The sequence below is a fragment of the Alkanindiges illinoisensis genome (assembly GCF_004377485.1).
Lineage (GTDB): Bacteria > Pseudomonadota > Gammaproteobacteria > Pseudomonadales > Moraxellaceae > Alkanindiges > Alkanindiges illinoisensis_A.
This window is the reverse complement of record NZ_SNTY01000012.1, coordinates 1-56,371: the sequence shown is the minus strand read 5'-3', so window position 1 is coordinate 56,371 and position 56,371 is coordinate 1. Positions and strand designations below refer to the sequence as shown.

At 44.8% G+C, this 56,371-nt stretch carries 67 protein-coding genes and 1 pseudogene (1 of these 68 cut by a window edge); 51 read left to right on the top strand and 17 right to left on the bottom strand.

The window, feature by feature from the left end; translation table 11 throughout:
- Positions 1-722 carry the 3' portion of an endolytic transglycosylase MltG gene (gene mltG / locus E2B99_RS03560; RefSeq protein ID WP_134243610.1) on the top strand. 409 nt of this gene lie to the left of the window's left edge, so 722 of the gene's 1,131 nt are visible here — the last part of the coding sequence; the start codon falls outside the window, past its left edge; its stop codon occupies positions 720-722.
- Positions 722-1,342: a dTMP kinase gene (tmk, locus tag E2B99_RS03555; protein WP_134243609.1), complete on the top strand. Its 621-nt coding sequence runs from the start codon at positions 722-724 to the stop codon at positions 1,340-1,342. Before mltG ends, tmk begins: the two co-directional genes overlap by 1 nt.
- Before the next feature lie 88 nt (positions 1,343-1,430).
- Here tmk and nadB read toward each other — a convergent pair whose 3' ends face one another.
- Positions 1,431-3,056, bottom strand: a complete 1,626-nt coding sequence (gene nadB, locus E2B99_RS03550) for an L-aspartate oxidase (protein ID WP_134243608.1) — start codon at positions 3,054-3,056, stop codon at positions 1,431-1,433.
- Positions 3,057-3,312: 256 nt separating this feature from the next.
- On the opposite strand from nadB, the gene E2B99_RS03545 reads away from it, so the two are divergent.
- On the top strand, positions 3,313-4,698 hold the full coding sequence (locus E2B99_RS03545; RefSeq protein ID WP_134243607.1) for a Do family serine endopeptidase: 1,386 nt from the start codon (positions 3,313-3,315) through the stop codon (positions 4,696-4,698).
- Positions 4,699-4,805: 107 nt separating this feature from the next.
- On the opposite strand, the gene E2B99_RS03540 is transcribed toward E2B99_RS03545, so the two are convergent.
- Genes E2B99_RS03540 through E2B99_RS03530 form a run of 3 tightly spaced genes read right to left on the bottom strand, consistent with a single transcriptional unit; the run spans position 4,806 to position 8,393 of the window.
- Positions 4,806-6,029: a capsule biosynthesis protein gene (locus tag E2B99_RS03540; protein WP_134243606.1), complete on the bottom strand. Its 1,224-nt coding sequence runs from the start codon at positions 6,027-6,029 to the stop codon at positions 4,806-4,808.
- A gap of 3 nt (positions 6,030-6,032) precedes the next feature.
- Positions 6,033-7,226, bottom strand: a complete 1,194-nt coding sequence (locus tag E2B99_RS03535) for a glycosyltransferase family 4 protein (protein WP_134243605.1) — start codon at positions 7,224-7,226, stop codon at positions 6,033-6,035.
- Complete coding sequence (locus tag E2B99_RS03530; protein WP_166738980.1) at positions 7,227-8,393, bottom strand: polysaccharide biosynthesis/export family protein; 1,167 nt, start codon at positions 8,391-8,393, stop codon at positions 7,227-7,229.
- 437 nt (positions 8,394-8,830) lie between these two features.
- On the opposite strand from E2B99_RS03530, the gene E2B99_RS03525 reads away from it, so the two are divergent.
- The 3 genes from E2B99_RS03525 to E2B99_RS03515 all read left to right on the top strand — a co-directional run bounded on the left by E2B99_RS03525 (position 8,831) and on the right by E2B99_RS03515 (position 12,387).
- Positions 8,831-10,237: a mannose-1-phosphate guanylyltransferase/mannose-6-phosphate isomerase gene (locus tag E2B99_RS03525; protein ID WP_134243603.1), complete on the top strand. Its 1,407-nt coding sequence runs from the start codon at positions 8,831-8,833 to the stop codon at positions 10,235-10,237.
- A gap of 206 nt (positions 10,238-10,443) precedes the next feature.
- Positions 10,444-11,478: a GDP-mannose 4,6-dehydratase gene (gene gmd, locus E2B99_RS03520; RefSeq protein ID WP_134243602.1), complete on the top strand. Its 1,035-nt coding sequence runs from the start codon at positions 10,444-10,446 to the stop codon at positions 11,476-11,478.
- Positions 11,479-12,387, top strand: coding sequence for a GDP-mannose 4,6-dehydratase (locus E2B99_RS03515; RefSeq protein WP_134243601.1), 909 nt, complete (start codon positions 11,479-11,481; stop codon positions 12,385-12,387).
- Between the two features lie 211 nt (positions 12,388-12,598).
- Here the strand turns inward: E2B99_RS03515 and E2B99_RS03510 are convergent, their stop codons facing one another.
- Entirely contained in the window at positions 12,599-13,924 is a 1,326-nt protein-coding gene (locus E2B99_RS03510) for a hypothetical protein (RefSeq protein ID WP_134243600.1), read from the bottom strand.
- Positions 13,925-14,105: 181 nt separating this feature from the next.
- Here E2B99_RS03510 and E2B99_RS03505 point away from each other — a divergent pair, with 181 nt between their 5' ends.
- Complete coding sequence (locus E2B99_RS03505; RefSeq protein WP_134243599.1) at positions 14,106-15,488, top strand: hypothetical protein; 1,383 nt, start codon at positions 14,106-14,108, stop codon at positions 15,486-15,488.
- Between the two features lies 1 nt (position 15,489).
- Here E2B99_RS03505 and E2B99_RS03500 read toward each other — a convergent pair whose 3' ends face one another.
- The 4 genes from E2B99_RS03500 to E2B99_RS03485 all read right to left on the bottom strand — a co-directional run bounded on the left by E2B99_RS03500 (position 15,490) and on the right by E2B99_RS03485 (position 20,226).
- Positions 15,490-16,143: an ABC transporter ATP-binding protein gene (locus E2B99_RS03500; protein WP_134243598.1), complete on the bottom strand. Its 654-nt coding sequence runs from the start codon at positions 16,141-16,143 to the stop codon at positions 15,490-15,492.
- Positions 16,140-16,946, bottom strand: a complete 807-nt coding sequence (locus E2B99_RS03495; protein WP_276320929.1) for an ABC transporter permease — start codon at positions 16,944-16,946, stop codon at positions 16,140-16,142. Before E2B99_RS03495 ends, E2B99_RS03500 begins: the two co-directional genes overlap by 4 nt.
- Positions 16,930-18,024: a hypothetical protein gene (locus E2B99_RS03490; RefSeq protein ID WP_134243596.1), complete on the bottom strand. Its 1,095-nt coding sequence runs from the start codon at positions 18,022-18,024 to the stop codon at positions 16,930-16,932. Before E2B99_RS03490 ends, E2B99_RS03495 begins: the two co-directional genes overlap by 17 nt.
- Before the next feature lie 141 nt (positions 18,025-18,165).
- A complete protein-coding gene (locus E2B99_RS03485; protein WP_134243595.1) occupies positions 18,166-20,226 on the bottom strand; it encodes a capsular polysaccharide biosynthesis protein in 2,061 nt (686 codons plus the stop codon).
- 132 nt (positions 20,227-20,358) lie between these two features.
- On the opposite strand from E2B99_RS03485, the gene E2B99_RS03480 reads away from it, so the two are divergent.
- Positions 20,359-20,763 carry an acyl-CoA thioesterase gene (locus E2B99_RS03480; RefSeq protein ID WP_134243594.1) on the top strand — a complete coding sequence of 135 codons (405 nt, stop codon included), beginning with the start codon at positions 20,359-20,361 and terminating at the stop codon, positions 20,761-20,763.
- A 356-nt stretch (positions 20,764-21,119) separates the two neighbouring features.
- The gene (locus E2B99_RS03475) at positions 21,120-22,349 is read left to right on the top strand and encodes a tyrosine-type recombinase/integrase (RefSeq protein WP_134243593.1); all 1,230 of its coding nucleotides are present in this window, start codon (positions 21,120-21,122) and stop codon (positions 22,347-22,349) included.
- Here the strand turns inward: E2B99_RS03475 and E2B99_RS03470 are convergent.
- The 7 genes from E2B99_RS03470 to E2B99_RS03440 form a co-directional block, all read right to left on the bottom strand.
- Entirely contained in the window at positions 22,325-22,582 is a 258-nt protein-coding gene (locus tag E2B99_RS03470; protein ID WP_134243592.1) for a hypothetical protein, read from the bottom strand. The genes E2B99_RS03475 and E2B99_RS03470 overlap by 25 nt on opposite strands.
- Before the next feature lie 488 nt (positions 22,583-23,070).
- Positions 23,071-24,033 carry an ERF family protein gene (locus E2B99_RS03465; RefSeq protein ID WP_134243591.1) on the bottom strand — a complete coding sequence of 321 codons (963 nt, stop codon included), beginning with the start codon at positions 24,031-24,033 and terminating at the stop codon, positions 23,071-23,073.
- A gap of 1 nt (position 24,034) precedes the next feature.
- Positions 24,035-24,247 carry a hypothetical protein gene (locus tag E2B99_RS03460; RefSeq protein WP_134243590.1) on the bottom strand — a complete coding sequence of 71 codons (213 nt, stop codon included), beginning with the start codon at positions 24,245-24,247 and terminating at the stop codon, positions 24,035-24,037.
- A 353-nt stretch (positions 24,248-24,600) separates the two neighbouring features.
- On the bottom strand, positions 24,601-25,113 hold the full coding sequence (locus E2B99_RS03455) for a hypothetical protein (RefSeq protein WP_134243589.1): 513 nt from the start codon (positions 25,111-25,113) through the stop codon (positions 24,601-24,603).
- A 13-nt stretch (positions 25,114-25,126) separates the two neighbouring features.
- Entirely contained in the window at positions 25,127-25,741 is a 615-nt protein-coding gene (locus E2B99_RS03450; protein WP_134243588.1) for a type II toxin-antitoxin system MqsA family antitoxin, read from the bottom strand.
- 10 nt (positions 25,742-25,751) lie between these two features.
- Complete coding sequence (locus E2B99_RS14705; protein ID WP_205669628.1) at positions 25,752-26,168, bottom strand: hypothetical protein; 417 nt, start codon at positions 26,166-26,168, stop codon at positions 25,752-25,754.
- 155 nt (positions 26,169-26,323) lie between these two features.
- Positions 26,324-27,049: a LexA family protein gene (locus E2B99_RS03440; RefSeq protein ID WP_134243587.1), complete on the bottom strand. Its 726-nt coding sequence runs from the start codon at positions 27,047-27,049 to the stop codon at positions 26,324-26,326.
- 99 nt (positions 27,050-27,148) lie between these two features.
- On the opposite strand from E2B99_RS03440, the gene E2B99_RS03435 reads away from it, so the two are divergent.
- The 12 genes from E2B99_RS03435 to E2B99_RS03380 all read left to right on the top strand — a co-directional run bounded on the left by E2B99_RS03435 (position 27,149) and on the right by E2B99_RS03380 (position 32,650).
- Entirely contained in the window at positions 27,149-27,394 is a 246-nt protein-coding gene (locus tag E2B99_RS03435) for a hypothetical protein (RefSeq protein ID WP_134243586.1), read from the top strand.
- A 22-nt stretch (positions 27,395-27,416) separates the two neighbouring features.
- Positions 27,417-27,668, top strand: a complete 252-nt coding sequence (locus E2B99_RS03430; protein WP_134243585.1) for a hypothetical protein — start codon at positions 27,417-27,419, stop codon at positions 27,666-27,668.
- A gap of 130 nt (positions 27,669-27,798) precedes the next feature.
- A complete protein-coding gene (locus tag E2B99_RS03425) occupies positions 27,799-28,278 on the top strand; it encodes a hypothetical protein (RefSeq protein ID WP_134243584.1) in 480 nt (159 codons plus the stop codon).
- Entirely contained in the window at positions 28,275-28,910 is a 636-nt protein-coding gene (locus E2B99_RS03420) for a hypothetical protein (protein WP_134243583.1), read from the top strand. The genes E2B99_RS03425 and E2B99_RS03420 overlap by 4 nt, the downstream gene beginning before the upstream one ends.
- Positions 28,911-29,002: 92 nt before the next feature.
- Positions 29,003-29,392 (top strand): hypothetical protein, encoded by a 390-nt coding sequence (locus E2B99_RS03415; protein WP_240687714.1) that lies wholly within the window; start codon positions 29,003-29,005, stop codon positions 29,390-29,392.
- Positions 29,392-29,604: a hypothetical protein gene (locus E2B99_RS03410; RefSeq protein ID WP_134243582.1), complete on the top strand. Its 213-nt coding sequence runs from the start codon at positions 29,392-29,394 to the stop codon at positions 29,602-29,604. Before E2B99_RS03415 ends, E2B99_RS03410 begins: the two co-directional genes overlap by 1 nt.
- Positions 29,605-29,614: 10 nt before the next feature.
- A complete protein-coding gene (locus tag E2B99_RS03405; protein ID WP_134243581.1) occupies positions 29,615-30,838 on the top strand; it encodes a DUF1376 domain-containing protein in 1,224 nt (407 codons plus the stop codon).
- Positions 30,835-31,014: a hypothetical protein gene (locus E2B99_RS03400; RefSeq protein ID WP_026470020.1), complete on the top strand. Its 180-nt coding sequence runs from the start codon at positions 30,835-30,837 to the stop codon at positions 31,012-31,014. Before E2B99_RS03405 ends, E2B99_RS03400 begins: the two co-directional genes overlap by 4 nt.
- Positions 31,011-31,208 (top strand): hypothetical protein, encoded by a 198-nt coding sequence (locus tag E2B99_RS03395; RefSeq protein ID WP_134243580.1) that lies wholly within the window; start codon positions 31,011-31,013, stop codon positions 31,206-31,208. Before E2B99_RS03400 ends, E2B99_RS03395 begins: the two co-directional genes overlap by 4 nt.
- On the top strand, positions 31,205-31,627 hold the full coding sequence (locus E2B99_RS03390) for a DUF1064 domain-containing protein (protein WP_134243579.1): 423 nt from the start codon (positions 31,205-31,207) through the stop codon (positions 31,625-31,627). The genes E2B99_RS03395 and E2B99_RS03390 overlap by 4 nt, the downstream gene beginning before the upstream one ends.
- Before the next feature lie 18 nt (positions 31,628-31,645).
- On the top strand, positions 31,646-32,083 hold the full coding sequence (locus tag E2B99_RS03385) for a hypothetical protein (protein WP_134243578.1): 438 nt from the start codon (positions 31,646-31,648) through the stop codon (positions 32,081-32,083).
- Positions 32,084-32,476: 393 nt separating this feature from the next.
- A complete protein-coding gene (locus E2B99_RS03380) occupies positions 32,477-32,650 on the top strand; it encodes an ABC transporter ATP-binding protein (protein ID WP_134243577.1) in 174 nt (57 codons plus the stop codon).
- 69 nt (positions 32,651-32,719) lie between these two features.
- On the opposite strand, the gene E2B99_RS03375 is transcribed toward E2B99_RS03380, so the two are convergent.
- Complete coding sequence (locus E2B99_RS03375; protein ID WP_134243576.1) at positions 32,720-32,968, bottom strand: hypothetical protein; 249 nt, start codon at positions 32,966-32,968, stop codon at positions 32,720-32,722.
- Between the two features lie 194 nt (positions 32,969-33,162).
- Between E2B99_RS03375 and E2B99_RS03370 the strand changes: the two genes are divergently transcribed.
- From E2B99_RS03370 to E2B99_RS14820, 30 genes and pseudogenes are all read left to right on the top strand, one after another.
- Positions 33,163-33,834 carry a putative metallopeptidase gene (locus tag E2B99_RS03370; protein ID WP_134243575.1) on the top strand — a complete coding sequence of 224 codons (672 nt, stop codon included), beginning with the start codon at positions 33,163-33,165 and terminating at the stop codon, positions 33,832-33,834.
- A gap of 56 nt (positions 33,835-33,890) precedes the next feature.
- Positions 33,891-34,376, top strand: coding sequence for a DUF2280 domain-containing protein (locus tag E2B99_RS03365; RefSeq protein ID WP_134243574.1), 486 nt, complete (start codon positions 33,891-33,893; stop codon positions 34,374-34,376).
- Positions 34,373-36,037, top strand: a complete 1,665-nt coding sequence (locus tag E2B99_RS03360; RefSeq protein ID WP_134243573.1) for a terminase — start codon at positions 34,373-34,375, stop codon at positions 36,035-36,037. Before E2B99_RS03365 ends, E2B99_RS03360 begins: the two co-directional genes overlap by 4 nt.
- 8 nt (positions 36,038-36,045) lie before the next feature.
- Positions 36,046-37,428 (top strand): DUF1073 domain-containing protein, encoded by a 1,383-nt coding sequence (locus E2B99_RS03355; RefSeq protein WP_134243572.1) that lies wholly within the window; start codon positions 36,046-36,048, stop codon positions 37,426-37,428.
- Positions 37,382-38,122, top strand: coding sequence for a phage minor head protein (locus E2B99_RS03350; RefSeq protein WP_134243571.1), 741 nt, complete (start codon positions 37,382-37,384; stop codon positions 38,120-38,122). The genes E2B99_RS03355 and E2B99_RS03350 overlap by 47 nt, the downstream gene beginning before the upstream one ends.
- A gap of 2 nt (positions 38,123-38,124) precedes the next feature.
- Positions 38,125-39,489: a DUF2213 domain-containing protein gene (locus E2B99_RS03345; protein WP_134243570.1), complete on the top strand. Its 1,365-nt coding sequence runs from the start codon at positions 38,125-38,127 to the stop codon at positions 39,487-39,489.
- Positions 39,490-39,549: 60 nt separating this feature from the next.
- A complete protein-coding gene (locus tag E2B99_RS03340) occupies positions 39,550-40,035 on the top strand; it encodes a structural cement protein Gp24 (protein ID WP_134243569.1) in 486 nt (161 codons plus the stop codon).
- Between the two features lie 68 nt (positions 40,036-40,103).
- Positions 40,104-41,144, top strand: coding sequence for a DUF2184 domain-containing protein (locus tag E2B99_RS03335; RefSeq protein WP_240687713.1), 1,041 nt, complete (start codon positions 40,104-40,106; stop codon positions 41,142-41,144).
- A 9-nt stretch (positions 41,145-41,153) separates the two neighbouring features.
- Positions 41,154-41,615 carry an STY1053 family phage-associated protein gene (locus tag E2B99_RS03330; protein ID WP_134243568.1) on the top strand — a complete coding sequence of 154 codons (462 nt, stop codon included), beginning with the start codon at positions 41,154-41,156 and terminating at the stop codon, positions 41,613-41,615.
- A 9-nt stretch (positions 41,616-41,624) separates the two neighbouring features.
- A complete protein-coding gene (locus tag E2B99_RS03325) occupies positions 41,625-42,017 on the top strand; it encodes a DUF4054 domain-containing protein (RefSeq protein WP_134243567.1) in 393 nt (130 codons plus the stop codon).
- On the top strand, positions 42,014-42,541 hold the full coding sequence (locus E2B99_RS03320) for a hypothetical protein (RefSeq protein ID WP_134243566.1): 528 nt from the start codon (positions 42,014-42,016) through the stop codon (positions 42,539-42,541). Before E2B99_RS03325 ends, E2B99_RS03320 begins: the two co-directional genes overlap by 4 nt.
- Before the next feature lie 2 nt (positions 42,542-42,543).
- Positions 42,544-42,921: a hypothetical protein gene (locus E2B99_RS03315; protein ID WP_134243565.1), complete on the top strand. Its 378-nt coding sequence runs from the start codon at positions 42,544-42,546 to the stop codon at positions 42,919-42,921.
- Positions 42,922-42,925: 4 nt separating this feature from the next.
- Entirely contained in the window at positions 42,926-43,471 is a 546-nt protein-coding gene (locus E2B99_RS03310; RefSeq protein WP_134243564.1) for a phage neck terminator protein, read from the top strand.
- Positions 43,472-43,480: 9 nt separating this feature from the next.
- Positions 43,481-44,950, top strand: coding sequence for a DUF3383 domain-containing protein (locus E2B99_RS03305; protein WP_134243563.1), 1,470 nt, complete (start codon positions 43,481-43,483; stop codon positions 44,948-44,950).
- 65 nt (positions 44,951-45,015) lie between these two features.
- Positions 45,016-45,654, top strand: a complete 639-nt coding sequence (locus tag E2B99_RS03300) for a hypothetical protein (RefSeq protein ID WP_134243562.1) — start codon at positions 45,016-45,018, stop codon at positions 45,652-45,654.
- A gap of 3 nt (positions 45,655-45,657) precedes the next feature.
- Positions 45,658-46,101: a phage structural protein gene (locus E2B99_RS03295; protein WP_134243561.1), complete on the top strand. Its 444-nt coding sequence runs from the start codon at positions 45,658-45,660 to the stop codon at positions 46,099-46,101.
- Positions 46,101-46,589: a phage tail assembly chaperone gene (locus E2B99_RS03290; RefSeq protein ID WP_240687712.1), complete on the top strand. Its 489-nt coding sequence runs from the start codon at positions 46,101-46,103 to the stop codon at positions 46,587-46,589. The genes E2B99_RS03295 and E2B99_RS03290 overlap by 1 nt, the downstream gene beginning before the upstream one ends.
- A gap of 35 nt (positions 46,590-46,624) precedes the next feature.
- Positions 46,625-46,774, top strand: a complete 150-nt coding sequence (locus E2B99_RS14565) for a DUF6889 family protein (RefSeq protein ID WP_166738979.1) — start codon at positions 46,625-46,627, stop codon at positions 46,772-46,774.
- Positions 46,764-48,743 carry a hypothetical protein gene (locus E2B99_RS03285; protein WP_134243560.1) on the top strand — a complete coding sequence of 660 codons (1,980 nt, stop codon included), beginning with the start codon at positions 46,764-46,766 and terminating at the stop codon, positions 48,741-48,743. Before E2B99_RS14565 ends, E2B99_RS03285 begins: the two co-directional genes overlap by 11 nt.
- Before the next feature lie 21 nt (positions 48,744-48,764).
- Positions 48,765-49,157 carry a hypothetical protein gene (locus E2B99_RS03280; protein ID WP_134243559.1) on the top strand — a complete coding sequence of 131 codons (393 nt, stop codon included), beginning with the start codon at positions 48,765-48,767 and terminating at the stop codon, positions 49,155-49,157.
- A 19-nt stretch (positions 49,158-49,176) separates the two neighbouring features.
- On the top strand, positions 49,177-49,845 hold the full coding sequence (locus tag E2B99_RS03275; protein WP_134243558.1) for a hypothetical protein: 669 nt from the start codon (positions 49,177-49,179) through the stop codon (positions 49,843-49,845).
- Between the two features lie 87 nt (positions 49,846-49,932).
- Complete coding sequence (locus E2B99_RS03270; RefSeq protein WP_134243557.1) at positions 49,933-50,529, top strand: phage baseplate protein; 597 nt, start codon at positions 49,933-49,935, stop codon at positions 50,527-50,529.
- On the top strand, positions 50,530-50,832 hold the full coding sequence (locus E2B99_RS03265) for a phage baseplate plug family protein (protein WP_134243556.1): 303 nt from the start codon (positions 50,530-50,532) through the stop codon (positions 50,830-50,832).
- Positions 50,829-51,791: a phage protein gene (locus tag E2B99_RS03260; protein WP_134243555.1), complete on the top strand. Its 963-nt coding sequence runs from the start codon at positions 50,829-50,831 to the stop codon at positions 51,789-51,791. The genes E2B99_RS03265 and E2B99_RS03260 overlap by 4 nt, the downstream gene beginning before the upstream one ends.
- Positions 51,791-52,495 (top strand): Gp138 family membrane-puncturing spike protein, encoded by a 705-nt coding sequence (locus E2B99_RS03255; RefSeq protein WP_134243554.1) that lies wholly within the window; start codon positions 51,791-51,793, stop codon positions 52,493-52,495. The genes E2B99_RS03260 and E2B99_RS03255 overlap by 1 nt, the downstream gene beginning before the upstream one ends.
- 36 nt (positions 52,496-52,531) lie before the next feature.
- A complete protein-coding gene (locus E2B99_RS03250; protein ID WP_134243553.1) occupies positions 52,532-52,888 on the top strand; it encodes a hypothetical protein in 357 nt (118 codons plus the stop codon).
- Positions 52,889-54,064: a baseplate J/gp47 family protein gene (locus E2B99_RS03245; RefSeq protein WP_134243552.1), complete on the top strand. Its 1,176-nt coding sequence runs from the start codon at positions 52,889-52,891 to the stop codon at positions 54,062-54,064. It begins immediately after the preceding gene.
- A 4-nt stretch (positions 54,065-54,068) separates the two neighbouring features.
- The gene (locus tag E2B99_RS03240) at positions 54,069-54,653 is read left to right on the top strand and encodes a DUF2612 domain-containing protein (protein WP_166738978.1); all 585 of its coding nucleotides are present in this window, start codon (positions 54,069-54,071) and stop codon (positions 54,651-54,653) included.
- 1 nt (position 54,654) lies between these two features.
- Positions 54,655-55,353: a phage tail protein gene (locus E2B99_RS03235; RefSeq protein WP_134243550.1), complete on the top strand. Its 699-nt coding sequence runs from the start codon at positions 54,655-54,657 to the stop codon at positions 55,351-55,353.
- Positions 55,354-55,428: 75 nt separating this feature from the next.
- Positions 55,429-56,371, top strand: a pseudogene (locus tag E2B99_RS14820) (pyocin knob domain-containing protein); the annotation flags it as partial.

Sequence of the window (56,371 nt, the reverse complement as noted above, 5' to 3'; positions counted from 1 at the left end):
TGAACCGGGTCCTGGTAATTGAAGGTACGACGTTTGGTCAACTGCGCAAGCGTCTGGACAGTGATCCGAATGTCACCCATACCTTAAAGGGACTAGATAACCAGCAACTGTTGAAAAAGCTGGAGATTAACCAGCCGCATCCTGAAGGCTGGTTTGCCCCGGATACCTATTATTTTGCCAAGGGCGAAACCGATGCCGCGATTTTAAAGCATTTATATCGCACGCAAAAAAAGGTTCTGGATGAAGCCTGGCAAAAACGGGCACCCAATTTACCCTATAAAAATGCCTATGAAGCCCTGATTATGGCTTCAATTGTGGAAAAAGAAACTGGTATTCCGCGTGAGCGACAGGACGTCGCTGGCGTGTTTGTGCGCCGTCTGAAAGTGGGTATGCGCCTGCAAACCGATCCTACCGTTATTTATGGCATGGGCGATAATTATAAGGGCAATATCCGTCGTCAGGATTTGCTCACACCCACACCATATAACACTTATACCATTGATGGCTTGCCGCCAACACCGATTGCATTACCCAGCAAGGCTTCTATCGAAGCAGCCCTACATCCGGCAGCAGGGGACAGCCTGTACTTTGTAGCCACTGGCACAGGTGGGCATGTATTTAGCAGCTCACTGGAGCAGCATAATCAGGCCGTGGCCAATTACCTGAAAGTCTTGCGCCAGAAGCGTGCGGCTAATGCTAATCCAGCAGGAGTCAGCCCCTGATGTTTATTAGTTTTGAAGGTACAGAAGGGGTAGGCAAAACCACGCTGATTAAAAGTCTGGTAGATTATTTGCAGCAACAGGGCAAGCAAGTGGTTTTGACACGCGAACCCGGAGGTACGCCACTGGCTGAACAAATTCGTCAGTTATTGCTCAGCCCGCAGGACGAAGCCATGAGCGAAAATTGCGAATTGTTGCTGATCTTTGCCGCGCGTGCCCAGCATATTGCACAGGTGATTCAACCGGCACTTAATGCAGGCCAATGGGTACTGAGTGATCGTTTTATTGATGCCAGTTTTGCCTATCAGGGCGGTGGTCGTGGCTTAAATGTAGACACGATTGAGTTACTGCGCCAGCAATTTGTACCTGTAATGCCACATCTGACTTTCTGGCTGGATGCACCAGTAGAGCTTGGGATGCAACGCGCGCAAAAGCGCGGAGCACTGGATCGTTTTGAACAGGAAAAACTGGAATTTTTTCAGAAGGTGCGTACAGTTTACCAAAGCCGGGCCTTTGCAGAACCCGAGCGTTTTATACGGCTAGATGCCAGCCAGACGCCAGCACAAATACTGGAGCAGGCCATTGCAGTCCTCAAGCAAAATCAACTGCTGACATCAAATTAAAATATAAAGACCGAAAAATAAAGGCAAACCTGAGTTTGCCTTTAGATCTATCAATAAATTTTTACTGCATGTCTTGTTTAGGGTTGCCTTAAACCACAATGGGTGATTGTGCAACAAAGTCCGGTGGCAGCAAAACAGTATCGCGGATTTCAGTAGAGATTTCCGGATAGTCCAGCGTATAGTGCAAGCCCCGGGACTCATGTCGTTGCAAGGCGCAGCGCACAATCATTTCTGAAACCAGTACCAGATTGCGGAGTTCAATCAGGTTTTTGGTGATGACATAACCCTGATAGTAATCTTCAATTTCCCGCTTGAGTAACTCAATCCGGTTTAGCGCCCGTTGCAGGCGTTTTGTGGTACGGACAATCCCGACATAGTTCCACATAAAGCTGCGCAGTTCATCCCAGTTTTGCAAAATCACCACGTCCTCATCGGGATGTTGCACCTTGGATGCATCCCACTTTGGCACGCTGGTAACAGCCTGCGTATTCGGGTGTAACTGGGCAATATGGCGTGCCGCACTCATCCCATAAACAAAACATTCCAGCAGGGAATTGCTAGCCATACGGTTAGCGCCATGCAAACCGGTAAAGGATGTTTCACCAATCGCATATAATCCTGCAATGTCAGTCTGGCTATGATGATTCACCATAACGCCACCACAGGTGTAATGTGCAGCAGGTACGACTGGAATCATATCCTTGGTAATATCAATGCCCAGTTCCAGCAGGCGTTCATACAACGTAGGGAAATGGGATTTGACAAAATCTTCCGGCTGATGAGTGATATCAAGCCAGACATGACGAATACCTAACCGCTTCATTTCATAGTCAATGGCACGGGCCACAATATCACGTGGAGCCAGTTCAGCGCTTTCATGGAAACGCTGCATAAAGCGTTCCCCATCAGGCAAGCGTAAATACGCGCCTTCACCACGCATTGCTTCCGTAATCAGGAAGGAACGGGCCTGTGGATGATACAGGCAAGTTGGGTGAAACTGGTTAAACTCCAGATTTGCTACCCGGCAGCCTGCTCGCCATGCCATGGCAATACCGTCTCCGGTCGCAATATCCGGGTTAGAGGTATATAAATAAGCTTTACTGGCGCCACCACAAGCCAGTGCTACAAATGGAGCCAGCAGGGTTTCAACCTGCTCAGTGTGAATATTCAGCACATATAAACCAGCAACCCGGTTATTGCCTGCAAGCCCCAGACGCTGGCTAGTAATTACATCAATAGCCGCATAGTTTTCCAGCAGGGTTACATGCTGGCATTCACGAACGCGCTTGACCAGCGTAGTTGAAATGGCCATGCCAGTTGCATCGGCCGCATGGATAATCCGGCGCTGCGAGTGACCCCCTTCACGGGTTAAATGTAGTTGTTCGGCTTCATCCAGCGTAAAGCGTACGCCTTGTTCCAGTAGGAAATTAACAGCATCACGGCCATGTTCTACGGTAAATGCCACTGCATCGGGGTGACACAAATGTGCGCCTGCAATCAGGGTATCTTCAACATGCTGTTCTACAGAATCAGTTTCATCCAGCACAGCAGCAACACCACCCTGCGCATAATAGGTGCTTGCTTCCGTTAATACCGATTTTGCCAGTACGGCAACCTTAAGATGAGTAGGAAGCGACAAGGCTAGAGTTAACCCGGCAGCCCCGCTTCCAACAATAATCACATCGTAAATAGATGCCTGGCTCTGGTCGCGCATTGTAAAAAGCCTGAAATTGAATAAAAAACAGAGGCGAATAACACGCCAAAATGATAAAAAACGCAAGCTTTTTACCAAAAAAATTATGAATGGAAATATAGATTTAACAGCATGAAATTTCACATTTTCTACATAATCTCAATTAAAGCGGGGATTTAGGTTAAATAGAAACGATTGCTAACAGAAAATCCTTAAAAACTCTGTTAAAACAGTTAACTAAATTTCTGATTACATAGACTCTCTAGGAAGGCAGTCAATGAGTATCAATTATATTCAACGGGGTGTTGTTGCAGCAGTATGTTCTATTGTCATTAGTCAGCCCAGCATTGCAGCTGCGCCTGTTGATTTTTCGTCATTAGTTCAGACAGTAAGTCCTGCCGTGGTACGTGTTAATGTGTCCAAAAAAATGAGTCAGGAAGAGTTATTACAACAACAAATGCCTGAATTATTACGCCGTTTTTTCGGTAATAATGTGCAAATTCCAAATCAGCGTTTGCCACAGGAACAAAATGCCTATGGCAGTGCATTTTTTATCACTAAAGATGGTTATTTGCTCACTAACCACCATGTGATTGCAGATGCCAGTAAGGTGACCATTACCCTGAATGACCGCCGTGAAATCGATGCCGAGCTGGTGGGTAGTGATGCACGTACCGATGTTGCTGTGCTTAAAGTAAAAGGCAGTGATTTTCCAGCCTTGCGTATCGGGGATGCCAACAGTCTGAAAGTAGGTGAACCTGTACTGGCGATTGGCTCACCATTTGGTTTTGACTATTCTGCTTCCGCCGGTATTGTGAGCGCAAAGTCACGTACCATGTCGCGTGAAAACGCAGTGCCATTTATTCAAACTGATGTTGCACTAAATCCTGGTAACTCTGGAGGTCCCTTATTCAACCGGCAAGGGGAAGTAATCGGGATCAACTCTCGCATCTTTAGTGGAACCGGCGGCTACATGGGTCTATCGTTTTCTATTCCAATTGATGTGGCGATGGATGTTGCCAATCAGATTATAAAAACTGGCAAGGTATCCCGTGCATATCTGGGAGTAATGTTGCAGGATATCGACCGAAACCTTGCCGAAGCTTATGAGTTGTCACGTCCAGAGGGGGCCTTGGTAACACAGGTTTCTGATGATACACCAGCCAGCAAGGCAGGGCTAAAGGCAGGGGATATTATCCTGTCCTATAATGGCACTCCAATTAATCGCACGACAGATCTGATTAACCTGATTAATCGCACCCGGCCAAACCAGACAGCAAGCATGGTGGTACAACGTAATAGCAAACAGCTATCCTTAAGTGCCACATTGACCAGTGCGCCAGTCGATACCCCACCTGCTGAAAGCATGAAAACCGATCAGGGCAAAGGCCCTTCACTGGGCATGCAATTGCGCGACTTAACACCAGCAGAAAGCCAGAGTTTAAAAATAAAAGGCGTCATTATTACTGATGTATTGCCAGGTGGTTTGGCTGCTCATGCGGGTTTACTGCCAGGAGATGTAATCACTAGCCTGAACAATACACAGACGCCAACAGCCGCAGCATTGCTGACAGCTATTCGCAGTCTTCCTTCAAACCGTGTCGTTCGGATTGCAATTCAGCGCGATGGTGTACCAGCAATTGTTGGGTTAAGGGTTGAATAATCAGAAAGTTAAAAAACAGGAGATAGTCATTTGATCTCCGGTTTTAATGTCTAACTTGTCTTTGCACTGGCTGGGTTTTAGCTTAATCGTGTTAATACTCAGCCATTTTAGTAATTTGCCATCCAAGGCATGTCACCATAAAAAGACCCGTTTAACTGGGTAAAATAAATAAGATTGTTTTTAAATAAATCATATTTACTCATGTCTACTGAACCATAGTCTCGCCAGAAATCATCTAATGAAATCTGAGCTGTTATTCCAGGATGATTATAAATTGCTCGGCCCATTACTTTCACTGGTTTATTACGAAATAGCGATTGTATGCCGGTAGTACTATTAATAGTCACCATTCCTAGTGAGTGTTCAATTAAGGTAGGCAAGTGCACATCACAGACATAATAAATTCGTTCACTTACCTTAAGTTGGCTAGCTAGGGTGTAAATAAACTTCTTATAGTTTCTATAACCGCGATCCATGGGGTGATGCTTAAATACCAAGATATCCTCATGATGACTGTGCTGTGCAAAGGAGTGAATCACTTCCTCAATAAACTCTGTCACGTCATGGTAATCACTATGTGCTCTAATCTGGAAATCGTTAAATACTTGAAGCGCACAGACAAAATAGCGGTCAGCAAAGTTCTGCTGAATCAGCGCCATGGTGGCTTGGTCATGAGATTTATAAGTAATTTTGCGAATGCCTGATTTTAACCAGCTCAGCATTTCAATTGAAATTGGCAAGTTGCGATGATGGCAATAACTCGGAAACCAGAATCGGCCAGCTGCCATGGCAAGATAATAATTGATGGCATAACCAACCATTCTAATGAATTTCTGATTGGCATCATGAGGCGGATTAATTCTTATAGGCAGCATAGGAGTGTCTGGTAAGGCCCAGACAGAGTGTGCATTGACCCCCTCGTACTCAAAAGTAATGTAGTCAGGGCGAATGTAACCTTCTTCAAAAACAAAAAAGTCCAAGCCTAATAAGCGACATACTTTTTTAGCAATCTGGTGTTGCGGACGGCAATCACCAAAGCACACAATAGCGTCAATGTTTCGGGAAATAATAAGATCACATAGCCAAGTATGAAACAATGGAAAGGGAAGCGCAAAATTATGGCAACTGTTGATATAGCGGCTATACCACCAGTCACCACCATTAAAATTAACCTTGTTCACGTTAATCTCATGTCGATTCAACCAGTCTGCAAAATTTTGAAAAAAAGGGCCAATAGGGCCTTGCAGCAACAACACATTCTTAGCTTGAAGTAACCTTTTAATTGGCACATCCTGTGTGTTACTTAAAGATAAGGAAATCTGCGAATTCATAAGCTAGCTAACAAAAAGATGATTAAGTTGGGGAGTCACAATGTTAAAGTGCTCTTTCCAGGAAAAAGCCTGAAAATTTGCTAGACGTTCAAGTTGAGCTGTCCGCAATGTACTGTTATCACTACTGTAGTTAATAATAAGATGCATCCATTGCATCACATCAATAGGGTCAGCATAATCTGGAATAGTGTTGGCTAACTCCTTAAAAACAGGTAAATCAGAAGCAATGACAGGGGTGGAAAGCTGTAAAGCCTGTACCAGTGGTAACCCAAAACCTTCTGCAAACGAGGGGAAAAGTAGAGCACGTGCATCCTGTAAAAGCAGGTTTACTTGCATATCGCATGCATTAGAAATTTCTAAGATATGCTGCTTGGCATAAGGTGCACGCTCCAGAATATCAATAACTTGTTCAATATCCCAGCCGCGTTTACCGATAATATAAAGCTTGGGACAATTTTCCTTAAGTTGCTCAGCCAGCCTACGCCAAACCTGAAGTAACAATAAATGGTTTTTTCGTGGTTCAATTGTACCCAGAATGACGAAGTAAGGAAAATTACCCGGCACTATAAGTATCTCTGACTTATTCCTTTGAGGTACAGGTAAATGCAATTCTGTACCCAGTAAAGCAACTGTCCCTGTAGGCAGGGAAGCAGCTTTAAATTGTTGCTGACTAAAATATTTAAATTTATCCAGCGTATCTTGTGAATTGGTAATAACCAGATGCCCTGACTGTACAATGGTTTTAACTCGAGCCTCATGCTTTAATGTTTCACCTGCCTTACAGTATTCTGGATACTCTAAAGGAATAATATCATGCAAAAAATAAGCAACCCGTTTGAACAGGCGTTTGGCCTGAATACTGTAATCTGCCTGTTCCAGCCCGCTATGACTGGTATTAATTAATACAGTTGGATAGCGACGCTTAGAGCTAAGGCATGTATTCGCACAAAAGCGAAGTAACTCAATCCGTGATAATGATCGATTTTGCAGAATCTTTCCAAAAAGAATAGCCGAGTCATTGGCATTGAGAACAAACCAGCGTTTTTTTAAACGTAATACAGCATTAGCACTCGTTTGATATTGTCTAATATAGGCCAAATCTACTTTATCAATACCCGTGGCCATCTTTTGGTTAAACACACGTCGGTATTGGCGTGTCGCATCAATTGCAACACGCCCCTGTATTACATCGGACATTTACAAGCCTTTAGCAGCATTTACCGAGAAGATACTTGAGGTGACAATGCCAATAAACTTGTTAAGCTCAGCCGAAGATGCATTTGAAATATAAACCATGTCATTATTCTGGATCATAAACTTTTGTGCCCAAAAAAAAGTTTGTGGGTCTTTTAAATCTATCTGATAAATAACCGGAAACTTTCCATCGATCAAATGTTGAGGATTTGAAGCAAGCGGCGTAAGTTCTGTTAAACGGTTTGGATCTTCAAACCTGAAGATGAATACCCCTCTGGCATCAGCTCGGAAATCCTGCACACCACCTGCACGACCCAACGCTTGTGCCAGACTAATACCCTTGGACTCAAAGCCTATTTCTTCATTTTTACCTGAAGCGCCCAATACGGTGAAATTCAAGGGCTGGTTTAAAATGGTAATCACGTCACCTGAATTCAGGTAAATATTCTGCCGGGGATCTTTAACAATCGCTTCTAAAGGCATTGAAACCACCTGATCCTGACGGGTAAGCTGAATGCTAATGCGATTCAATGAATCACTAACGCCGCCAGCCAGTGCAACTGCTTCAAGCAGCCGCTCATTTTTGGAGGACAGAGGCACCAGTTTATTGTTGCCAGAACTACCCACTACGGTCACTGTGGCGTTGTTATTTTTAACCAGGCGAACAAAAGCCTGAGGTTTATGGGCTCGTCCTCTTAAACGGGCTACAATTTCCCGTTCGACCTGTGCAGGAATTTTGCCTTGAACTGAAACACTGCCTATAAAAGGTATAGAGATATTGCCCTTCACATCAACCATTTGTTCAGGTAATGACAACTCTTTACCACTGCTAAAAGATTGTACACCTGAGGTTGAAAATAGCACTGCAGGCGGCGTTTCCCATAAAGAAACTTCCACCAAATCACCAATACCAATCCTTCCAGTTGTACTTTTATTGGTAGGAAATACGTCAGAAAACCTAACCACTGAAGCATAAGCACCTACCTGGTTCACCACTTCACTGGTTAAAGGTAAAACCGGGATCGCAGACTCAACAGGCTGTGTGCCCATATTTTCAATAGCAGCACGGCTAGGACCTGAAGTTGCTAAAAAGCTGTTGGAAGAGGTACAGGCACTGATTGCAATCAATAAGGGTAAAACCATAAAGTGTTTAGCTAGGCCCATTGCCATTGATTTATTCTCCACCAAAAAACATTGCATTTAATTTTAAACGCGATAATAGCATGTGCTGTAATCAACAGTCATTAACAGGTCATTTTATATAAATGCCTAAATAGTAAAGAATGAGAAAAATACAACTTCTTAATTAAAACGCTTATTTTAAAGGAATTTTTTTTTAGAATTATAGAAATTATGATTTTCTATGCTGATCTACTGATCAATAAACGAACATTTTAGTTTCAGGTTGGCAAATTTTTACCAAGCTACCCTGTATATACTATGTAAATAAAGCGATTGATTGGTTAAATTAACATATTGAAACGTGAAGTATTCAACCTGCACCTTGTTTTTTTCTGCTTGGTCTTTAAAATCACGATGGTTAGGCTTTCGTGTCCTTGTCTAATTATTTAACTAATTAACACAATATATTTTTTAATGAGGCTACAATGCTCGTTCCTGTGATTATTTCTGGTGGGGCCGGCTCCCGACTATGGCCTGTTTCGCGTGAGCTTCATCCAAAACCATTTATGCTGGTTGATGAGCATTCATTAATACAAAAGACCTTTTTAAGGGCGGCAAATTTAGCTGGTGTGACAGATATTATTACAGTCACCAGTAAAGACACCTTGTTTCTAACCCGAGATGCTTATTTAGATATTACCCATAATAAAAAGCCGCATTTTATATTGGAACCAGTGGGCCGAAATACCGCACCTGCGATTGCAGCCAGTGCTTTACTGGCCGCAGAGTTGTTTGGCGAAGATACAATACTGCTGGCTTTGGCTGCTGATCACCTGATTCAAAAATGTGAAAGTTTCCAAAATGCGGTAGAGAAGGCCGCTATTCTCGCTAAAACAGGTCGTATTGTTACCTTTGGTATTCAGCCTTCTAATCCTGAAACGGGCTATGGCTACATTGAAGCCAACGGTAGCGATGTAGTGCGCTTTATTGAAAAACCAGACTATGAAAAGGCAGTAGAATACGTTTCAGCCGGTTTTCTGTGGAATTCTGGCATGTTTTGCTTTACAGCGGGCACCATGCTTAAGGAATTAGCCCAGCATGCCCCTGAAGTGCTTAAGGCTGTGAAGCAAGCAATTCAACACCAGCAGGGTGATTCTCAGGAAGAATGCCTGTTGGGTGAAAAAGAATTCTCTCAGGCTCCTGATATTTCAATTGACTATGCGATTTTAGAGAAATCGGACAAGATATCTGTCGTATCCTGTGACATTGGGTGGAGTGATATTGGCTCATGGGACAGTATTAGTGATTTAGCGCCTGCTGATGAAAATGGTAACCAGCTAGATGGTGCAACTGACTCTATTTTGATTAATTCAAAAAACAATTATATAAAAAGTAATGCCAACCGTATTGTTGCAACAGTTGGTGTCGAAGATCTTATTATTGTGGATACACCAGACGCGCTGTTAATTGCGAACCGTGCTAATGCGCAAGATGTCAAAAAAGTCGTTAATCGTTTAAAAGAAGTTAAACATGAGTCATGCCAGTTACACCGTACAGTGAACCGGCCATGGGGTACCTATACCACACTGGAAGAGGGTAACGGTTTTAAAATGAAACGCATTGCCGTTAAGCCTGGTGGCAGTCTGTCACTGCAAATGCATCATCATCGGAGTGAGCACTGGATTGTAGTATCAGGTACTGCCAAAGTGGTTAATGGTGAAGAAGAAAAATTATTGCATCCTAATGAATCTACTTATATTCCTGCTGGCCAGACTCACCGTTTGACCAATCCTGGTGTTATCGAGTGCGTTCTTATTGAAGTGCAGGTGGGGATTTATCTGGGAGAAGATGATATTGTCCGCTTTAGTGATATTTATGGCCGGGTTAGTTAAAAATAATTTTATTTCTCTAATCAATTAGAGTGGATCTGATATTCTGTCAAGCTTTTACAAAGCATGTGATAAAAATTTCATTTAGTTATCATGATATTATATCTTAGATCCATAGTAATAAATTGTTAAGCAAGTAGATAATATTTAAAACTACTTTTTAACAATCTTTATAAATATTTGTAGTTCAGATTTATTAAAGGTGTTTTATGAAAATTGCAGTTATTACAGGTATTACAGGACAGGATGGCGCTTATTTAGCCGAATTACTGCTGGAAAAAGGCTATACAGTTTATGGTACTTATCGCCGTACCAGCTCAGTGAATTTTTGGCGTATTGAGGAGTTAGGCATTCAAGATCATCCTGATCTTCATCTGGTTGAATATGATCTTACAGATCTTAGCGCAAGTATTCGTTTATTACAGCAGACTAAAGCCACCGAGGTTTATAACCTGGCTGCACAAAGCTTTGTAGGCGTATCGTTTGATCAACCATTGACTACTGCTGAAATTACCGGAATTGGTCCAGTTAATCTGCTAGAAGCAATTCGCATTGTAGATCCAGAGATTCGTTTTTATCAGGCTTCAACCTCTGAGATGTTCGGAAAAGTACAGGCTATTCCTCAGAAGGAAGATACACCATTTTATCCGCGTAGTCCTTATGGCGTCGCCAAACTGTATGCGCACTGGATGGTCGTGAATTACCGTGAATCATACAATATCTTTGCAACCAGTGGCATTTTGTTTAATCATGAATCCCCATTGCGTGGCCGTGAGTTTGTAACCCGTAAGATCACTGACAGTGTAGCCAAAATCAAGCTGGGCAAGCTGGATTATCTGGAACTGGGTAATCTGGATGCCAAACGTGACTGGGGTTTTGCCAAAGAGTATGTAGAGGGGATGTGGCGCATGCTGCAGGCTGATGAACCAGGTACTTTCGTGCTTGCAACCAATCGTACTGAGACTGTTCGTGACTTCGTGACCATGGCATTTAAAGCGGCAGGCATTGAAGTTGAATATTCCGGTCAGGATCTGGATGAAGTCGGTATTGATAGAGCGACTGGCAAGGTGGTCTTAAAAATTAATCCCAAGTTCCATCGCCCTGCTGAAGTCGATTTACTGATTGGTGATCCAGCCAGTGCTACCGAAAAGCTGGGTTGGAAGCCCCAAACCACTCTTGAAGAATTATGCCAGATGATGGTGGAAGCAGATATTCGCCGCAATGAAATAGGATTTTCTTTCTAAGTGACTAAACGTATATTAATTACGGGTATAACTGGATTTACGGGCAGATATGTTGCCCGTAGATTTGTTGATCTGGGATATGAGGTCTATGGGTTTTCGCATGCGCAAAACCGTGATATGGATGGCGTTAAACAGATTTTTGCTATTTCACTTAATAGCTATACAAGGCTTAAGCAGATTATCGACCAGATAAAGCCACATTATGTTATTCATCTGGCCGCTATCTCTTTTGTTGCTCATGCTGATATGAGTGAATTGTATGAAACCAATGTGATTGGTACACGCAATTTAATGGAAGCTTTAAAGAATGCGGACACATTGCCTGAACATGTTATGGTAGCCAGCAGTGCCAATGTCTATGGTAATAATGATTCTGGCCAGCCATTAACTGAAGCAACCCCTTTTGCACCTGTAAATGATTATGCAGTGACAAAAGTAACAGGTGAATATATCAGTGGTTTATATAGCCAATATTTCCCCATCACTATTGTAAGACCTTTTAATTACACGGGCCTACATCAAAGCAGCAATTTTTTAGTGCCAAAGATTATACAAGCGGCTAAAGCTAAACAACCCGTCATTGAATTAGGTAACCTTGATATTGCACGAGATTTTTCAGATGTTCGTGATGTCGCGAGATTCTATATGGAGTTAATTCAGAGAAAAAATTCAGCAAATTTTAGAACAATAAATATCTGTTCAGGTCAAGCCTATACGCTCCACCAAATACTAAACTATGCCCAAGATGCTACTAATCATCAATTTAATGAAATCAGGATTAATCCAGCATTTGTACGTACTAATGAAATAAAATTACTATTAGGCGATCCAGCCATATTAAATAAAGCAGTAAGTGATATTAAGCGTTATCCACTTGAGGCAACTATTGAATGGATGGCTCTAAATTAAAATTGAGACACATAATACGCAAATAGGATTATTATACAAAAATTAAACCACTATTAACCTAAGTAAAGCTATTAATTCCAAAGAAATGAATATCAGTTCTTATAAAATATTCGTATAACTCTGATGGGTAATTAATTTAATTCAATATTTAATTAGTAGGCTCAAAAGAGTGAATGAGCCTACTAATCCAATTGCAAATAGTTAACGCAACTTAAATATCTTTACTAAATAAAGCAGAGCGATATAAATTCACATTGCTTTCAGTATTATAACTATAATCTTTTTTAGCACGAGGGTTTTTAACATCAATACCTTCTAACACTTGAGCAAGCTGAAGTGAATTGCCAATATCGAAAAAGTCCATCGCCTCAGGATAATAACGACTAAGTTGTAAAAAAGTTTTTGTGCGAGACGCAACAATATGCTTGCCCATATCAATAGCCATAGAGCCTGGACCTGAAGCAGATTGACCTACTTCATTGTAGGGTAATAAAACAATATCACAGATAGCCATAGCTTTTGGAAAATCTTCATCTGTAGGAGCGCCAGCAAAGTGAACTCTGGAGGATAAATCATCTTTATGCGGTTTATTAACAGCCTCATTCATCCATTTGCTGTCTAATTCAAAAGTCACATTTTGAGCTTTATCAGAGATACTAGTTGCTACATCTAATTCAGTTTTACCTACTGCAATAGTTTCGAGAATTCTTTTGACATCATTGTTTATTATCTCATTCTTATTAATATTATTTGGGTGAACTCCTCCAAAAATGGCTAGATGATAATTACTAGGTAATAGTTTTAAGGCATTAATTGCTGTTTCAGTACCCTTGTATACACCGTAAAAGCCAAAGCAACCTAACAGAATAGTATCTTCAGATAAATTAGCTAGAGCAGGAAAATTTTTCTTACTTGCCTCATTTTTAACTTTTTCGCTAGTTTGCTTACTTAAGTACACTAATGGATGATGATAGACATTTTTGAGTTTTTGGATAACACTCATATATCGTGCATCACGTTTAGTGTGGACAATAATACTAATATCTTTACCTAATTTTTGTTGTTGTCTAATTAAGTTATAAATCTGATCAGTTAAATAAGTTGAATTTCTAATGTGATTTAGATGTGAGCGCACTTTATTTAGTTCAAGCTTCTTTGCATGTAATCTAATGGAGCGCCAGTCAATCCCACCTTCACTGTGCAGAACAGTATGAAAGGTAATGCACAATTTCGGTGATGCCAAGATAATTTTCTTTAAACGCTTAAATATAATGTTGGGTTTTTTCCCTAGTGTACCGTGTTCGAGCTGAATATTTACAACATCAAAATCTCTAGCAATCTCTTTACAAATATTATCAATATCCTGATTAGCTAATTTGACAATATCACTTTTAACATTAGACAGTAAAAATTGATCAAGATCAAAAACTTTAATATCATAATAGGGGCTAAGTTGCTCTACTATGGCTTTAGTATAGCTCGCAATACCGCATAAATCATCAAATGTACTAACTATGGCAAGTTTTTGTTTGGACATGGAATTACCTAATTTGAAGAACTGAATAACTGTTAATATATATCATATTAAAACGGAGCTCTATACAAATATATTAAAATTCTAAAAATTTCATCTAAGGCTTTGATCTTATATTATTGAAGTAACTAGCAGAATCTGCTAAATTTATTACAGATAAAGTATTTCACTAGTGAATTAAAAATTGAATATCAGTAATGGACATAAGAGAGAGATGGTTTTTCAAGGTAATGAAGTTATAGGTGAGTTGATTAAAAATAATAGTGATACTATTGTCATAACTTTTAATCCTCATGGAGATCTTGGATTTGATAGGCCAGGCTTTGCAGAACATTTTTTATTAAAAGAAAATTTTGATGTATTAGTATTTAAAACTTTAGAGAATAACTGGTATCAAGAATTAACATTTTCTCAATTGGACTGGATTCAAAAAAATATTTTACAAAAATATAAAAAGCGAATAGGTTATGGATGCAGCATGGGGGCTTATGCAGCATTATATTTTTCTGAATGGTTAAAATTAACACAAGTCATTGCTTTTTGTCCTCAATACTCAATTGATGGTGATGTTTGTCCTTATGAAAAGCGGTGGCGTTATGAGGCAAAAAGATTGCCTAATTTTTATCGCTGGCCTAACAATTTATATAATACCCATGCGGTTATTATATATGATCCATTTGCATATACTGACAAGAAACATGTATTACAATTAATTAATCATTTCAAAAGCTATGATGTAATAAGCTTGCCTTTTTCAGGCCACCCTTCTGTTTCGGCATTAGCAGAAGTAGGATACTTAAAAATGGTGATCGGTTCATTGATAAATGATGAGCAGATTAATTGGAAAGATGTAAGAGTAAAATTACGTAATTCTAGTTATGATTACTATGCAGTCAATATAATTTTTCGGAGTATTGAAACTTGTAAACTCAGAACAAAAAAGATATTGCAGTTATTTAGATCTAGATATGATGACTATAATTTTAATAATCTTATTGATAGGGTTTTACACCGTTTAATAGAAGAGCGTAAGTTTACATCTGCCTATAAACTTTTTATTATTTGTTATGATGAAGAAAGTGACTATGGTGATGTGATAAGTTTCGAAAAGCATTTATTTTTATTGTCTAGAGTCCCCAATACCGTAAAACAATTAATGGGCTATATTTTTAAAGGATATAGAGATTATTATCCAGGCGATAATTTTCTTAAAGCTGAACAATCCAGTTTAGTATTGGATCAGTTTATAGGGAATAAAAAAGGCGGTACATTATGTTTTGGACCTTATGTTACTTTACCAGCCAGCAATTTTAAAGTTATTGTAATAGGAGCGGTTAAAGAAGCGCAACCAAACAAAGAGATAGTTATAAGAATAACGGCCGAGTGCGGCAAAATTATATTAAAGCAGATCACTTTCAATGCCATCGAAAGAGATTTCTTTAAGGAAATAGATATAACATTAGCATCACAATACCAGGATATAGAGGTGGTGGTGCTATCTCCGGATGAGGTGTTAACTTCAATTTCTAAGGTAGAGTTAAAGCTAGTAAGTACTTTAATTAAGTAAACTAGCTCATGGTAGATTGATAAAAACCTAATGCAGACTCTAATTCTTCAAAGTTAAATAGTTTTCCTTCATGTAATACAGAGGCTCGGGAACAATAAGTTCTAATAAAGTTTATATCATGTGAAACAAGTATTTTGGCACGATCAGCGCGTTTTACAAATAATTCATGATGGCATTTCTCATGGAATCGTTGATCCCCAACCGCAACTACTTCATCAATTAAAAAACAATCAAACTCAACAGCCATTGAAATGGCAAATGCAAGACGGGCACGCATCCCTGAAGAATATGTTTTTATTGGTTCACGAATGTATTTCCCTAATTCTGCAAACTCTTCAATAAAAGGCAAAGTCTTTTTGGGATTTAAACCATATATTCTGGAAATAAAATATACATTGTCTACGCCAGTTAAGGTTCCTTGAAAGCCACCACCAAAAGCAATTGGCCAAGAAATACTCATATCACGAGTGATAAAGCCACTAGTTGGATATTCAGCCTCACTAATTAAACGGATGAGTGTGGATTTACCAGCACCATTTCTGCCAAGAATCCCAACTTTTTCGCCTTTATCGATATTAAAATTTATATGGTCTAGTACTACTTTATGACCCCCATTAATCGGATATTTTTTAACAACATCTTCAAGCTTTATCATTCTGGCGTTACCGTTTTACTTAATCTCTTTATAGCCAATAGGCCAAAAAATGTAAAAGAAATATTAATAAGAATTAAAAACACAGGGTCTTCATAAGTAACAATACTATCTCCAAAATATCCATGTCTAAGCATTTCGGTACCATGTACCATAGGTATGTAGAGAACTACTTTTTGCATTCCTGTAGGAAGCCAGTCAACCAGAAACCCGACTCCTGACAGCCCGAACAGAATATAGGTAAAAGCATGCCAAAGCCTATCGAATAACTCGGAAACTTCACTGATTACTCCTACTATGAAGCCTAGGCCTGTAGCAAACCATGCAGTTAATAACCATGCCATTAACATAAGAAATATATTATCAGGAAGTTCCATTAAGCCTAGAGCGATAAAAGCAACGCTAATTACCACAAAGGAAATTGTTGCACCGCCTATTTCCAGAATTATCCTGGAAAGCATAAGATCAATAATTTTCACATTACGGTGAAAAAGTAGAGCGCCATTGGCTTCAACCGCTTTACCACAGCGGTTGGCCACATTACGCCACAATAGTACGGTTGAATAACCTGTTACGGCAAAGGGGATGATTGGAAGCTCACTACCATGCACACCTTTTGTAGCTGTCCAGGCCGCAGTAATAGCAAGTGTAAAAATCATTGGTTCTGCGAAAAGCCATAAAAAACCAATATTATGTCTTCCAAAGCGTGTGATAATTTCACGCATGAGCAGTGCAAAAACTACTCTCTTCTGAATTCCTAGAGACTGCCTTAAACTGGTGTTGTGACTATTAGTTTTTGTGTTCACGTGCACCTGCCAATAGCATACCTAAAATTCCCCACATGATTAATCCCAGAATAATAGTAGCCACGATACTTTTAAGTCTTTTAGGGCCTAATGCTTCATCTGGTATATTAGGCTGTGCCACACGTTCAAGATAAAGCTGCTTGCGTACGGCATCGTTACGGGCTTGCTCAAGACTGGTCATGGCTGCAGCGAGCTGTTTATCAGCAAGCTCTTTTTCCAGAGTTAAACGCTGGAAGTTTCCAGATTGTGAGGTAAAGGACTGTCTTTCACCTACTACATTAGATTTTTGATTTTGAATCTCTTGCTCTAATACGCGAATCTGTACTTTTAATGAATCAATTTGAGGGTTATCTGGCGCTACATTCTGTACCTGCGCCAGTTGCATTTTTGTCTGAACTAACTGATCTTGTAGCTTGGTAATTTGCGTTAATACCTGCGCAGACTGACCCTCTGGGTTAAAGACACGATTTCGGTTCCGATATTGACTAAGTGCCTGAGAAGCCTGGTTAGCTTGTTGCTCAGCTTTAAGTACTTCATTTTCGGCAAATCTGATCAAGTCTTTGCGGGCGTTATCATTGATATTATTGATGAGTTTTTCACTCAACTTTAAGATTTTATCATTGATATCGTAGGCAGCTTTAGGTGAAAAAGCATGAACAGTTAGAGAGGAGATAGCCGTATTTCGATCAGTTTCAACTTCTACTTTATTGCCATAGTATTTATAAAATGATTCAAAAGACCGGCCATTTAGAGCATTACCAAATCTATTGATAAAATCAATGTTTTCAGAGGAGTAATGAGCACGAACTGGGTATGAGTTTTCTAATTGCTTAAGAGCATCTCGTGACCCAATAAATGTATCTACAGCATAAGAATCATCCTGGGCACGACTAAAACCTGCACTTCTTAATATCAGATTCAGCCCGGTAGTACTGGATTGTCTATCAGGGCTTCGAATAATAAAACTTGATTCTGAGGTATAGACATCAGAAGCAATAAAGCCGTAGTAAATAATTGCCAGTATAGAAGGAATTACTACACACAAGATAAATAAAAAATTAATTTTTAGCTTTTTCAAAGCCTAATTCCCCAGAATAAATAAACGCAGCTAGCTTAAAATCATTACAACTGCTATTTGATAGATGGTAGCATTTAAACCTTCTCACTGTTACATCATTTAAACAGCATTTTACTGAGCGTGCGCTCTTCAAAATTTGCGCTATCTTAATGAAAAGCGATGATGAATTCTTTTAACGATTGGTAACAAACCACTAAAAAGACGGTTTGATTTTACAGGTACAGCAATTTCTCGCCCAAGTTGCTCAATGACGTGTTCAATTTGTGCTCCCATAGTTTTTTGGTTAATTGAGTAAAGCGGATAACTAATCAATGTGGCATAAGCCAGTGTCTCAATATCAAGCTTTTGGGTACGGCGCGGAGGCGGTTGCAGATCGGTGGTTAAGCCCCAGCCACTATAAAAAGGCTGCCCATAACAAACCACTGTTTTACCGCGAAGCAGGGCTTCAAATCCTGTCAGAGAGGTCATGGTATGCACCTCATCACAGGCTTGCAGGCAACACGACATATTAGTCTGATACACAATTGCATCGGCCAGTTGCTGCATAGCCTGTTCTGCTATTTTGCCATCGCGCAAACCACTGACCACATCCGGATGGGGTTTGTACACAATGTAGGCATCAGGATGATGCTGTCTGACCAGTTCTAATAATTTCTGATTACTAGGACAATAGCTGGACGTGCCGTAGCGGATAGAAGCATCGTCTGATACTTGTCCCGGTACAAGAATAATTCGCTTGTCAGCCGGAACAGCAGATGGCCAGTCGTTTTCGCCTTGCAAATTATATTTACTGATATTTTGCTTTATCAATGCAGTGATTACACCACGGATACGGATGCGCTGGTCATCATTTAGCGTAAGGCCGGAAAGAATCTGCTCAAGCTGCGATGGCTGCTGCGGGTTGTAATAAATACCTTGATCGTCCAGTACCAGTGAGTATGGGGTAATCAGTTTGGCGCCCAGACCAACCGAGCGAACAAAACCGTCCTCCATGCGCCAGAGTTTGGCGGGAGCAATGGTCTTGTGGTTGAGTTCTGGTTGTTTCATCCCCCAGATAATTACATGATCAACAGGTATTAATGATTTATAAGTGAGTTCGGAAGTGAAATCCAAAGTAAGAGCAGGCAAATGTAAGTAATTACGAATAAAATGTTTTTTCCAGGGAGAGAAGCCCACACAAAGTACAGTACCAGCCAATCTTTCATTCCACTGCTTTTGAGCAATGGCAATATCAAGAATGGTTTCTAAATCGCAGCGCTGCCCGGTATATGGGTCAATGTAGCGCGTATAGTGAAAATAGGCTGCCGCGAATAGCTGTTGTAAGGTTGGGCGTGCAGTACGGCGATTTTGCAAAATACGAATTGGGGCATATTCATCATGCGTCAAGCCCCAGCCAGCGTACCAGGGAAGGCCAAAGCAATAGACTTTTTTGCCTAGCATTAATGCTTCAAAACCCATTTGTGAGCTGACCACATATACTTCATCCATTTGCTTAATGAGGGATAAAGGATTGGCTGCTGTTGTAATATAGCGAATACGGTCATTAAAATTATCGGGTTTAAAATGCCCTTGCTTCTGCTGGGCACTGACTTCAGGATGAGTTTTAACCCAGATAATGGCATCCGGATGTGTGGCTAAGGCAGTGTGTAACATGTATTGAAAGGTTTCTGCTGAAGCGCCGCTGGCTTTAATAGATAAGTCGCCTTTGGTCTGGTCTACAACCAGAATATGCTTTTGATCAGGCTCTGCATTAAGCGCTATATCGGGGGCATGATTATATTTAGTAATATTATGCTGGCAAATAAGGTCAATGCAGTCGTTGGCTCTCTTGAGAGTTGTTGTATCGAAGTTGGCAGCTTGAATTAAATGTTCAAGAGAGGATGGCTTATAGGCATTATAATAAATACCCAGTGGATCAAAGATAACTGACCAGACTGGAAATTTATCCTTGGGTAATCCAATTGAACGAATAAAGCCATCTTCCAGCTGAATGGTATTAGAATCAGAACCTAGTTGTGATAATGCCGTTGCCCTTTTATAACTACGTTTATTTCCCCAACCTAACCATTGACGATGAGCTAAAGGCAATAAACCAATTTTAATGTCGTGATTTAAAACTTTACTTAACCATGTTCGTTTGGAAAGCAACCCAATACTTAATGCAGGAATAAAAATGGGTTTATTTACCAAAGGATTTTCCACAGCAAGCTCATCGTAAGAATTAGGATATTACTAAAGTTGCAGAGTATGCACTGTCTAAAATAAAAATTCATCATTATGCTGAGATTACCATTATAGTTATTCACTAAAATATGAAACTTGTAGCGGAGTCGCATGCAGCTTTTTGAGCAGATCATTACGGTAACTGACCAGCACCTCGACAGCTTTGGCCATGTGAACAATATTATGTATCTGCAATGGATGCAGGATGTGGCTTGGGCGCATTCTGCGGCGCTGGGTCTTGACTTTATTGGTTATCAAAAACTTGATGCTGCGATGGTCGCCCGTCATCATGAAATGACCTATCTGGCCTCCTGCTTTACAGGGGATCAATTATTATTAAAAACATGGCTTACAGAAACGGATGGTTTTAACCTTTACCGGCAATATGAATTCATACGCTTACAAGATAAAAAGGTAGTATTTGAAGCCAAAACCCACTGGGTTTGCATCCGGCTTTCTAATGGGCGACCCATCCGTATGCCGCCTGAGTTTAAAAAAGCCTATATCGTACTTTAATCACGTCAAGCACTCATTTCCTGCAAGTTTTCTTGCTTAAAATGCGTTAGAATGCGCCATTTTCAATAACTTTATATTTTGGCCGCACTGTGACCGATATTCGCAACATCCGTAATTTTTCAATCATTGCCCATATTTATAATAAACAATAAGACACCACGCGACACCATCCGTCACCACACGACAAAAAAACCTTTATTTCCCTAGCTTCTGTATTCCACTATGCGACATTACAGGACATAATCAGCCACCAAGCGCCACAACAAGACACTAAAATTATGTACATAGCCTTGTACATAATCAGGCTGTTTTGTACATGCTGGCCAATTTTTGGAAATTATGTACAAGAGTCGATCATGGCATTATCTGAAGCGTGGCTAAAAGCCAACCATAAAAAAGAACGGGAAAAGACGGAAGAACGGGCAGACCGTGATGCGCTCAGTGTCCGGGTGTCACCCAAGGGTAAAATCGTATTCCAGTTGCGCTATAACTATGCCGGCAAGGCCAAGCGTCTGGATCTGGGTTCATACCCGCTTATGTCTTTGAAGGATGCCAGGGCAGAGGGCCAGCGTTTGCGTGCCCAGCTGGAGCAGGGCCACGACCCTAAGAATATCCGGCATAAGGAAAAAGCCAATATTGTTAATGCCAAAAATTTTAATGACCTGTTCTACATGTGGTATGAAAATTCATGCAAGCCCAAAAAGGCCTCCCATCACCAGATTTTAAGATCCTTTGAAATTCATGCACTGCCTATTATTGGCGAGTTCCTGGCAGATGAGATCAGCCTTCAGCAGTGGGTCTTACTGCTGGAAGATATAACCAAGCACTCTCAATCTATTGCATCCAGGATATTGTTAAATTCGGATCATGTGTACCGCTGGGCGATTAAGCGCGAACTGGCCAGCGTGAATCACTTAAAAGATATATCAGCAAAGCATGATTTAAATATTATTAAAAATTCCACTGAGCGAGCACTCACTAATCAGGAAATCTATTTGTCCTGGCATGCCCTGGATAAAACCAGAATGGCCGTAAAAAACAAAATATTTATGAAGCTGTGCCTGATGTATGGCTGCCGGGTAGGTGAATTAAAGCTGGCCAAAAAGAAAGATTTTGATTTTGAAAAAGGCGTGTGGACTATACCGGCTGAAAATCATAAGACTGGCAAACTGACCAAAAAACCATTACTGCGGCCGATTATTCCGGAGTTTGAGAGCCTGATCAGGCAGGCCATGATGATTAGCTATAATTCTGATTATATTTTCACAGCATTAAATTCTACTGAACCTATGAAAGAATCAGGGCATTTATCAATGCCGAACAATATTTTTCAGTGGCTGAAGCGGCATAAAAACTATGAAATGCTGCATTGGTCGTTACATGACTTGCGCCGTACCATGCGCACCAATATGTCAGAACTGGCACCACCCCACGTGTGTGAGATCATGCTTGGCCATGCGCTGCCAAAAATGTGGCAGACGTATGACCGGTATGATTATTTAAAAGAGCAGGCAGAGGCCTATAAGGCATGGTATGAGCGATTACAGGTGATTTTAAACAATCACTCATTGGATGTGGCTACTTGAGCATTTAAGCCGCCAGCAGCTTCCCATGCGTCTACAGCCTTGGCACTATATACATTATCCGCGCCCTTTGACGCTGAAATCGGTTTAGGGAAGGGATTAGGCCATTTTTCAGATTGCCAGCGCAGAAATGTACGGGCAGTGCGTTTAAACTTTACGCACAGGTCTGTCGTGGTGTAGCTGCTTTGTACTGTCTGGCCAGCTGCTGCTGATTGCTGATTAATTTGTGCTCCCATAATATTATTTACCTCCTAACTTTCTTAAACTGTTGCCGCTGACGATCTCGCGAGTACCATCCTCAAACTCAATCTCTCGGCTGTTCTGTGTACCGCGCGCTTTTCATTGTTCTTCCAGGCGTAGTAATGGGTCATGCTGCTACTTCCCTTGACCGGTAATCACGGAAATATTCCTGTACAGCCTGTTTACATAATGGACATTTACATCCCTGGGTTTTATAACCATAGAGCGTGCCGTGGCGCACAGGCGACGTTTTAGCCAATTTAAGCTGGTAGGCATTGTGCGAAGTGACGCAAACATCACAGCGACATGCATAGTACACATAGGCTTGATGTGACCCATGTTGGCAGGTGCCTGGCAGCTGGCCAGATACCTTAAATTTTACCCTAGCTTTCTCACGGATTAGCTTACGGTAAAGAGAGTCTGTTTTCATTATGTTTACATCCTTCAATAGGGTAGGATGCCCCGCCACAGCAGGGCGGGATTATTAAAACGGGATTGGATCATCTAGGTTAGGCCGGACAGCTGGAGCAGGGTTCTTGGTCGAGTATTTGACCAGCTTGTCGTGTTGCGCTGCGAGCTGGTTTTTAATGATCCGGAAATCATGCTCGGTGTAGCCTTCCTCACCATGGCCAACATTAAAAACATAGTTTTTGATGTCAATAAGATCGTGCACCGTCTTGGTGGCCAGAATATCCTTGAGCACAGACTGAAGCGGTTTGAATCCTTGTGACTGGCCATGCTGCTGGTTGGCCTGGGCTGGCCGTTTTTGTATGAGCTGATCATGGCGTGATTTTAGCGCCTGCTTGAACTCGCTAATATCAGAATTGCTATATTGCCGAGCCGCTACATAGTCGCGGATTGCAGTAAGCGTATCCACATTCCGGGCCTTATTAATATCAGCCAGGATAGTGGCCAGTGGCTTTACCTGCTCACAAGCTGGTTGATTGGGTTGCGGCTGTTGCGGCTGGCCAGCTGCCTGTTTAGGTTTAGCCTGGACATTACCTGGAGCATGCACAGTGGCGTCCGGATCGTTGTCACCTTCAGTCGGAATGGCAAAGGTCTGGAAACAGGCATATTTATAGGCAATCGACATGGCCTTGTTGGTGGCCTTGTCGCCTGCGTCCATCGCCTCACCAAATACGCAGGCCACGTGCTTAGATCCATCTTCACTACTGATAAAATCAAATTCCATTTTGACCAGGACAAAATACAGGGTTTTATTACCACTGGGCCGCTGTGTTTCAGTACGCTCAACACAGCGTGGAATAATCACCAGCTTGTGCTCGGCCAGTAAGGGAGCTATGGCATTGTAGACATCATCAATGCCCCGGAATGCATAGCCATTACCAAACCCGGAGGCCTGGCGATCCTTTGAAATTCCTTCTTTGGCCAGTGCACGCTGTACTGCATTGATGGCTTGGTAAACCTTGAGAGATGCAGTGGTCATATTAAATGCCTCCACGCACAAGGGTGGACATAAACGCATACAGGGCAGTGGTAATCACTACAAAGAACACGATCAGGCCTGCATGGATAAATACGGCAACCACGTTTTTAACGCTGCACGCGGAAATGATACGGGCGCGGAACACATTACGGCGGTGACGCTTGGCCAGTAGCGATTGCTCGCTACTGATGACAAACTTTTGCATTGGTGACATAATATTTTTACTCCAGTTCAGTTGGGGTCAGGCCTCCGGTTGTGACAGCAACGCGGAGGTTTCTTTTTGCCTGTTTATTGGCTTGTTGAAGATAATATTACCTAAAAGGTAAATTAATGCAATACCAAAAAGATAATATTTTTTATTTTTCTGCTATATTAAAAAAAGAAACCCAGCGCGGGGCCGGGTATAGGGGAAGGTTATGTTAGATGAAAAGCAGGTTGAGCAACTTATTAGTATTATCTCTCAGTTAAAAAAACACCCGGAAGATTCATCCGGGCTATTAGTTTGCTTTTTAAATCAGAATGGTATTAGCGTTGATTTTTGCAGATCTGGGGTTACTTGGCGACGTATTAATCCTTAGCAAGTTCCCCGATAAATGGCTCGGGTGAATCAGGAAAAGTAGCACGCATATGTTCTTTATCTACTCCAGTCATATGTCCACAATAAGGGCAGTCGGTTCGATTGCCCTTCAATTGAGCTAAATCAAAATTCCTTTTGGAGTTAAAAGGAAGTGGCGATGGAAAGAAATGTCCACAGTGCTGACATTTAACTTCCACATTACTCTTTAGATTTTGACGTATTGATAACTCATCAGCCTGCAAACGTCCCTGACTGATTTCCGATGCGATCATCTTGTCAATAGCTGCTTTAATGTTTGGCAGCTCTCCGATAGGAAGCGCAATAATTAATTGTTCTTCAAAGCGATTAGGGGTGCGTGGTTCCTGTTGTGCAAAGATAAGTTTAACCGTACCAGCCCCATTCACTGACAGTCCAGTAATCTTATCAAAGTATATGGTTGAGCAATCCTTACCACGTATTAGATCTATTTCAAGATTTGATGATTCATTATTAAGATCTGGCATTTTTAATTCCTAATTAACAACGCATAAAGTTATTAGCTGACTGTACACTAAGGCTCAGTTTCTGTTCCTTAGATTCCACTGAAATAAAATCGTTTGTAGATGATTTAAATAGCTGTGAATTAGGATGATAGTCAAGCACAGGCATATAATAACTGGATTCGTGGATTTGAGTATTTTGCATAACTACATTAGCCAGTTTTTCAAGTAGTTGAGGGCATGTTTCCAGAGCAATGTTCCACGCGGTCATTTTGTTAGCTCTCACTGCACGAAGTAAGCGGTCCATTGGCAGGCTTTGAGTTAATGCATCATTTTCATATTTAGAGAACGCAACAGGGCCACCACCAAATAAATTGCCAGCCTCTTCAATTGTTAAATTAAGAGAAACACGAATAGCACGAACTTCTTCGCCAGACAGCATTCGATCAACTTCCTTTTGAAAAGCAATCATGATGCGTTTATTTTGGCGAGACTGCTCAATGCTTTGCCGGACTGAACCGCAGTCATCACATTCATAATAAGTATGCGAAATAAGCTTCTCAGTATCTTTATACGTTTGCCAAACATTTTCTGTATGCAATATAAGTTTTCCTTCACCACAAACGCGGCAGCAACTTTGATCAAGTGACATACCCTTTTCCTCAACTACTTAAATGGCAGGAAACAATCAGTACAATCGCACCCATTTTACCAATGCAAAATTTAATAAAGTATTCGATTTGCATGACTTTATGAGCCGCTTCTATAAATTCACGGCGCCGAATACGATAACTATCACATGCTAACCAGTGCCCTTTTTTGTTTAAACACCATTCAGAATCAATGTACTGACCACTGTCAAAAGCTTCATGCAATAAATCACATACATCTTTTAAATCCCAACCTAAAGCTTGCACATTTAAAGGTGCCTTGTTAGTTGCATAGTCAATACTATCTGGATCAAGAATGTTTTTTACTTCATCTATTGGATATAAAGCTGATACCGTCTGGATTTTTCGATTAACCGAATCATCATCAGGTGGTGAACGATCATATCGACTTAATACTTTTCTTACCATCAAGGTAACCCTATATACAATATACTAAGCATGTTCAATTTGTAATCCCAAAAATTAGTTTTTTTGGTAAAGACAGCTTCACAATTTCTTTTCTTTAAGCCGTCTTCGTATCAGGTGCCGTACCGTTGGCCACCTGATCCTTGGTTTTCAGTACCCTAAAAAATCGTATACCGTCCCACGACCTTGCCCACCAACCTGCAATTATGATCCACGGGCATGATTTTTTCGTGCCAGTTGGGATTTAACGCCCGTAGGTAATAGCGACCACCCTCTACAACTAATTCTTTGAATGTGGCTTCACAGTCACCATCGCAGGCCATCACTACTAGATCACCAGTATTGAGCTCATCAATTTGATAAGTAGGGTTTACGTAGATCCTATCATCAGCTCGGAACACTGGCTCCATTGACGCGCCTTTAACCACCAACCCGAATCCGTTTTTCCCTGCTCTGGGATCGTAAGGCAGCCACTCAATTACATTCGATAAATCAGATGCCATTACTGGTGTCCAATCACCAGCCTGCACCCATGAGATCACTGGCATAGACAGGTGAGGTACGTCTATTAATTCGGTACCAGCAGGCGGTACAAAGCCCTGACTTTGCACCATATCGCCCATGCTTTGGGATTGGGTGGGGCGCATGTCGCCATGACTTTCCCATAATTCAGGATGAGCTACATCTAGCCAGCCATGATCTTTCTGAAGGGCGGCTTCAATCTCTCGGGCAATTTTATTGCCGATACCTTTAATGGGATTAGTGCCAGCGAACTGACTAACTTGCGATTGGCCTTTTCCGATCTTTTCAGCAAAGTTGGAAACCCCACCAATTAAATCAACCAAATAGCGCACGTTGTTATAGCGAATCGTTCTATTGTCCATTAGCAAATTCTTACTCTTATCACCTAAAAGGTAAACAACAAAAAAGGTTGTATTTATATTACCTAAAAGGTAATATTCTCTTTAAAAGGAGAGGCAACCATGAAATTTAGAGACTTCTTAATTCAGTTAAGCCCTGAGGAGTTGGAAGCGTATGCCATTAGAGCCGGTACTACGCCAGGCTATCTCATGACTCATTTGCTGTATGGCTATAAAGAACCAAGAAAAAAATTGCGTAAAGCTCTGGCAGCAGAGAGCAATGGTCAGGTTTCCGAGATGGATGTACTTGAGCACTTTGGCTTTGCTTCCGCCAGTGAAACTAATCAGGTTGTACAAGCCACCACTTAACCACCAATTGGAAGGAATCACCATGGGGAAAGGACGTCGCCGCAACAGGGGAAACAACATGCGCCAAGTCGCACGGGGCAAGAAAGACGCCTCTATCACCGTACACATGCCACAGGCTGTAAAGGATCGTCTTGTTGGTTTGGCTGATTGCCAGCGAGCAGGCCAGGGGGCCAGTGAGTACACCTTTGAAAATCTAATCATTCCTCATCTCGAACAAATCGAACATGAAACGAAGGTTAGACAAAAGATTTTTGGTTTAACAGGGAACGAATAAAACGATGCGCAGCAGAGCGACCGCAACAAATCCGGGCAATAAAAAAGCCCTAACTGCGAACAGCAAGGGCTTTTAGGTGTTCGTTATTGCGAGTAACGAACGGTACAACTAGTCGAAAGGAAATTTAACCATGAGTATAGAAGCAAGTCAATTAATAGCGAACCTTGGTGGACGGGCAGCAGCACACCAGATCCGCAAGCAGGCCCCAATTGGTACAGCATATATCGCGCAGTACCAGCTGGCCGATGACCGAATCACCCATTATTACGATGACCGATTCCGTCTTTATCAGGATGGCCATTGGGCCTTTGTGGGTATTCAGCAATATGCTGGTATCAAAAACAACAGCATGTTTACTACCCAGTGCGAGTTACGCGATCTGCATAAAGCGCTGGAAACACTGCCAGCTGCCAATCTTGATAAAACACCGGATTGCCTTAAATGCAGTAACACCAAAGTTTTGCTGACTGCATGCCAGGATCATGTTGTACGGCTTGCCGAGCAGAACCTCAACAAGTGCAATGGCCGCTTTTGGTGGCGCGCCACTGCCATATTTTTCTTTGCTCTTAATATTATCCAGATGGCTACTGGCCAAGGATGGTCATTATGAATCGTTATGAAGAACGGCCGACTAAAGCACCCAATTTGCACCTACTTGAGGTGCACCAGTATCACCAGCTGGCCTTAAACCTGCTGGAAGAAATGATGGAAGTATGCCGCGCTAACCTGCGTAAAAATGACCATCCGGTTAAAAATGCCATGGTATTGCGTGAATCCTGGCGTCAGCAGATGGGCTGGAAGTTTAAGGTTAGTCCGCCGCAAGCAGTATTAATTGAAAAAAGCCTACATGAGCATGGGTGTATTGAATTTGCCTTAACCTATGTACGCCCATTGATTAAAGAAGAAGCCAAGTCAGTTGAGCTGACACTGGCCGAAAAATTCTTTTGTCAGGCTTGCAAAAAATATAAAGGCATCCCGCATAGCTACCGCCGCTACTACGTGGGCGACCAGGTGAACTTTACCCAGAAAGGCCAGGCCGGTGGCATTGCTACCAATCAGGTGGGCAGCATTCAGTCCATTTTCGGGCGCATGTTAGAGATTGCTACAGCTACCCGGTACATCAAATTGCACCAGGATAACGTTACACCGATCTGGGCGCCCACACCGCTCATGTATAGCAGTTTTGGCCAGTGCTGGTGTGACATCGATCCAGAGTATCTGCCAGGGGGTGCACAATGTTAAGGCATCCCATTAAACCCATCGCGGACTGCATGACAGACCGTGACATAGCAATTCTGTTTACGCAGATCCCGCACAGTCTGGCTTTGCCTTTCATGGAAAAGTATGGCCAACAAATTACCGATGACAATACCTATTGGAATTTTCTGGGTACAGCGTGGAAAGCGGGAGGTTGCTTTAAAGACCAAACCCGCTGGATTGCGTTATTCAAAAGCCAGCGTCGCAACAGCCACAAACTAATGAAAACAAGCGAACGTCGTGAGTTTTCACGCTTGCCAAAAACAGTCACAGCCTATCGGTGCTGTGATGATTCGATTGAGGCTGATCAATCTATTTGCTGGTCATTAGATCGCAAATTCGTTGAACAGTATGCCGTTAGAAAAGGGCGAAGCCTGATTGTTGCGTGCACCTTTAATAAGGCAGACATTTTTGCCTATTTCAACCGTCGGCGCGAATCTGAAATTCTGGTGTGGAGGGGAGCCTGATGTCACGAAAACCTCATACAACCACCCAGCCACGGCCATTAACCCAGTTTGAAAGGAAACTACTGGACAAGTGGCACCAAGAAAATATTGAACAGCTAAAAAGTCTGGATCAGGAAATACGCCAGGCTATTCAAAATGGCGGTAGCACTGTGTTTTCTCAATTTATCCAAACTGATGTAACCGTTTTATTTACAGCCCAGGCTGTCAAGTAGGGAGTTTGCAATGACAGCACCATTAATACCCGACAATATTGATTTGCGGGACTTTGCCTATATGCCACTGGATGTGGTGCGGTTGCGTGATAGCGATTTTACCGCACTGACCAGTGCCGAGGCATTTCGTTCAGGCCTGCTGCTGTGGTGTGCAGCCTGGCATCAGGTTCCAGCAGGCAGTCTGCCAGCTGATGACCGTGTATTATCCAATCTGGCCGGCTTTGGCCGTGTCGTTAAAGAATGGCTCAATATTAAAGACGAGGCGCTACATGGCTGGGTACTATGCGAGGACGGCCGCTATTATCATCCAGTTATCTGTGAAAAAGCACAGGAAAGCTGGGCAGGCAAACAACGTCATCACTACGCTAAATTTGCAGATCGCCTACGGAAAGCCAATAAGAAACTGGAAGAAAGCGGACTCCCACCTGTAGAAATTCCAACCATTGAATTATGGATAGCCGTAGGAAGTCCAGCAGAATGGCAAACTATTTCCGAAGATTCCAAACCTAATTCCAAAGAATCCGGTAATCATTCCACTGGAAATAAAAATAATTCCGGTGGAAATCCTGCGGAAAATGCTCTTAAGGGAAAGGGAGAAGTAAGGGATAGGGATAGGGATAATATATCTTTAGAAAAAAATAAAAAAAATCCCGATGGGTTTTTAACGGCAGAGCAGGCAAGTGCACTGTGGATACCTAACCTTGAGCACCTGAACAGTTTGATGGCCGAGAAGGATTATCCACCGGTTAGCCAGACAGAGCTTGCCGATCAGCTTGCAGACTTCAACCGCAACAACCACGGTAAGGGCCACACTGAAAACCAGCTGTACCTGCATCTTCGTGTCTGGATCGTGAATGCCCGGAGAAAGGCTCAAGTTCAACCAGCTGCCCAAAAACCAGCGAAGCCAGCAAAACAGCAGCCTGATCATTCACAGCGCCAGACAGAATCCCCAGTCCCTAAAAACCCATCTTTTGAAGATAGGCCAGACTGGGAACCGTTTGGCTGTGGTTATACCGTTGGCCAAGTCCGCGAGAATATTCAGGAAGGGGAAACCCCGGAGAAATGCCTTGCTCGTTTAATTCACGGCAAAGTGGCCAATGACACCATGGCCAAGCAGCTTGAGCGTGAAGCAGAGCAGGCCGCACAGCTGGAAGCCCAGCAACGTGCAGTACAGGCAGAGGCTGATCTACTGGCCAAACAGCAACAGCGCCAGCGTACACCAGGTGCAGCATGATTTATTGCCAGCAAACCCATCGTTACTACAGCACCATTGGTGGCTGGTGGCCATGTGAGGTGACAGCACTGCTTTCCATGCACCGGGATGGATACACACCATACCAAATGGCTTTTGTACTGGATCGGTCTTATTACGCGGTATTTAGCAAGCTCAATAGACTGGTGGCCAAATGAAGCCGGTTAGTGATTCCCTGGCCGGATCTGCCCTGGTACTGGCCCAGCTGGAGCTGGCAGTTCGGGAAGCGCGAGAAATGTTTAAACAGCGCTGTGCTGAAGAAAATTTAAGTGACTATCACATTTACGAGTTGCAGCAAACGGCCAAGGTGGCTGTTAAAAGCCAGTTACAGGGTATAGGGGTACAAGATTGACTAGCATGTCCATGGAAGAATACCGTCGCCGATTTGCTCCAGTAGCTAAAGCAGGGCAGCAGGCAAAGCCTAAAAAGCGGTCTAAATATAATAATCAGTCTGTTGAAATTGATGGGTTTAAGTTTCAGTCAAAAAAGGAAGGTCTGCGGTACGAGGGTTTAAAACTGCTATTACAGGCTGACCAGATCACGAATCTACGCATGCAGGTGTCTTACGAGCTGGCCGCAGGGGTTAAATACAACTCTGAAAAGCGCAAAACACCCGCCATGCGGTATGTGGCAGATTTTGTTTATACCGATGCTACTGGCCAGCTGGTGGTTGAGGACGTTAAGAGTGCGGCAACTCGTAAATTGCGGCCATACCGCTTAAAAAAACATTTGATGAAAGTTGTTCACGGCATTGAGATCAGGGAAGTTTAACTACTTTGGGGGGTTGTTATGGGGACGGATAAGCGATTACATGTTTTACAAGTGGTCAACTGGAAACGGTTTAGTGCTGCTGATTGGGTGATCCAGTATGGCGTATGGCTCAATACACCAACTTATGGTCAGGCTGGTGCAGGCGGTGGTGACAGCTCACCATTGGCCGTCATGATTGATAAAGCTGATACTAAAAAAGTTAGGCAGGCCACACCAATTCGTCCAGATCTGCAAATTAATGATATTGAGGCCAGAGCAGTCAGTAAGGTATTGCAGGAAATGCTGGCCAGAATTGATCTGGATGAAAGCCGCTGTGCCTGGTATTTAATACTTCGCTATGAGCATGAGTGGACTGATAAGGCACTCTCTATCATGGAACAATGCACCATACCAGCTGCCCGCAAGAAGCAAAAAAAGGCGTTGGAATACTTTAAAAAGCGTACTGGGTGTCTTTAGTAAAATAAAGTTTGCATTTCGTTAAATTAGGGTGTAGTTTTATGTAAAACTGGCGTTTTGTGTAAGTCAAGCCCAGTACGCTTAATAGCCCAGTCCCCCAAAGATTGGGCTTTTTTTATGGCCAATCTAAACCCATACTATTGATCGGTATGAATTGGACTTGTAGGAACTTCAAAAATCAGGGAGTTGATCGCCCCGACCAATAAAATGAAAACTGGAAGCATTATCCCGTGCCAATTCGGTATTTTGTGAGTAAGTGAGTAGACGTAGCTAACAGCGGACTAAATTGTTAGCAGCCTCGCCAGCAGGCTAAACGAAAAGAGCTGGCACAGAATTTCAACCAAACCCAGCCACTGCGCCGGGTTTTTTTGTGCCTATTGAAAAGGACTTTGTATGTCATTGCTTGAGCAGATACGGCTGGCCAAAGCTGAGCTTGATCATTATGGCTCATGTTCACGCGCCGGCAAGACACCAGAGCAGCTGGCCGAAATAGATAATAAGTTTTATGCAGCCCTGGATCGGTTAAAGGATTTACGCCAGTTGATGGCCAGCAAGAGAATTAAATAGTTTGTGCTTGGGTGAGCGTATTGCACCAGCCGACTGCTGTTACTGGGGAGGGGCAGCAGTCGGGATTTTTTATTTGCTTAATATTTTCTCTAAATGTTGGCAGGCCAGCACACCGTATTTTTCCCGTAGCTGCTTATTGTTGAGCACATGCAGGCAAACAGCCTGGTCAAAATCATTTGCGGCCGCACGTAGCGTAAGTCGTTCACGCTGATCTTTTTTGCGTTGTGCTGCTGACTTGCCAGATTTATCAATTTTGGGTGGACGGCCTACAGGGTTCTTAAACAGATCCGCTGTGTATTTATCTTCTACATTTTTCATTCTTATAGCTCACTGGATAGAGCATAAATTTTAACCTAATTAAATGTGACTGTCACAACTAATTATTGACTGGCCAACAGGCATTTTATCGGGGTGCACATGGATCGTGGATACGGGGTGTATTTCGTGCTGGCCGCTTTGGTTTTGCTGGCCAGTTTATTTATTTATTTGGCTGTTAGTTTTCCGGTGTTTCTATGACTGACCTCGTTAGACCATTCCCACCAGTAAATTTTCTGGATCAGGCTAAAGCAGATTTGGAATCTGGGCTTGATCCAGTGGTTGAGCTGATCCCTGCACCTGAAGTGCTGGCCTGGGTAAAACGTACATTTTTAACTATTGGTAGTCCACTGTATAACCCGGAACATGAGCATATTGCTGATCTGATTGATGCAGCGAAAGAAGGCACAGGATTTTTAACCTTTGCCTGGGCATCCGCACCGGCTAAAAATAAAAATAGCCTGGTGCTTGGCCAGTGTGAGCGTGTGGCCTTTCGTGCTGGTGGCTGGCAGAAAGCACGTCAGGAACAGCAAATGCGTGAATGGTTTGGATTTACACCCACATACCTTATTACCTTGGATGCGAGTTATTGTGAAACGGCGACTGATCGGGAGTTTTGTGCACTGGTTGACCATGAGCTATGTCATATCGGTGTAGAGCGCGATGAAGATGGCGAGATGATTACCAGTAATGTCACTGGCCTACCTAAGCATCGTTTGGTTAATCACGACGTGGAAGAATTTTTCGATACGGTTAGACGCTGGGGTGCAAGCGAAGGTACACAGCGACTGGCCAACATTGCCAACACCGCACCGTTTGTGCTGGATGCTGAAGTGGAGCGAGGCTGCGGGGCAGTCGTTATCAAGTGAGCTTCGGCTCATTTTTTTGTCTGTCTTGCTAGACGTAGCTAGACAAAGAGGGGGGTATGGCTACTTTATCAGAGCCTGTAAAAATCTATATAGTACAGTCGCTTGCCTGCATGATTTCACCCCAAAAAGTGGCTGAGGCTGTCAAGCAAGAATATGGACTGGATATAGACCGCAAACAGGTACAGCTTTACGACCCAACCAAGGCGGCTGGCAAAAACCTCAGTAAAAAATTTGTTGAGCTGTTTCATAAGACCCGCAAGGAATTTCGGGAAAATATTATAGACATCCCACTGGCCAACAAGGCATATCGCTTGCGTGAATTGCAGGATATGTACGACAGCGCAGGCAAAAATAAGGTTGTTAAGCAAAGCATCATAAAACAGGCCTTTCAGGAAACAGACGGCCGTGTCACCCGGCAGGAAGTCACTGGCAAGGATGGCCAGCCATTGCACCCGGTTGCACAACCACAGTACACACCAGAGCAGCTGGCCAACCTATCAACTGATGAATTATCACGGCTTTGCCTGGACGGTAAAATATGATCTACACACTTGATGAGATTGCACCACTCATCAAGGAGTGGACAATCAATGTACGCTTGCCCGAGGTTCGGGATGAGATGGTACGCCGCTATTACTATCGCCAGCTTACTGATGCCACACCCGCCAGCCGCCAGGCTGAGCTGGATAAGTGCAAGGCTGATCCGGTGCACTGGTTTAATCAGTGGGTATGGACCTACGATCCACGCGGTATGGCATTTGGCCTGCCTGCCAATTTGCCGTTTGTATTACGGCCAAAACAGGTTGAGCTGGTGCACTGGCTTGCAGAGCGTGAGTCTACCCAGACCCACGGCTATATTGATAAATCCCGTGATGAAGGCATGAGCTATGTAGTTCTAGGCTTTTTTCTGCATCACTGGCTATTCGTTGATGGGTTTGCAGCTGGTGTGGGTAGCCGTAAAGAAGATCTGGTGGACAAGAAAGGCGATCCTAAAACCCTGCTGCATAAATTCCGCGATATGTTCAGCAAGTTGCCCGACTGGATGAAGCCTAACGGGTTTTCCCAGCGTGAGCATGATAATTACCTGCGTATTGTGAATCCTGCCAACGGTGCCACCATTACCGGTGAAGCTGGCGACAATATCGGCCGTGGTGGCCGTACATCAATGTACCTGCTGGACGAATGGGCATTCGTGCCAAATCAGGAGTCTACCGACGCGGCCATCAGCCAGAATACCAACGTGCATATTAAAGGCACCACCCCCAACGGTGTGGGCAATAAGGCGTATCAGGATCGGTTTAGTGGCAAATATGCCGTGTTCACCATGCCGTGGCGTGAGAATCCAGATAAAAGCTGGTCAGTTGAGTATCGTGGCCAGCTGATCCACCCGTGGTATGTCAAACAGCAAATTACGCTGGACGATGTGGTGTTGGCTCAGGAAGTTGACATTAACTATGCCGCTTCAGTGGAAGGTGTGCTTATTCCACATGAGTGGGTCATGGCGGCGGTCGACGCCCATATCAAATTGGACATTGCTGCTACTGGCCAGCGTTTCGGTGCACTGGATGTGGCCGACGAGGGCAAGGATCAAAACTCGTTTGCTGGCCGACACGGCATTGTGCTGCAAAAGCTCAAGTCATGGTCTGGCAAGGGCGACGACATTTTTGGCACAACTCAGCAAGCCATGGATCTGTGTGTTGAGAATGATTTTAGCCAGATGTATTACGACGCTGATGGGCTGGGTGCTGGTGTCCGGGGTGATGCCCGCGTAATCAATGAACAGCGCCGAGAAAAGGGCTGGCCAGAAGTCACGGTGGAGCCTTTTAGGGGTTCGGCCAGTGTGCATGATCCTGAGGGTGAAATGGTCGAGAGCCGCAAGAATCAGGACTATTTTGCCAACCTGAAAGCCCAGGCGTGGTGGTCGCTGCGTTTACGTTTCCAGGCAACCTACCGGGCGCTCAAAGGCATGGACTATAACCCGGACGACCTGATTTCCATTTCGAGTACCGACATGGACAAAAGCGAGTATGAGCAGCTGCTGGTTGAGCTGTCCCAACCCACATACAGCAAAAACGGTGTTGGCAAGCTGCTAGTCAATAAGCAGCCCGACGGCACAAAATCACCGAACCGCGCTGATAGCGTGATGATCTGTTACAACCCTGCAATTTCCAACCTCAGCGTATGGGAGGCATTGGGGTCTTAGAGGTATTTATGGGTTTAGCAAAATTTACAATGGACAGCTTCCAGAATCTGGCAGCGCGTCTGGGCTGGGGTGCTGGTAGCCAGCATGACCACTCCAGTTATGGCTTTAATTTTATTAGTCGTAACCGGATGCAGCTTGAAGCCATGTACCGCACCAGCTGGGTTGTTGGCCAGGCGGTGGATGTTGTTGCTGAAGATATGACTCGCGAGGGTGTTGACCTGAAGGGGGACATTGATCCGGATGATATGGAGCGTATGGCCAAAGAGCTGGAGCGTTTGCGGATCTGGGATCACCTATGTGACACGATCAAGTGGGGGCGGCTATATGGCGGTGCCATTGCAGTCATGCTGATTGATGGCCAGCGGGCAAGCACGCCATTAAATATGGATTCCATCACCAAGGGCCAGTTTAAAGGTCTACTGGTGCTGGATCGCTGGCAGCTGCAACCGGATTTGCAGGATCTGGTCACTGATCTGGGGCCGGATCTGGGCATGCCGAAATATTACGATGTGATTATCGGCGCCAAAGGTTTAGCTGGCCAGCGTATCCATTACAGCCGGATCATCCGGATTGATGGGGTGGATTTGCCGTTCTGGCAATCCCAGGCAGAAAACCTTTGGGGCCAGTCCGTCATTGAGCGCCTGTTTGATCGTTTAACTGCATTTGATAGTACCACCACGGGCGCCGCTCAGCTGGTCTACAAGGCTCACCTGCGCACCTATAAAGTGCCAGACCTGCGTAAAATTATTGCTACTGGTGGCCCGGCATTTAATGCCCTGATTAAGCAGATGGAACAGATCCGGCTGTGGCAGTCCAATGAAGGCATGACCGTCATGGATGGGGGAGATACTTATGAAGCCCACCAGTATAACTTTTCTGGTCTGTCAGACATTCTTTTGCAATTTGGCCAGCAACTGTCTGGTGCCTTAGGCATTCCGCTAGTACGTCTGTTTGGCCAGTCACCAGCTGGGCTTAATAGTACTGGTGAGAGTGATCTCACCACGTATTACGACAATATCAAGCAGCAGCAGGAACGCCGCTTGCGGTCACCACTGACCAAATTGTATGGCGTGCTGTCCCGCTCAGTGCTTGGCCAACCCTTGCCGGATAATTTCAGCCTTGATTTTACCTCGCTATGGCAAATGTCCGACAAGGAAAAGGCCGAAATTGCCAGCTCAATCACGACTACGGTAATTGAAGCCCATGATGCCGGGATGATTGACCGCAAGACTGCATTAAAGGAGTTGCGTCAATCCAGTGAGGCTACTGGTATCTGGTCGAATATCACGGATGACGATATTGAACAGGCTACCGATGATCCACCACCACCCAGCGAGTTGATTGATGACCCAGACCCAGCGAAACCAGCGGCCACGTCACACGCCGCATAGGGCACGCAAAGTTGAAATCAAGTATGGCCAGGATCTTCGCAAAATCGCCAGTTATATTGATTCCCTGGTAAAGGGTTTTGATGTCACTAACCCGGCAGTGTATCCGTCCCTAGTGTCAGCATTGCGGCATTATTCGGAAACATTAGACGTTTGGGCTACCAATGCGGCTGGCCGGATTCTGACGGACGTTGCCTTGCGAGACGAAAAGACCTGGATGCTGTATGCACAGGATATGTCGCGCGGCCTGCGTAATGAAATCCGCCTGGCGGACACTGGTGTGGTGATGCAGCAACTGCTGGCCGATCAGGTCAGGCTGATTAAATCCCTGCCACTGGACGCCGCACAGCGGGTACATGATCTGGCCACCCGGGCAGTGATTGACGGTACTCGGGCCAGCGAGATTTCTGGCCTGATTATGGCCACTGGCCATGTGACCAAATCACGGGCTAATACCATTGCCCGTACTGAAGTATCCAGGGCGGCAACCACATTTACACAGGCACGTGCGCTGGCCATTGGCAGCGACAGTTATATCTGGCGTACCTCTGGTGATGGCGACGTTAGGCCCAGTCATAAAGCCATTAATGGCACACCTATTAAATGGAACGATCCACCTACTTTAGATGGTATGACTGGCCATGCTGGCTGTTTGCCAAATTGTCGTTGTTATGCCGAACCTATTATTCCGGATTGATTATGAGCAAAAAAGGTAAATCCAAAGATAAATCCAATTTTTACACTACAGAAAAAATTGGTAAGACGCGCGAGCTTACACCAGAGGGCTATTTGCTATGTCGTGATGTGGCCATAGCCCGTACTGGTGAGCTGACCTATGCCGATGGAGAAATTCCGGTAGATGCCAAGAACGGCATTATTACAGTATCCCGTTCAGCGGATGATTTGTTTATGCCTGCTACCCTGATGAGTTTTGAGGGCAAGGTAGTCACCAACGATCATCCGGACGACTGGGTAGGCCCGGACAACTGGAAGGAACATGCAGCCGGCAACTGCTTTAACGTGCGCCGTGGCACCGGCATTGAAGATGACCTGCTGTTTGCAGATCTGCTCATTACCGATAAGCAGGCCATCGACGATGTTCAAAAGGGCAAAATTGAAATTTCACTAGGTTATGACGCTGACTATGAACAGACAGCGCCAGGCCGGGGGATCCAGCGCAACATTATTGGTAATCATGTTGCATTAGTTGAAAGAGGACGGTGCGGCACACGTTGCGCCATAGGAGATAGTAAAACCATGTCTACCAAGACTAAAACCAAGGCTGGCGTGCAGTCCAAAAAATTAAGTTTTGCCGACCGCATTAGAAAGCTCATTAAAACTGGGGATGCCGAGGAAGCTGAAAAGTTGGCTCAGGCAGCTGAGGATAGCGAGTTGGAAGTTGAAACTGGCGACGGTGAGGATGAACCAGATGAAGAAAACAACCCAACTCCGACTGGCGATGGTGCTGCTATTCTTGCTGCTATCCGTGCCATGGATGCCAAGAATGATAAACGCTTTAAGGCGCTGGAAAAACGCTTTAAAGATGCTGAATCAGATCCTGATGCCGATCCGGATAAAACCAAGGATGATGAAGACAATCCGGATGACGATAAAACCAAGGATGACATTCTTGGCGCTGAACCGGCACAAAAAAAGGATGATTCGGGTGAAGTTACCTATACGGGTGATTCTCTACAAAATGTGGTGTCGCGGGCAGAAATTTTGTCACCAGGTATTCGCCTGCCCACTTTAGATGCCAAAGCCAAGGATGTTGGCCAGCTGGTACGCCAATGCAAGGTTAGCGCCTTAACCAAGGCTTACGGCACTGAAGATGGCAAAAAAGCCATTGATCCTTTTGTTGGGGGCAACTCTGATTTTGCTAAATTGCCGGCCGTTACGCTGGATGCTGCCTTTGTTGGTGCCTCTGAGCTGATCCGCCAGCAAAACAATAGTCAGGGTATGCGTAGTGGTATTGGCACCAAGGACTTTGGGAATAAGCCACGTACACCCGCTGAAATCAACGCCGCCAACCGCAAGTACTGGCAGGATCGCGCCAGCAAGTAACGGCCGATCCATAAGTATTTAAGGTTAATTCACATTCATTAATTTTAAGGTTTTCTTATTATGGGTAATTCCATTCTATACCGGATGCCTTCCGGCATTCCTGGTGATGTAACTCGCCGCTCACATGCAACCACTGAAGCGGTAATGCTGGGTGCCACACCATTTGCAAGCTTTGGTATTTTCGGCAAGGTGGTATCTGGCAAGCTGGTGCCGATTGGTGCCGGCGATACTGCAGCTGATGTATACGGCCTGCTGGTGCGTGCTTATCCCACCCAGTCCAGCTCCAATGCCCAGGGTGCAGCAGTACCACCCACCTCAGGTGTGGCTGATGTGCTTCGCCGTGGTTATATGACTGTAACCAACAATGCTGGCACTGCTGCGTTAAATGGCGTGGTTTATGTGCGTGTGGCCAATGCTGCTGCAGGCAAGCCTATTGGTGGTATTGAAGCGGTAGCCGATAGCACCAACACCATTGCGATTACCGGGGCACGCTTTATGAGCGAGGCAGACGCCCAGGGCAATGTGGAAATTGCATTTAACATCTAATCTATTGGTTTAAACAGGCCTGCGTAAAGCGGGTTTTTTTATGCCTGAAATTTAAGGAAAAATTCACAATGCGTGAAAACAAATTAGGTTTGGCCATTGTCAGTTCAATGGCTGCAGCTGGGCTGGCCGCAGCGCCTGTTATTCGTCGTGGACGTACCCGCGACCAATTTGCAACTTTTGATACCCAAACTGTTGATAGTACGGGTGCCTTTTTGGTTGGCGAGCTAGAACGCCTTGACCAGACCATGCACGAGCCACTGGCCAGTGTTACTTGGAGTCGTGATATTGACCTGCGTAGCGATGTGTCAATTGCCGATGAAACCTCCAGTTTCACCAATAGCAGCTTTGCAGCAGCTGGTGGCAATTCACCCAATGGTAAGGCATGGATCGGTAAGGATACTGATGCCATCACCAGTATTGCGCTGGATATTGGTAAGACTGCCCAGCCATTAACGCTGTGGGGCATGCAGCTGGGCTGGACACTACCAGAGCTTGAATCAGCACGGCAGCTTGGACGGCCAGTGGATGTCCAGAAGTACAACGGCCTGATGCTCAAGTACAACATGGACGTTGACGAGCAGGTCTATATTGGGGATACCCGTTTGGGTGTGGAAGGTCTGGTGAACTCCTCTAAGGTAGCGTCTACTAACGTACCGGGTAATACATGGGATACCAAAACACCCCAGCAAATTTTAGATGATGTCAACCTGATCCTGAACAATGCATGGGTTGCTTCGGGTTATGCGGTAGTGCCTGACAAATTACTGTTACCACCAGTGCAATTTAGCAAACTGGTCAGTCGTGTGGTTAGTGATGCCGGCAATATCAGTATCCTGGAATTCTTAAAGGTTAATAGTTTGTCTAATACCATTAACGGTCGTCCACTGGATATTCAGCCACTAAAATGGTTATCAGGCCGTGGTGCAGCAGGGACTAACCGTATGGTTGCCTATACGCAGGATGAAAGCCGCGTTCGCTTTCCGTTGGTTCCGCTTCAGCGTACACCAATCGAATATCGTGATCTGCGTCAACTCACCACCTATTTTGGTCGTATGGGTGTGGTTGAGTGGGTCTATCCAGAAACTGCGGCTTATGCCGACGGCATTTAAGGAGGCATCATGCCTAAGGTTTTTATCAATAAACCTATCAGTGTCAATTTGACTACTGATAGTGCCGATACCGTGCATTTAAAGCCGGGTTTGCAAGACGTCAGTCAGGAACTGGCCGACCACTGGTTTGTAAAGGCGCACTGTCAGGATCTGTCAGAGCTGACGGATGATACTGCAGCTAATGAGGTGATTGCCCAGCTGGAGCAGCAGCTGGCCAGCGCCCAGTCTGAGCTGGAAACAGCCAAGCAGTCAGCTGGAGAGCATGAGCAAAAGTCAGCCGAGGCTACCGCTAAAGTTACCAAGCTTGAGGCGGATCTGGCCAGTAAAACCAAATTGGCCAGTGATGCTGCGGCCAGCCTTAAAAAGGCTGAAACAGAGAGCAAGGCTAAGGATGACCGTATTGCTGCACTGGAAAAAGAATTGGCGGCTGCAAAAGCCAAATCTGCACCAGCGGCCGACAAACCTGCCTGAGGGTAAATCATGCTAGACGAACCGACTTTCCGGCAAAGCCTGCCGGAGTTTGCCAGCACTACTGATTATCCGTCATTCCATATCCAGATGTATTTACGCCTGGGTAAAAAAATGCTCCCGGAGAGTCGCTGGCAGGATTGTCTGGATGATGGCCTAACCCTGTATGTGGCTCACTATCTGGTGCTGTATTCGCGCGAGCGTACGGCATCAGAAACGGTGGGGCCGGATGCGGTCGGCAATGTGGTGGGGGTGGAAACTTCCAAGTCAGTGGATGGTGTATCAGTTTCCATGGACGTGGGATCTATCACCTTTGCCGATGCTGGCCACTGGAATTTAACCACTTATGGTATTCAGTTGTACCAGCTGGCCATGATGTTTGGTGCTGGAGGTATTCAACTGTGAGCGTGACTGCAACCGGTGATGGCTTGGCAGGCATTTTTGCTGCCCTGCAGGAACTGGGTAAAACAGACGTGATGGTCGGTATTCCGCATGGAGAGCCTAGGTCAGATTCTGGGCTAACCAATGCAGAAATTGCCTATACACAGGAAAACGGTTCACCGCTCCAGAATATTCCGGAGCGGCCATTTCTGGTACCAGGCGTGGAAGCGGTACAGGATCAAGTCGCTGATCGGCTGGGAAAGGCGGCGGGGGCTGCGCTGGATGGTTCACCAGCTGGTGTGGTTCGCCAGCTGAATGCGGCCGGCATGGTTGCCCAGAACTCGGTACGGGCTACGCTGAACAGTGGTGATTTCACGCCACTATCATTGGCCACGATCAAGAAGCGGGCACGCAAAGGCCGCAAGGGTGCACGGAAGTACCTTAAACAGCTTGAGCAGGGACCAGCGGACAGCAATCTGGTCAAACCTCTGATTGATACTGCACAAATGCGTAATTCGGTAACTTATGTCTTACGCGACAAGGAGTAGTTATGGCCACACTGGATGTCAGCCGGGTTATTAATGACCCGCGCTTTTTTGATAAAGGGCTGGTCTGTATTCGCAACACCCAGACCATTAACGAGAAAGGCCGGGCGGACAATACACCAACCAGCACACCATTTTCGGCCATTGTCACGGCTAACGATGGCTTAAAGCTGGATCGTATGCCGGATGGTTCAATTGTTTCGGGTGCCATTAACGTGGTAACCCGCTTTCGGTTGACTCAGGGTATTCGTGCCTCAGATGCTGACGAAATTACCTGGCGTGGCAATAAATACACGGTGTTGACTGTAAAGGATTACAGCCATTTTGGGCGCGGCTTTGTCAAAGCAGTTTGTACCTTAAAATCCCTTAAACCTTCAGGTTAATTCTATGGCCAATACATCAGCAACAGGTGGGTATCTCACGCCTGGCGGCGGCGCTTTGCCGTTAGATGAGGAACTGGAAGATGCACTGCAGGCGCATGTGGTAGGGATTACTGGCCTACCGGGTTTCATGGTGCGGCCGCGCTGGCAGCCCACGGTTCCGGAAATGCCAGAGCCAGACCAGAACTGGGCAGCAATTGGCGCAAAGCTGAGTCGTGCTGATGCCGGGCCAGCACTGGAGCAACAGGACGAAAATACTCGCTATATCCGGCATATCACCATTGATGTGCTGGTGACGTTCTATGGCCCTAGTGGTTTTGAGTATGCCGAGCTTTTCCGTGATGGTTTGGCCATCCATCAAAATAACCAGCCACTGTCTGCAATCAAGGCCAAGCTGATTGGCCACGGCGATATTCTCAGTATCCCGGAGTTGGTCAACCAGCAATTCATTCGACGTTATGACCTGCCTTTTACCATCCGGCGCAAGGTTGAGCGTACCTATCAAATTAAACCTTTTAACAGTCCGCCAGTTGTTAGTTTCACTGGTGGCTAAGGAGTAATCATGGCTCAATTGCCAGTATCCGCCGTTGTTAATGTGTCGCTTAACATGGCACCCACGGCAGCGGCCACCCGTGATTTTGGCGCGCTGTTAATCCTGGGTACTTCTCCCGTGATTGATACCCGCGAGCGAATCCGGACTTATAACAACATTGAATCTGTGGCCAGCGATTTTGGTATTTCTGCACCAGAGTACCTGGCAGCACAGAAATACTTTGCCCAGTCCCCACGGCCTGCAGTAGTGCTGATTGGCCGCTGGCCAAAAACTGCAACCGCCGGGCTGTTGCATGGCAAGATCCTGACGACAGCCGAGCAGGCGTTATCAGGCTTTCAGGCAATCACTGCTGGCACCATGTCCATCACGGTTGATGGTACTGCCAAAAGTCTAACTGCTATCAATTTGTCAGGGGTGACCAATATTAATGGGGTGGCTTCAGCAATTTCTGCCAAATTGTCACCTGCAGCAACGTGTGTCTGGGATGGTGGCCAAAAGCGCTTTGACATTATCAGTGCAACCACTGGCCCAGCATCGACAGTCAGTTATGCGGCCGATGGTGCGCTGGCCGCATTACTAGGCCTGCAGTCCAGTCAGGCGCCTGCACCGGTTGATGGCGTGGCGGCTGAGAATATTCTGGCCACAGTTCAAAAAGCGGTTGATATGACTGCCAACTGGTATGGCTGTATGGTAGCTGATTCCACCCTGGGTGAGGCAGATATTCTGGCAACAGGCCAGTTTATTGAAAGCCTGGATCAATCCCGCATTTTTGGTGTGACTTCCAGCGACACCAATGCACTGGCCAGCGGATCTACAACAGATATTCCGTATAAGCTCAAGCAGCTTGGCCTTGCCCGTACCTTTGTGCAGTTTTCTACCACCACACCGTATGCAGCCGCTTCATTGTTTGGCCGGGCCTTCAGTGTGAATTTTCAGGGCAGCAATACTACCATTACCCTGAAATTTAAGCAGGAACCCACGGTAGTGGCCGAGCAGCTGACAACTAGTCAGGCCGCAGCACTCAAAGCCAAGAATGCCAACGTCTTTGTGCAATACAACAATGACACAGCCATCATTCAGGAAGGGGTGATGTGTAACGGTGCATTCATTGATGAGCGTCACGGGCTGGACTGGCTGCAAAACGATGTTCAGACCGCGATCTGGAATCTGCAGTACACCGGTGGGACTAAAATTCCACAGACTGCAGCCGGCATGAACCGGATCTGTGCAGTCATTGAGGCCCGCTTGGATCAGGCAGTACGAAATGGCTTGCTGGCACCTGGTGTATGGAATGGTAACGAGTTTGGTGCACTAAAAGCCGGTGATTTTCTATCTAAAGGCTATTACGTGTTTGCAAACAGCATCGATACCCAGTCACAGGCAGATCGGGAAGCACGTAAGGCACCACCCATTCAGGTGGCTATCAAACTGGCCGGGGCAGTGCATTTTGTTGATGTGCTGGTCAATGTTAACCGCTAATAAGGATTTTGAGTCGTACTCATTTATTGATAAAATAATAATATCTAGTGATTTTGGATATTGTTATGAGGGTATGTAATCGGTGCGGCGAGCAAAGAGAATTAGATCAATTTGTCAGGAATAAGAATAAGCCTGATGGGATTCATACTGTTTGCAAGCCGTGCACTAAAATTTATAAAGCAAAGTATTACGCAGAAAATAAGGCAAAGATTTTGGAAGGGTTTAAGCAGAAATATGCTGAAAATCCTGAAAAGTATCGTGAGCTTGAGCGTCAAAGACGTAGTGAGAATACTGCTTTATACAATCAGCGTGCTTTGGAGTACCAAAAGCGCAATAAGGATAAAGTAAATGCAAGACATCGGGAGTGGGAAGGCAGACAGCGGTTAGAAAATATCCAATATTTGATAAGAAATCAGATTCGGAGAAATCTAAACAATGCCTTAAGGAGGAATAGTAAAAATTGTATTGCTACCCAACAACTAGGCTGTTCTATTGAGTTTTTTAAAAATCATCTTGAACGCATGTTTAAACACGACATGCGCTGGGATAACAGAGGGGTGATATGGACTATCGACCATATTGAACCACTATCAGCTTTTGATCTAACAAATGCAGATGATTTAAAACAAGCTTGTCACTATACAAATACGCAACCTCTGTATGTTGTCGAAAACAACAGAAAAGGAGGCGCAAATAGGAAATGATCTATGTCGACTTACTCTTTTTTGGACTGTGCTGCCTCGCTCACGAGCGATGATGCCACCATTGATTTGGGTTATGGCGCGGCCGTGGCAGATGAAGGGATTACCTTTGCAGCAGCTGGTGATAAAAATACCATGACCGTAGGCGCCGATGGAGAAGGCATGCATTCACTACATGCTGATAAATCCGGTGCAGTTACCATTCGCCTGCTTAAAACCTCACCAGCGAATGCCAAGCTGATGAACCTGTATAACCTACAGGCCGGCAATAGTAAAAAGTGGGGCAGAAATACTATTACCTTTAACCATTCTGGTAGTGGGGACAATGGCACTGCATCACTGTGTGCATTCCGGAAAAAGCCGGATCTCAAATATGCCAAGGATGCGGATATTGTGGAATGGGTGTTTGATGCCATCAAACTGGATACCAAGCTTGGAGAATACCAATAATGGAACGGATAACCGTTGGCCAGCATAGCTATGCAATCGGCAAGCTGGACGTATTTTCCCAGGCGCATGTTTCCCGGCGTATTGCTCCAGTGATTCCCACGATTGCCCCCTTGCTCACTGAAGTGGCCAAGGGTGGTATTCAGGAAATGGTGGATAAGCTGGAGCTGGCCAGTAAAGATGAAAATGGCGGTGCTGTTCTGGCCGATGTTGATTTATCTGGATTGGCCAAAGCGGCTTTGCCATTTGCTGATGCCCTGGCGGGCATGTCTGATGAAAACGCGGATTACGTCCTGAAAAAATGTTTATCCGTGGTCAAGCGTGACACTGGTGGCGGTCTGGCTAATGTGTGCAGCAATGGGTCATTGATGTTTGATGACCTTGAGCTGGGCGAGATCCTGCCACTGGTTATTGCAGTTCTGCGTACAAGCCTGGGAAATTTTATACGCGGGTTGGTTACGAAAGCGACTATCGAGAACCAGCCCACGTAAATTTCCGGTCTTTACCTGGCGAGGAGGACTGGCTCATGCGGCCAGTTCTCAAGGGGATGTGCCGTTATGAGTCGCTCAAGGACGGCACACTTGATCTTGCCGATATTGCGCTGATGAATGATGCCCTGGATGTACAGGCTGATAACCAGCGCCTGCTGGATGAGAAGATGAAAAATGAGCGGTAGTACAATTCGTGACTTTATGGTCGCGCTTGGATTCAACATTGATAATGCTGGCGCCAAGCGGATGGGGGACACCCTGCAAGGGGTGGAAAACAAGGCCAAATCTTTAAACACGGTATTGCTGGGGCTGGCCACAGGTGCTGTGATTGCAGTTACCAAAACAGCCAGTGAGCTGGACAAGCTTTATTATTCATCCCAGCGCATTGGTGCATCAGCCAGCAATATCCGTGGGTTTGAGGCTGCTATTTCCCAGATGGGTGGTACAGCCGGCAATGCCCTGCAGACACTGGAAAGCCTGTCACAAAAAATTCGCCAGTCACCCGGCTATGAAGGCATGGTGAATAATCTGGGTGTATCTACCCGTGACCAGAACGGTGCAATGCGTGACCGTGTCGAGGTTATGAAAGATATGTCCAAGACTCTGGCAGGCATGGATTATTACCAGGCTAATGCTTATGCCAGTGCCATGGGGATTGATGAAAATACGCTGATGGCCATGCGTGACCCGGCCTTTTTGCAGAATATGGAAAAATACCAGAAGCTGCAAAAAGATATGGGTATGTCCGATGACATGGCCAAGTCTGGCAAGGATTTCATGGTGCAATTCCGTGACATCACCATGACTGTAAAAGCGTTGTCTGAAGTTATTTTAATGACTGCAGGCAAGGCATTAATTCCGGTGTTGAAAATTATCAATACTGGCCTGCAGTCAGCCATCCAGTGGTTTAGTGGATTAGACCCACGCCTCAAGGCATTTCTAGCCGCTGGCCTTAAAATTGCCATGCTGGTGCTGATTTTTGGCGGGTTGTTTGCGGCTATCTCTAAACTGGCCGGGGCGCTATCTATTCTTAAAGGTCTACTGTTTTTATTCCGGGCACTGAATCTGGCCATACTGGCCTCACCGATCGGCCTGATTCTGGCATTGGCTGCAGCAATTGCCTTGCTGTGGGATGATTACCAGACCTGGAAGAATGGTGGCAAATCCCTGATTGACTGGGGCGAGTGGGCTGGTGGCATTGAAACAGCCATTACCCGGATCAAAGAGCTGGCCGAGGTCATTATGGGCTTGCGCGATAAGGCCATTGAGCTGACCACAGTGGGTATTGAGAAAACCGTAAATGCAGCCAAAACTGCTGCTACGATCACTCAGGATGTGGCCAAGGCTGGTGTAGCAGCAGTTACTGACGGTGCGAAGGCTTTAAATAGTGCTATGGGTGGAAACTTCCAATTTAATCCTGATCTTAAAAGAAAGGGCTTTAATGCGGATAAAGCAAAATCTATTCAGGCTGTTGCCTCGCGTCTTGGAATTAATCCTAACGATCTAGCTGCAGTAATTTCATTTGAAACGGCTGGTAGTTTTGATCCTGGTGCAAAAAATCCAAATTCCAGTGCTACAGGCCTAATCCAGTTTATGAAAGGATCTGGTGGCACTAAGGGCAAGTACTATGGAATGTCCCGCAAGAAATTTGCTTCATTGTCTTTTGATGAACAAATGCAATATGTGGAAAAGTACTTTAAGGAACGAGGTTTTAAGCCTAGCAAATCCTCATCTGTAGCTGATGTTTATACAGCAGTTACTGGCTATGGTTATAAGAAAGGTACAGCTGCCTATGATCTTAATAAGGTCTGGGATTCCAATAAGGATGGTTATATTGCTAAGGGTGAAATGGTACAAAATAATGATTTTAAGGCACACCAAAAGAATTATTTTGTACCAGGGCAGGTGAATATATCCAATTCATCATTACCAGCATTAAATAATGCTGCCCCGCCATCTGGCAATCCGCATAAGGATCAAATTAACCAGGCTGGCAGTAAAAATAGCAATTCACAGGTAGTGAGCATGCAGCAAAAGACAGATATTCATGTCTATGGGGCAGACAATGCACAGCAAACTGCTTTAGCTGTTCAACGTCAACAGGATGCTGTTAATATCCAAATGGCACGTAATGCGCGTGGTATTATTGAATAAAGCATAATCGGTAACGATATTATGAGAAGTATTATTCTGCTGTCACTGGCTTACTTAATCTCTGGAGTGGCACATGCTGCTCCAACGGATGACAGGTCTGGTATTTGCTATACCTTTTCTGGGAATAAGCTATTAACTAAATTTAGCTGCCTTGTTTCAACAGGCTATGGAGCTGGTGGTACTTATGAGTCCATGAAAATGGGTAAGAAGCAGTTTAATGCCGAAATTTCTACTTGTTATAATCAGGCTACTGAAGAAACAACAGAATGCGGTGCATCCTTGAATGAAAAAGATGCTATCCACTATTATCGTGATTTATTTTATAAAAAAATTACTGATCCCACATTAGTGGATAGTCGTTCATTGTCGTGCTATCAAACAGAAGATAAGAAAACTGATATATGTGTTAAATAACCTAAACATTGGGGATGTCGTGAAAGTTTTAATTTTAACCTTGGTTTTTATGTCTACTGTTTTTTCAAATTCAACTTTTGCAGCAGACTCCGATAGCACTGGAAATAAATACTTTGATGAAATAATGTCTACGCTTGATAATCAGCAATTTGGCATGGATGAGGATGGCTTTCTGGTATTAAATGGCAGACCTTTAAGGGTAGACAGTAAAGGTTTTTCTCGGATTTTATTTAATACCTTAGATTACTGTAATCAGGAAGGCGTATATTCAAATAGCCTAGCGGTTGCAGATGATTGCAAACAGAATATAGTTTTGGGTTTCAATGATTGGATAGATGCATCAAAAGATCAATCCATTAGCATTGCAGTTTGGAACATGGGGGCAAGAGAGTCCTATACATCCTCATTACCTAGTCAATCACGAGTATTTTTTAATCATTGGGTTGGCGTAATGCGAGTTGCTAAATTAAAAGAGCAAACCTATCAGTCTGCAAAGCCTGAGATTGATAGAAAATCCAATATAAATAATCAAATTTATAATATTGGCCAGCAAATTGAAGCTGAAAATAAAAAGGTTCTATTTAAAGATAAAAATAAAATATCTCAACTGGAACTAAAAAAAGCCAAGTTGCTGAAAAGTTTAGGTTGCACCAGCACAGGTGGCAGGCTTATATGTAGTAGTGATTAGATTATAAGCCTATCACTATTTAGGAGTGACAGTCACAGTTAATCAAAGCCCTGCTATTTAGCGGGGCTTTTTATTGGATGCAGGAAAATGGCATTAGTTGAAACGGTAGGATCTCTGCTTTTTAATAATAAGCGCTCCATCATGGGGCTGTTTGCGGATGTAGTGGTATCAGAAAACCACACTGATAAAACCGTGATTACAGAGCATCCAGTGGAAAAGGGTGCACCGATCAGCGATCACTGCTATTCGGCGCCAGCTGAGGTGGCCATGGAGATTGGCTGGTCTGAGAGTGCCGGCAAGCTCAATAAAATGCTGGGTAATACGTTTCTAGGTGGTGATTTAAGCCTGGTGGCCATTTATGAGGCCTTACGCGCCCTGCAGGGGAATTTGCTCATCATATCAACCGGCAAAAGGCTCTATACCAATATGCTGATTGAAACACTGCAGGTTACTACAGATGCGACCAGTGAAAATGCACTGATGGTTAAGGTGAACTTTAAAAAAGTGAACATCACTAAAACCAAGGAAACCACAGTGCAGGTAGAGGAGCAGGCAGATCCGGCCGCAACCGGGCCAATTCAGGAAGGCGGTACCAAGCAGGCCAAGCCCGTGGATGCATCTGGACTCAGCCAGGTGACAGGCCTTGGCCAGGTCGGTGGGGCTTATACGATAGGAGTTCCCTAAATGGCGACTTATGAGATCCCGCTTAGTCCTAGCAACCAGCGATTCAAGGTCACGTTAAATGGTATTGCCTACCAGCTGAGTCTGGTGTGGCGTAATTCATCAATTGGCGGCTGGTATCTGGATATTGCCCAGCCGGACGGCACACCGCTGGTAACAGGCATTCCTTTAACACTGGGTACCAGCATTATTGAGCAGTACCAGCACAAAATACCAGGGCAGCTTTTTGTTATCACCCGTGATGGCCAGAACCCGACATTTGACGGGCTAGGCACCACCACCAAACTGTATTGGGTAGACCCATGAAACAATGGAAGCGAAAGTGCCGGCTAACGGTACAGGTGCAAAAAGGCCAGGAAGATGCACTGGATCTATCGGAAATGCGGATTACATTCCGGATTAGCCAGGCGACGGTAGACAATCCGAAATTTGCCGAGATTTATATTTATAACTTAAGTCCGGACACCATGAACCGGCTTAGTGGTGAAAATGGTTTTGGTGAAACTGGCCAGACAGTCATCTTGGAAGCGGGTTATGACGGTGAGCTGGATATTGTTTTTAAGGGTCAGGTTTTCCAGTACCGGCGCGGCCGGGATAATCCCACTGATACCTGGCTATGCATTCTTGCCCAGTCCGGCAACAATGCGGTGAATTATGCCGTGGTTAATAAAAGCCTGCCTGCAGGCATGACACAGCAGCAGATCCGCGACGACCTGAAGGAAGAATTTAAAAAATGCGGGGTGGACGCTGGCTATATGTGTGATGTATCGGATCAGGGTTTGCCACGGGGTAAAACCTTCAGTGGCATGTTGCGTGACTATGTAAAGCAGTTCACCCAGACCAATAATACGGATCTGGTGATAGAGGATGACCAGGCTGTAATGATTCCGCGCGGCGGGGGTAATGGCGAGCCGGCATTCGTGATGACCCCAGAAACCGGGCTGATTGGCATGCCACAACTGACTACCGAAGGCCTCAAGGTCACATGCCTGTTAAACCCACGCTTAAAGTGGGGCGGTCAGGTACAGGTGGACATGAGCCGCATACAAACCCAGTCTTTTGATATTGGCTACTCTGGCCAGTACGTGGACCAGCCCTACAAGGATATTAAAAGCGCCCAGGGCATTAACGGGTTTTATAACATTGTCAGTGTAAACCATTCGGGTGATACCCGTGGTGATGACTGGTACACCGAGCTGGTATGTGTCGGTGTAGGTTCTAAAGCCACACCACTTACCGGTGCAGCAATCAAGGCGGTTCAATAATGGCCATTAGTAATAACGAACGTGCACCAGATCTATTAACCACGATCCGGGATGCCATTAATGCAGCATTGTCCGGGTTGTGGGTAAGTATTCCCTGTATTGTGGAAAACTACGATCCAGAGGCGGTGACTGTGACAGCCCAGCCTACCATTCAGCTGCAGGTTGGCCAGCCTGATGGATCTATCATACTGGTAGATTTACCACTACTGCAGGATGTGCCGGTGATGTTCCCGCGCGGTGGTGGCTGCACCATGACATTTCCCATAAAGCCGGGGGATGAGTGCCTGGTGGTGTTTGCGTCGCGCTGTATTGACGGCTGGTGGCAATCTGGCGGCATTCAGCCACCGATGGAAAACCGCAAGCATGATTTGTCAGATAGCTTTGCCTGGTTTGGGCCACAATCCCAGCCGAATAAGATAAACAATATTTCTACCAGTACTGCCCAGCTGCGTAGTGATGATGGACAGGCCTACATTGAGCTAGATCCGGCCAGCCATGCGGTCAATGTAAAAACGCCTGGTGTATTTACGGTTGAGGCTGGCCAGAATGTATTTAAAGGCCCGGTGAGCTTTGAGAATTCAGTGACCATGGCCAGCGGCCTGCAGGTAGATGGTCAGCTGCAGAATAACGGCAAGGACGTTGGCAGTACTCACCTGCACCCTGGTGTGCAATCTGGCAACAGTGATACTGGCCAGCCTAAATAATCAATTTTTTAAGGAGCCGCGTTTAGCGGTTTTTTTATGCGCTATAGAAAACTTGATGAAAATGGCGATTACAGCTTTGGTAATAGCCAGTCCAATTTTATGGCCAACACACCGGAAACGGTCGGGCAGGCCGTTTTAACCCGACTTAATTTATGGATTGGTGAGTGGTTTGCCAATATCAGCGATGGGACGGGCTGGGATACCAGCGTGCTGGGCAAGGGGACAGATAGCCTGTTTGAGTTAACCTTACGCCAGCGCGTTCTGGAAACACCAGGCGTTGAGCGAGTTACAGATTTTCAGGGCAGCTTTGATGGTGATGTGCGGCGCCTCACCGTCGAGATCACGATAGATACAATTTATGGCCAGACCACAGTTAGCGGGAGTACTTCATAAATGGCATTAACATCCACCGCCCCGGCGATTGATGATTATGGGATCAGTGCACCGACGTTTGCGGAGATCCTGGAGTTTTTAAAAGACCAGTACCGGGGTATTTATGGCAATGATGTGTATCTGGAGAATGATAGCCAGGACGGCCAGTTTTTAGGCCTGCTGGCCCGTTGCATCAGTGATAGCAATGCAGCGGCCATTGAGGTCTATAATTCCTTTTCACCTGCCAATGCAGTTGGTGAGTCACTGTCACGCAATGTCCGGATTAATGGGATTAGCCGGGCGATTGCCACCAAGTCCACAGCGACGGTGAAACTGATCGGGCAGGCCGGCACCCAGATTAATAACGGCAAGGCTGCTGATGTTTATGGCAACCAGTGGTTATTGCCGGCAGCAGTCACTATTGGCCAATCTGGACAGGTTACAGTCACTGCTACAGCAGCTGTCCTGGGCAGTATTATTGCACCAGCTAACACCATTAATAAGATCCAGACACCAACACGGGGCTGGCAATCTGTCAACAATGACACTGCAGCAACACCCGGTGCACCACTGGAAACTGATGCAGCCCTGCGTCAACGGCAGGCCTTATCTGTAGCTATCCCGTCCAGATCACTGATGGATGGGTTGATAGGCGCCATTTATAGCCTGTCCGGTGTGACCCGCTGCAAGGCTTATGAGAATGCCACTAAAAACCCTGATGCTAATGGCATTCCTGGGTATTCCATTGCCATCGTGGTATCAGGTGGTGATAGCACATTGATTGCCCAGGCCATTGCTGCCAAGAAAACCCAGGGCTGTGGTTTACATGGTAATACCACGGTAGCTATCAATGATGCCCAGGGCTACCCGGTTAATATTAAATTCTGGCGGCCGGTGCAGGTTGATTTTACGGTACAGATTAATCTACGGGCCAAGGTCAATTATAACTTTGATACCGGTGAGCGGATTAAAAATGCGCTGGCCGATTATTTTAGCCAGCTCGACATTGGGGATCTGATTTCTACCAACAAGCTCTATGTGCCCGCTGGCCTTTATGGTGATCTGGATTCCCGTAGTTATGAAATTATTTCTATGACCGTTAAAGCCAATGGTGTAGCGATCGGGGCAGAGTACACCCTAGGGTTTAATGAGATTGCTACCTGCTTACCAGAAAACATCAGTATTAGTGTGGGTTAATTGCATGGATGATATTTTAGATTATACCCGGCTGTTAACCAGCTACCACCGGGGAAAGCCCAAGCTCACAGCCTCGATTGAGGCTGTTTTAACACCACTATTGCAGTGCCGTGCAGTACTGCAGCAAATGCCCGGTAAGTTTGACTTGTCTACGGCAACTGGTGACCAGCTCAAAACCATAGCGAAATGGGTGGGTGCACCCGCATCTATACCCAATGTCACTCCATTACCTTTTTTTGGGTTTGCCGATCAGGAAGCTGCCCTGACCTTTGGTGAAACCGATAATCCGGAGATTGGTGGGTTTTGGCGTGAATCCGGGGTGAGTAGCTATGCCGCTGCAGATATTCCGGATGAGCTGGTTTTACCCGTCATTCAGGCCCAGATTTACCGCAACCGCTGTGACTGCATATTGAATGATGGCTATTACATAGTGCAGCTATTAACGGCTACACCAGTAAAAATTACGGACACCCAGACTATGGCCATCAAGGTGCAGTTTCAAGCGAGCGTGAGCAACTTGACACTTGGGCTGGTGCGGCTGATGTATCCACGTCCGATGGGCGTTACTTTAACAGTGACAGGAAATTAAGATGGCTATTACAAAATTAACAGAGTTCGCCAAAACCGGTGCCAAAAATACCGATGACCTGGATCTGGAGGCGGGTTTTCCTGCCGCCCAGAAACCGGCGCGCCAATGGTTTAACTGCCTATTTAATTCATTAGCTCTCAAGATTAATGAAATTATTGACCAGCTGGATCAGCCGGAAAACCGGATTAAACCTGGCATGACCATGATGTGGCCAACTAGCACAGTGCCAGCCGGCTATCTGGAGTGTGCTGGCCAGGCTGTATCACGTACCACGTATGCTGCTTTGTTTGCAGTCATAGGCACCAGCTTTGGCCCTGGTGATGGCTCCACCACTTTTAATATCCCGGATATGCGTGGGGAGTTTGCAAGGGGTTGGGATCATAGCCGTGGCATTGATTCAGGTCGTACCTTAGGTAGCTGGCAGGATGAGGCCTTTAAGTCGCATGGCCACACAGGCAGTACCGGCAGTGCAGGTGTACATAGCCACGACACCAAGGTTGGAGGTGATGCAAATAACGTAAGGCCAGATACCCCAACCAATGCGATTACGATGGCTGGCCAATCAGCTGATTCGGGAGCGACTGGATCTGGGCAAATTCTTGAATCTGGTAGCCATAGCCACAGCGTGACCGTAAATAGCACGGGTGGTATAGAAACCAGGCCACGTAACGTGGCCTGGATGTTTATCATCAAATTTTAACTTCTAACTTTATAGCGACCGCCCCTGTTTTGACACAGTGAGCGGTTTTTTTATGTCCAGATTTTAGGAAATGCCATGAATAACTGGTCTACCATTTTAAATAATGCCAAAACAGCTGCAGATATTATTGCAATCTTGCGTAATGTTTTGGCGCAGCTTGATAGCAAGTCTTTCACTCAGATAGAAGAACTATTAAATATTACTCGCGAAGAAGTCCTAAACCAAGGCTTTGTCGCACGAGTGTATAGCACCCCGAGCGAAGGCGTGGCAGCAGGCACAGGCGTACCCAATGGCAAGTATTTTAATGCCCGTTCCAGTGACCCTGCCATTTATGCCGTGGAGTATCTGAACAATAACGGTACACCAGAAGCCACAGGCAAGACCTACCCTACTTCGCAGGCATGGACGGATGCACTGGCCATCATGGCCGAAAAAGCATCGAAGCAAGAAATTGTGCAAGGTGTTTTTGAGTTTGGGACTTATGCAGAATTTAATGCAGCCAAAGCGACTTTGCCATTGAACTGTACTGTAGTGATTGGTCAAGAAAATACGACTGGTTCTGGTCAGTGGGGAATTGGTAATAATAGTTGGAATGGTTCGATTTTAAAGAAAAGTGCTTTTGATCCAGCTGAACTTATCAAAGTTTGGTGTAACGAAAATGCATTATTTAAACCAAAAAGTATTATTAATAATGAATCTACTGCAGTTGATTTAAATTCTATTGCATATCAAAACGGCTACTTTCTTTTTACATTGACACCTAAACCTCAGGTACATTTGAATTTTCCATACTATGGCAATGCTGCAGGTGTTCGTGGCGCAGGTGCATTAATTGCAGTGAAAGAACCGAGTGGAACTTTTGCACGTCAGATCTTTATCACTCCTGATAACATCTATTTTCGAGCAACTACGAGTGGTGTTTTTGAGAACTGGATTAAATTAACATCTGAAAAAGACTTAGAAAGATTTTTAGTTAAGCCAATTGCAATTAAACAAAATATCAATGCAAACGATTTGA

Bases quoted from the DNA above. Each gene is read 5' to 3' on its own strand.
- E2B99_RS03245 (WP_134243552.1), top strand. From the start codon at position 52,889: ATGGCATTAACATCCACCGCCCCGGCGATTGATGATTATGGGATCAGT.
- E2B99_RS03285 (WP_134243560.1), top strand. From the start codon at position 46,764: ATGAGCGGTAGTACAATTCGTGACTTTATGGTCGCGCTTGGATTCAAC.
- E2B99_RS03325 (WP_134243567.1), top strand. From the start codon at position 41,625: ATGCTAGACGAACCGACTTTCCGGCAAAGCCTGCCGGAGTTTGCCAGC.
- E2B99_RS03315 (WP_134243565.1), top strand. From the start codon at position 42,544: ATGGCCACACTGGATGTCAGCCGGGTTATTAATGACCCGCGCTTTTTT.
- E2B99_RS03430 (WP_134243585.1), top strand. From the start codon at position 27,417: ATGGGGAAAGGACGTCGCCGCAACAGGGGAAACAACATGCGCCAAGTC.
- E2B99_RS03425 (WP_134243584.1), top strand. From the start codon at position 27,799: ATGAGTATAGAAGCAAGTCAATTAATAGCGAACCTTGGTGGACGGGCA.
- E2B99_RS03395 (WP_134243580.1), top strand. From the start codon at position 31,011: ATGAAGCCGGTTAGTGATTCCCTGGCCGGATCTGCCCTGGTACTGGCC.
- E2B99_RS03435 (WP_134243586.1), top strand. From the start codon at position 27,149: ATGAAATTTAGAGACTTCTTAATTCAGTTAAGCCCTGAGGAGTTGGAA.
- E2B99_RS03385 (WP_134243578.1), top strand. From the start codon at position 31,646: ATGGGGACGGATAAGCGATTACATGTTTTACAAGTGGTCAACTGGAAA.
- E2B99_RS03260 (WP_134243555.1), top strand. From the start codon at position 50,829: ATGAAACAATGGAAGCGAAAGTGCCGGCTAACGGTACAGGTGCAAAAA.
- E2B99_RS03415 (WP_240687714.1), top strand. From the start codon at position 29,003: ATGGAAAAGTATGGCCAACAAATTACCGATGACAATACCTATTGGAAT.
- E2B99_RS03380 (WP_134243577.1), top strand. From the start codon at position 32,477: ATGTCATTGCTTGAGCAGATACGGCTGGCCAAAGCTGAGCTTGATCAT.
- E2B99_RS03510 (WP_134243600.1), bottom strand. From the start codon at position 13,924: ATGTCCAAACAAAAACTTGCCATAGTTAGTACATTTGATGATTTATGC.
- E2B99_RS03255 (WP_134243554.1), top strand. From the start codon at position 51,791: ATGGCCATTAGTAATAACGAACGTGCACCAGATCTATTAACCACGATC.
- E2B99_RS03465 (WP_134243591.1), bottom strand. From the start codon at position 24,033: ATGACCACTGCATCTCTCAAGGTTTACCAAGCCATCAATGCAGTACAG.
- E2B99_RS03305 (WP_134243563.1), top strand. From the start codon at position 43,481: ATGGCTCAATTGCCAGTATCCGCCGTTGTTAATGTGTCGCTTAACATG.
- E2B99_RS03420 (WP_134243583.1), top strand. From the start codon at position 28,275: ATGAATCGTTATGAAGAACGGCCGACTAAAGCACCCAATTTGCACCTA.
- E2B99_RS03280 (WP_134243559.1), top strand. From the start codon at position 48,765: ATGAGAAGTATTATTCTGCTGTCACTGGCTTACTTAATCTCTGGAGTG.
- E2B99_RS03535 (WP_134243605.1), bottom strand. From the start codon at position 7,226: ATGTCCGATGTAATACAGGGGCGTGTTGCAATTGATGCGACACGCCAA.
- E2B99_RS03460 (WP_134243590.1), bottom strand. From the start codon at position 24,247: ATGTCACCAATGCAAAAGTTTGTCATCAGTAGCGAGCAATCGCTACTG.
- E2B99_RS03360 (WP_134243573.1), top strand. From the start codon at position 34,373: ATGATCTACACACTTGATGAGATTGCACCACTCATCAAGGAGTGGACA.
- E2B99_RS03405 (WP_134243581.1), top strand. From the start codon at position 29,615: ATGACAGCACCATTAATACCCGACAATATTGATTTGCGGGACTTTGCC.
- E2B99_RS03265 (WP_134243556.1), top strand. From the start codon at position 50,530: ATGGCGACTTATGAGATCCCGCTTAGTCCTAGCAACCAGCGATTCAAG.
- E2B99_RS03500 (WP_134243598.1), bottom strand. From the start codon at position 16,143: ATGATAAAGCTTGAAGATGTTGTTAAAAAATATCCGATTAATGGGGGT.
- E2B99_RS03235 (WP_134243550.1), top strand. From the start codon at position 54,655: ATGGCTATTACAAAATTAACAGAGTTCGCCAAAACCGGTGCCAAAAAT.
- E2B99_RS03400 (WP_026470020.1), top strand. From the start codon at position 30,835: ATGATTTATTGCCAGCAAACCCATCGTTACTACAGCACCATTGGTGGC.
- E2B99_RS03480 (WP_134243594.1), top strand. From the start codon at position 20,359: ATGCAGCTTTTTGAGCAGATCATTACGGTAACTGACCAGCACCTCGAC.
- E2B99_RS03335 (WP_240687713.1), top strand. From the start codon at position 40,104: ATGCGTGAAAACAAATTAGGTTTGGCCATTGTCAGTTCAATGGCTGCA.
- E2B99_RS14705 (WP_205669628.1), bottom strand. From the start codon at position 26,168: ATGGTAAGAAAAGTATTAAGTCGATATGATCGTTCACCACCTGATGAT.
- E2B99_RS03475 (WP_134243593.1), top strand. From the start codon at position 21,120: ATGGCATTATCTGAAGCGTGGCTAAAAGCCAACCATAAAAAAGAACGG.
- E2B99_RS03370 (WP_134243575.1), top strand. From the start codon at position 33,163: ATGACTGACCTCGTTAGACCATTCCCACCAGTAAATTTTCTGGATCAG.
- E2B99_RS03375 (WP_134243576.1), bottom strand. From the start codon at position 32,968: ATGAAAAATGTAGAAGATAAATACACAGCGGATCTGTTTAAGAACCCT.
- E2B99_RS03540 (WP_134243606.1), bottom strand. From the start codon at position 6,029: ATGAATTCGCAGATTTCCTTATCTTTAAGTAACACACAGGATGTGCCA.
- E2B99_RS03410 (WP_134243582.1), top strand. From the start codon at position 29,392: ATGTCACGAAAACCTCATACAACCACCCAGCCACGGCCATTAACCCAG.
- E2B99_RS03300 (WP_134243562.1), top strand. From the start codon at position 45,016: ATGAGGGTATGTAATCGGTGCGGCGAGCAAAGAGAATTAGATCAATTT.
- gmd (WP_134243602.1), top strand. From the start codon at position 10,444: ATGAAAATTGCAGTTATTACAGGTATTACAGGACAGGATGGCGCTTAT.
- E2B99_RS03270 (WP_134243557.1), top strand. From the start codon at position 49,933: ATGGCATTAGTTGAAACGGTAGGATCTCTGCTTTTTAATAATAAGCGC.
- E2B99_RS03340 (WP_134243569.1), top strand. From the start codon at position 39,550: ATGGGTAATTCCATTCTATACCGGATGCCTTCCGGCATTCCTGGTGAT.
- tmk (WP_134243609.1), top strand. From the start codon at position 722: ATGTTTATTAGTTTTGAAGGTACAGAAGGGGTAGGCAAAACCACGCTG.
- E2B99_RS03530 (WP_166738980.1), bottom strand. From the start codon at position 8,393: ATGGCAATGGGCCTAGCTAAACACTTTATGGTTTTACCCTTATTGATT.
- E2B99_RS14565 (WP_166738979.1), top strand. From the start codon at position 46,625: ATGCGGCCAGTTCTCAAGGGGATGTGCCGTTATGAGTCGCTCAAGGAC.
- E2B99_RS03345 (WP_134243570.1), top strand. From the start codon at position 38,125: ATGAGCAAAAAAGGTAAATCCAAAGATAAATCCAATTTTTACACTACA.
- nadB (WP_134243608.1), bottom strand. From the start codon at position 3,056: ATGCGCGACCAGAGCCAGGCATCTATTTACGATGTGATTATTGTTGGA.
- E2B99_RS03365 (WP_134243574.1), top strand. From the start codon at position 33,891: ATGGCTACTTTATCAGAGCCTGTAAAAATCTATATAGTACAGTCGCTT.
- E2B99_RS03330 (WP_134243568.1), top strand. From the start codon at position 41,154: ATGCCTAAGGTTTTTATCAATAAACCTATCAGTGTCAATTTGACTACT.
- E2B99_RS03355 (WP_134243572.1), top strand. From the start codon at position 36,046: ATGGGTTTAGCAAAATTTACAATGGACAGCTTCCAGAATCTGGCAGCG.
- E2B99_RS03310 (WP_134243564.1), top strand. From the start codon at position 42,926: ATGGCCAATACATCAGCAACAGGTGGGTATCTCACGCCTGGCGGCGGC.
- E2B99_RS03450 (WP_134243588.1), bottom strand. From the start codon at position 25,741: ATGTCACTTGATCAAAGTTGCTGCCGCGTTTGTGGTGAAGGAAAACTT.
- E2B99_RS03350 (WP_134243571.1), top strand. From the start codon at position 37,382: ATGACCCAGACCCAGCGAAACCAGCGGCCACGTCACACGCCGCATAGG.
- E2B99_RS03455 (WP_134243589.1), bottom strand. From the start codon at position 25,113: ATGCCAGATCTTAATAATGAATCATCAAATCTTGAAATAGATCTAATA.
- E2B99_RS03470 (WP_134243592.1), bottom strand. From the start codon at position 22,582: ATGGGAGCACAAATTAATCAGCAATCAGCAGCAGCTGGCCAGACAGTA.
- E2B99_RS03525 (WP_134243603.1), top strand. From the start codon at position 8,831: ATGCTCGTTCCTGTGATTATTTCTGGTGGGGCCGGCTCCCGACTATGG.
- E2B99_RS03240 (WP_166738978.1), top strand. From the start codon at position 54,069: ATGGATGATATTTTAGATTATACCCGGCTGTTAACCAGCTACCACCGG.
- E2B99_RS03290 (WP_240687712.1), top strand. From the start codon at position 46,101: ATGGAACGGATAACCGTTGGCCAGCATAGCTATGCAATCGGCAAGCTG.
- E2B99_RS03250 (WP_134243553.1), top strand. From the start codon at position 52,532: ATGCGCTATAGAAAACTTGATGAAAATGGCGATTACAGCTTTGGTAAT.
- E2B99_RS03295 (WP_134243561.1), top strand. From the start codon at position 45,658: ATGTCGACTTACTCTTTTTTGGACTGTGCTGCCTCGCTCACGAGCGAT.
- E2B99_RS03545 (WP_134243607.1), top strand. From the start codon at position 3,313: ATGAGTATCAATTATATTCAACGGGGTGTTGTTGCAGCAGTATGTTCT.
- E2B99_RS03440 (WP_134243587.1), bottom strand. From the start codon at position 27,049: ATGGACAATAGAACGATTCGCTATAACAACGTGCGCTATTTGGTTGAT.